Source organism: Alcaligenes aquatilis (assembly GCF_003076515.1).
In the GTDB taxonomy this organism is placed as follows: Bacteria; Pseudomonadota; Gammaproteobacteria; order Burkholderiales; family Burkholderiaceae_B; genus Alcaligenes; species Alcaligenes aquatilis.
Genome location: NZ_CP022390.1, coordinates 3,329,605 through 3,387,275, shown reverse-complemented (window position 1 = coordinate 3,387,275; position 57,671 = coordinate 3,329,605). Strand labels below are relative to the sequence as shown.

Below are 57,671 nucleotides of genomic sequence, written 5' to 3'. Positions count from 1 at the left end.
AATGGCTGCCGCGTGTGGTCAGGGCAAACGCACGATCAGGCGCAGAGCCCGTGGCCTGCAAGGCTTCTTCCAGGCTGTCATGTACCTTCACCTGCGCCCACTCGTGATAATCCAGCCCGGCACGACGCAGTTTGCTGTCTTCCAGCTCAAAACCCAAGGGCCGCACCAAATGCAGGACACAACCCGTATTAGCCGCCAGTCGAATGACGTTACCCGTGTTGGGGGGGATCTCGGGCGAAACCAGGACGATATGAAACATGAAAAACCTAAAAAGTGCAGAAAAGAATGCCGAAAAAGCCGCGCATCAGCGGCGCAGTATACAGGGCTAGGGGAGCTTCAATTTCCAGGGGGCACGGGCAGCAACCAAGGCATAAACTGACCGTGCACCAGCCACCCGGCAAGCTCGCGCCAGCGCATCCAAGGTCGCTCCGGTGGTGAGCACATCATCCACCAGCAGCACGTCCCCCCCTTGCAGCGGCTCCAGCACCCTAAAAGCGCCTCGCATGGCCTGCCTGCGAGCCTGTCGTCCCAAAAACTTCTGGGCTTGTTCAAGCCGTGGCTGCGCCACGACAATATGCAAACGGGCTGACAAGCCCAAAGCATGCGCCACACGCTTGGCCAACACAGCGGCAGGATTGAAACCACGACGGCGCAAAGCACGACGTTGCGAGGGCACTGGAATTACCCGACAATCCGGCCCCAGCCCAGGACCGTAACGGTGCCATTGCTGCACCATCAGCTCAGCCAGTACCGCCGCCATTTCCAGCCGACGGGAAATTTTAAACGCATGTATCAACATATCGCCAGGATGTTCATAGTCAAATCCGGCAACCGTCGCTTGCAGGGACAATTGCCCTGCTCCGCAATCCGGACAGGCCAACAAGGCCAAGGGTGGCAACGCCAAGGCGCAACGCGGACAGCGTAAATCCTGGGCAGGTGTTGCCAGCGCATGTCGGCAAAAACGGCACAGTGCGCCGCTTTGTGAACGTAATCCACACAACACACACGGTCGTGCCAGCAATGGAATCCCTACAAGGCGATGGGGCGACTCGCGCCGAAACAGGGGATGCGCCATAATAGATCATTACCTTTGAGAGTCAGGCTGATCCGATCACAGCACATCCCGCTGAGCCAGGCCAGCAACGTCCGCGCAACTATGTCCCAGTTACCATCTTTACCAATCAACTCCGCCCACGTAGAGCAGCAATTCAATCGCCGCGCTCCTCTGGATCACGCTCAGTTTCTTTATGGTGAAGTCGCGCAACGGATGTTGTCACGGCTGGCCCTGGTACGTTTGCAACCCACTCATATTCTGGATGCTGGCTGTGGCGCCAGCCACGCACTGGAGCCCCTGCGCTCTCGCTACCCGGACATGAGCTATACCGGTCTGGATCGCAGCGCCAAGCTACTAGAGGTCGCCCGAGAGCGTTACCAATCCAAACCCAGCCTGTGGCAAAAACTGCGTAATCAGCCCACACCGGCAGCTAACTGGGTTCAGGCCGATATGGCCCATAGTGGCCTGCCCGCAGAAAGCCAGGAGCTGGTCTGGTCAAATATGGCGTTGCACTGGCATCCGGAACCGCATCGGGTTCTGGCCGAATGGAACCGTCTGCTAAAACCCGAAACGCTGGTCATGTTCTCCTGCCTGGGCCCCGGCTCTTTTTCCGAGCTGCGCAGCGCCATGGAACAAGCCGATTTAGGCACCAAAACGCTGGAATTCGTGGACATGCACGACTTTGGCGACCTGCTTCTGGAAAACGGCTTTGCTGACCCTGTGATGGATCAAGAAGTCGTGACCCTGACCTATCGCAGCGCTGAAAAACTGCTGGATGATTTGCGTCTGTTGGGCGGCAATCCACACCCTCAACGCAAGGCCAGCTTGAGCACGCTGCCCTGGCGTCAACGCCTGCTCAATGCGCTGGAAAAACAGCGCCATATGGATGGCACTTTGCATCTAAGCCTGGAAATTGCCTACGGACACGCCTGGCGCGCCCGCAGCCGTCGCAGCACCTTGGGCGAGGTCAGCGTGCCAATCTCCACAATCAGCCGCCGCCCCAAACCCCAGGAATAAATTCCGCTACCAGGCATATTCCAGTAGCACCCCATCTATTTCAGACCTTCTCTGACAAAGAAAAGGTTTAGGGGTACACTTTTGCGGTTGGCCAAGCTGGCTAACTATGTTCTCAGGGCGGGGTGCAAGTCCCCACCGGCGGTAATGGCACTAGCCTAGCCCGCGAGCGCCTGACCTGTGGTCAGGGACAGCAGACCCGGTGTGATTCCGGGGCCGACGGTATAGTCCGGATAAAGAGAGAACGGGATATCCTCAACGACCTGTACAGGACTCATCCTGCTATGGGCTTGAGCTATCCTGCTTCCTGCATGCCCTGTTTTTGTTGTCATAAAACAGGAAACCAACATGAACAGCATTACCCCAGCCAATCTTCTGGCTCCCCGTATCGCCTTTATTCAAGCTTGCTGGCACAAGGACATTGTGGATCAGGCCCGCCTGGGTTTTATCGACGAAGTCAAAGCCATGGGCCACGACAGCAGCTTGGTCGACTTCTTTGAAGTGGGCGGCGCCTTTGAAATCCCGCTGCATGCACAACGTCTGGCCCAATCAGGTCAGTATGCTGCTGTTGTGGCAGCGGGTCTGGTCGTGGATGGCGGTATCTATCGCCACGACTTTGTGGCTACCGCTGTGATCCAAGGCTTGATGCAAGTCCAGCTCAGCACCAACGTGCCTGTGTTTTCAGTCGTGCTGACTCCGCACCATTTCCATGATGGCAAAGAGCACCACGATTACTTCCATCGTCACTTTGTGATCAAGGGCCAGGAAGCAGCCCGTACGTGCCTGGATACCGTGAGCAAGTTGCAGGTGCTGCCTGCGGCATCCGTCGCCGCTGTCTAAACGGCAAGGCGGCCTGAAGAGGCCGCCTCAATCCCTAACCCCTTGGGCTGCTTTACCCGCAGCGCCAAGGCTGGCCAGAAGCTTGCTGGCCATGCATTTGGTAACTACTGTATCAAGACTGGTTACGCTTGCGCGACGAGTCTATCCCCAACTGTTTAAGCTTGCGGTATAAGTGGGTACGCTCCAGCCCGGTACGCTCCGATACCCGCGTCATGCTGTGATTCTCGCGGCGCAGATGATATTCAAAATAAATGCGCTCGAATTCGTCACGCGCTTCGCGCAATGGCAAATCCAAGGAGATGCTGCCTAGCTGGGACTCGTCCTGTTCTACTTCAGGCACGGCCATGGCAGGCGCCATGCCAGGAACCATTGTCGTGGCCTCTGGGCGACGATCACCACCTTGAACCACCGGGCGGGCCGCGGCAGCCAGCGCTTTGGGAGCCACAGTACGCTCCAGACCCGAAGCTACGGTCTTGAGCAAGCGCTGCATGGTGATGGGTTTTTCCAGGAAGTCCACTGCACCAATGCGGGTTGCTTCCACTGCGGTATCCACCGTGGCGTGGCCGCTCATCATGACCACAGGCATATCCAGCAAGCCTTGAGATGCCCACTCCTTGAGCAGGCTGACACCGTCAGTGTCTGGCATCCAGATATCCAGCAAGACCAGATCGGGACGGCCCCGCAAGCGTGCCTCGCGAGCCTGGGCGGCATTTTCTGCCAATTGCACGGTGTGCCCTTCGTCGTAAAGAATTTCCGACAAAAGTTCCCGAATGCCGATTTCGTCATCAACTACCAGAATTCTGGCCATAAAACGTCACCTACGTGATTTTTACGCATTATCGTTTGCTCGCCGCCCAGAGTCCAGACGAATATGCTGGCCAGCAAGCCGGGTAAAGAGGATGGAAATGCGAGCCCCCCCCTCACGACGATTGGAAACATCGATTCTGCCGCCGTGCTCCTCGATGATTTTCTTAACTATAGCAAGTCCCAGACCCGTGCCGGTGGGCTTGGTGGTTACGTATGGCTCAAAAACGCGCACCAGCATCTGAGGATCAAAACCAGGCCCGTTATCTGACACCACAAAACTGACCGCACCAGAAGAATCGGAACCTTCTACGCCCGCAATCATGGTTTTAACAAATACATGCGCCTGGTCAAGTGATTGATCCTGGGCTGCCGCTTCACGCGCATTGGCCAGCAGATTATGAATAACCTGACGCAGCTGCGTGGGATCTCCTTGCACCATCGGCAAATCAGGATCCAGCTCCACATCAATCGCCACACTATAACCATCGTCCCGGACCATGCCTTCCTCCGGGTCCCAACCATATAAGGTCAGCACTTCGGTAATCAGCTCGTTCAGATTCAGCGCTTGCATCTGGGTAGCGGGTTTACGGGCATACTCACGGAAATCTTCCACCATCTTTTTCAGCGAACTGACCTGGTTGACGATGGTATTGGTATAGCGCAGCAACATGGCAGCATGGACTTCGTCCAACTGCGACTCCAGTTTCATGGCCAGACGTTCGGCAGACAACTGAATCGGTGTTAAGGGGTTCTTGATCTCGTGTGCCAGACGTCGAGCCACCTCGCTCCAGGCCACCAGACGGCTGGCGGAAATCACGTCGGTAATATCGTCAAACACCACCAGATATCCGGTTGGCTGACCATCTACACGCAACAAAGTACCACGAGCCAAAACGGTGACGATAGTATCACGCGCTTCATTACCTTCTTTCATTTCCAATTCAAACTGCTGCTGCCAGTAAGGATGGTCTGAACCCATCGCCTGATGCGTGGAAAAAGCCTCACGAATCACGGAAGCAAAAGTCAGCGCCCCTTCCAGCGTTTCCAGCGGACGACCTTTAATAGAGCGCAAGTCCACCTGCAAAATGCGCTGCGCCCCCTGGTTGAACATGGTGACGCGGAACATCTCATCAAAAGCCAGCACACCACTGGACAGGTTGCTGAGCACCGACTCCAGGTACATATTGGAGCGCTCCAGCTGCAGACGATTTTTCTCGACCATGCGGCGCGCTTCATCCAGCTGTCGGGTCATGGCATTGAAAGAGCGCGTCAACTGGCCAACTTCATCCTTGGCGGGCGGCTCAGGCAAAGCCCGGTAATCCCCTACCCCTACCGCTTGCGTCCCGGCGGCCAACGTCAACAATGGACGGGTAAGGCGACGCGACAAAGCCAAGGCCGCTGCCACAGCCGTAAACACCGCCAGAATCAAGGCCAGCGTCAGCGTAATACCGTAGAGCTTGCGCAAGCCCTGACGAGACAAGGCCAGCTCCTGATAGTCCCGAAACCCTTGCTGTACCTGATTGGCATTACGTGCAATCTTGTCCGGCACAGGCTGAATCACCTGCAGCCAGCGCGAGTCAGCCGTACCGCTCAAGGTTGCTGCAAAACGGTTGGGATCGGCTAGCGGCAAAACCGTACGCAAACGCAAACCGGTCGATTCTGCCGGCACTCCGCCCTCATCCAGACCATTGTCACGCACTGGAGCATCATCATCCACCTCGGCTGCAGAGTAACGACCCGAAATACGCAACTGATTCATTACGCTGGACGGCGGCATGTCCGGCAGCAAGGTGTCATAACGAGCTGACGAAAAGGCGATCAAACGGCCATTGCCGGAGAACACCATCGCCTCAGTGACACCACTGTTCTCGCGCAAGGAAATCAGCAGGCTGCTGTACTGCGCGCTATCTGCCTTGTTCAGCGCCGACACCATTTCATTGGCACGGCCTTCCAGCTCATTGAGCTGTGAATCCAAGGCGGCACGGCCCAGGCTCAAACCCGACTCCAGCGCCGTATCCACCCGCACGTTGAACCAGGACTCGATCGAGCGCGACATGAACTGCACCGAGAGCAGATAAATCAAGGCACCCGGAATAATGCCGATCAAGGTGAAGTAAAAGGCAAAACGCGCCGTCATGCGGGCACCAAACTGACGTCGACGTATTTGCCTGAACAGACGAATCGTCAGTAACAGCACCCAGGAAATCAGGGTGGCGGCCAATACGCCATTGAGCACCAGCAGCAAGTCATACTGCTGCGCGTAGCGCGAAGCATTGCCGGTAGACCAGACAAGAAGTGAAAACAGCGCCAACGCACTGACACCCGCTCCAAACAGAGCGGTGCGCAAGATCCAGCGGATCAAGGTTGGGGCTCGTCGACGGAGACGGAAAAGGAAAAGGTTTTCCATGGGGTAGCCAGTGTCCAGGCAGAACTATTGATGGCATCCACTTGAAACGGACGAGCCAGCAAAGAGGTATCCAGGCGCAGACGCACACGACCTTGGTATTCCTGGTCGCGGTCCAGATCCGCCACATACGCCACGGCCCAGCCGCGGATATGCCGCAGCATGGCCAATGCGTCATTCATGGAGGATTCGGGTAAAGACAGGTCACCAGTGCCCACGCGCCACTGACGGGTCAGGGCGTTGTACACAACCCGCCAAGTCTGTTGTTCTTTAACAACGTTTTTATCAAACCAATACCAGCGGGGTTGGGCCAGCTCCACTTCAGCCGTGAAATACAGCGGCACCCCTTTCTCGGCAGCAGTGCGCAATTCCTGGCTTAGCTCAAACTCGATATCAGCATCGATATACAGTTTTTCGTCCCGGATATGAGGCTCGACCTTGACGACCCGCTCTCCCGACGTAGCGACCGGCACCATGGTATTGGCCGAGCTTAGTGCGCAGTTGAAAATCAGCAGAAAAGACAGAAAAACGCGCCACATCGTGATTAACCGCAAAAAGGACAAAGTCAGAGCCCTAATTGTGACAAGTCAAACCGGGCGCGTAAACAAGGCGTAGAAAAAACCGTCGCCATCTGCCAGCGATCGTCCCGCAACACCGGGCAAAATCTGGCCGGGAGAATCCAAAAGCTGCGCCTCAGGGTGACGGGCCAAAAACGCCTCCACCTGCTGCTCCCCTTCTGCCGGGAAAATCGAGCAGGTCGAATACAGGAAATGCCCGCCGGGCCGCAATGTGGACCACAAGGCATCCAGTATAGAGCTTTGCAAACGCGCGGTATCGGCAATATCCGACTCGCGGCGCAACCAGCGAATATCGGGGTGACGACGCACAATACCTGAAGCGGTACAAGGCACATCCGCCAAAATGGCATCAAAGGGCTGACCATCCCACCACTGCGCAGGACGGGCAGCATCACCCCGTTTGAGCTGAACCTTATCGCTTTCCAGGTCTAGACGACGCAGGTTGTGGCCGACACGCTCCAGACGCTCGCCATCGGAGTCCAGAGCCAGCAAGGACACGTCCGCCTGTTCCAGCAAATGAGCGGTCTTGCCACCTGGGGCCGCGCACGCATCCAGCACGCGCATGCCATCCTGAACCGGCAAGAGCAAACCCGCTTGCTGAGCCGACCAATCCTGCACCGACCACCAGCCCAGATCAAAACCAGGAATCGCTTGAACCGGCATGGCCTTGTCCAAGGTAACGGCTCCCGCACCTGGGCTGCTGGACGCAATACCTGCTTCGGTCAGCACCGCCTGCAAACGCTCCACCGAGCAACGACGCTGATTCACGCGTAAGGTCAAAGGACCAGGGCGATTCGCAGCTTGTAGCAACGCTTCCCAGTCACGCGGGTAAGCGCGACGCAATTCCTTGACCCACCAGCCAGGATGATTCCAGCGTGCTTCGGGTCGGCTCTCTACCTGAGACAAGATCATCTTGCGCTCACGCGTAAAGCGACGCAGCACCCCGTTCACCAAACCCTTGGACAAACGCAGTGCGGCCTGACTGTCCGCCGCCCGCACGGCCTGATCCACCACCGTATGCACGGCATAGACCGGCACATCCGGGCGCTCTTCAAAGGCCGTGGCATCCTCTTGAACACGCATGGCCGTATCCAGCAAGGCCAGCGACACCATTAACAAGGCGTCCAGCCAGGTATTGCTGGGTTGCCGAGGCACCAGCGTGATACGAATCTGACGGGCATGACCCAGACGGCGCAAAACATGAAAGCTGATCGATTGCACGGCTCCACGGGCAGAAGCTGGCGTGGCCGCCAGACTTTCAGTCAGGGACTTACCTGCCAGCACGCCTTCAATATTGCGCGCGCTCAGCAGCATGACTTCGGACAGGGGCAAAGAGGGGGAAAGAGGGGTGTCGGACACAGAACAACCGCTAGAAAAGAAAAATATGACTGCGACTGTAGCACTATTTACCGCATAAACCGGGCTCAAACGCACAAGATCCGCACGCATCCGGGCATGGGACGGTAAAATCAAGCCTATTTCCCAATTTCGAGCCCTCAAGCTCCAGAAGGACCCTCTATGAGCGCCCCCAAAGTCGGATTCGTGAGCCTGGGTTGTCCCAAGGCCCTGGTCGATTCCGAACGAATTCTTACCCAGCTGCGTACCGACGGCTATCAGATCACCCCCAGCTACGACAATGCGGATGTGGTGGTGGTCAATACCTGTGGCTTTATCGACAGCGCCAAGGCCGAATCGCTGGAAGCGATCGGCGAGGCACTGGCTGAGAATGGCCGCGTCATTGTCACCGGCTGCATGGGTGTGGACGAAGGCCTGATTCGTGATGTGCACCCTTCCGTGCTGTCCGTCAGCGGCCCCCAGCAATACGAGCAGGTACTACGCGCCGTGCGTGAAGCCGCGCCGCCCTCGCTGGATCACAATCCCTATATTGATCTGGTGCCCCCGCAAGGCATTAAGCTGACCCCGCGTCACTACGCTTACTTGAAGATTTCCGAAGGCTGTAACCACAGCTGCAGCTTCTGTATTATTCCGTCCATGCGCGGCAAGCTCGTCAGCCGTCCTGTCGGTGATGTCCTGGGCGAGGCCGAGCGCCTGGTCAAGGCCGGCGTCAAAGAACTGTTGGTGATCTCGCAGGACACCAGCGCCTACGGCGTGGACATCCGCCAGCGTACCGGCTTCTGGAATGGCCGCCCCGTCAAGAGCAGCATGCTGGACTTGAGCGCGGCCCTGTCCGAACTAGGTGCCTGGGTACGCCTGCATTACGTCTACCCGTACCCTCATGTGGACAATATCATTCCGCTGATGGCCGAAGGCAAAGTGCTGCCTTACCTGGATATTCCGTTCCAGCACGCCAGCCCTTCCGTGTTGCGCGCCATGAAGCGCCCTGCTTTTGAAGACCGCACCCTGTCGCGCATCAAGCAATGGCGTCAAGACTGCCCGGATCTGACCATCCGCTCCACCTTCATCGTGGGTTTCCCCGGCGAGACCGAGGAAGACTTCCAATACCTGCTGGACTGGATGACCGAAGCCCAACTGGATCGCGTCGGCTGTTTCCAGTACTCCCCCGTGGAAGGCGCTTCCGCCAACAAGCTCGATGGCATCGTCCCTGATGAAGTCAAACAAGAGCGTTGGGAGCGTTTCATGGAGCATCAACAAGCCATCTCCACCGCTCGTCTGGCCGCCAAAGTGGGACGCGAAATGGACGTGCTGATTGATGAGATCGACGAAGACGGCGATGCCGTTGGCCGCTCCAGCGCCGACGCCCCCGAAATTGACGGCAACGTCTTCATCACCAGCGAACAAAAACTGGAACCCGGCCAAATGGTGCGCGTGCGCATTACGGATTCCAGTGAATATGACTTGTTTGGTGAACAGATCTAAGCACTGGCTAGTCCGGATGGCCTGATCAAGCCAGTGAGGTCACAATGACCACACTGGCTTTTATACGCAAGCCCCTCATTAACTTCCCTGCCCACTTGCTTTCTGCCCATCCGCCTCATCCAGGCATAGGCAGCCCAGCACATTACCCAAGGATCTTTCATGCCTATCTACCAATTAGATCAACACGCCCCACAAATCGACAACAGCAGCTTTGTTGCCGCAGAGGCCACCCTGATTGGCAAGGTTGTATTGAAAGAAAACACTAGCGTCTGGCCCGGCGCCGTTATCCGTGGCGATAACGAAACCATTACCGTAGGTGTAGGTTCGAACGTGCAAGAAGGTGCCGTACTGCACACCGACCCGGGCTACCCTCTGGATATTGGCGAGCACGTTACCATCGGCCACCAGGCCATGCTGCACGGCTGTACCATCGGTGAAGGCTCGTTGATCGGCATTCAGGCCGTGGTGTTGAACGGCGCCGTCATCGGTCGTGATAGCCTGGTCGGTGCTGGGGCACTGGTCACTGAAGGCAAAGTCTTCCCCGAGCGCAGCCTGATCATCGGATCACCCGCCAAAGCCGTGCGTACCCTGAGCGACGAAGACATTGCCAAGCTGCGCCAAAACGCCAGTATCTACGCCAAACGCGGTGGCCACTACAAAACGGCCTTGAAACGCATTGATTAACTCCTTCTTTTCAACTTGCTTTTAACTGGAAAGACCAATGGTCAAAACCATTCTTGTCACTGGCGGTACCGGCTTTATCGGCTCTCACACCTGTGTGGAGTTGATTGCACACGGTTATCAGGTTCTGATCTTAGACAACTTGAGCAATAGCCAAAAAAGTGTCTTGGATGCCATCGAGAAAATCACGGGTACTCAAGCCGGTTTCATCGAAGGCGATATTCGGGATCGAACCTTGCTGGACACGATTTTTCAGCAACACAAGATTGCAGCAGTTATCCATTTTGCAGGTTTGAAAGCAGTGGGCGAGTCAGTCGCCCAACCGCTCAAGTACTACGATAACAACATCACCGGCACGCTGACTCTATTGCAAGCCATGCAGCAAGCCCATGTGCGCAACCTCGTGTTTTCGTCCTCTGCCACGGTCTACGGTGACCCTCAGCAGTTGCCTATTCCAGAAACACATCCGCTATCTGCCACCAATACGTATGGCCACACCAAGCTAGTACTGGAACAAGCAATGGGTAATCTCTATCAAAGCGAAGCGGGCTGGCGGATTGGCTTGCTACGTTACTTCAATCCGGTAGGTGCCCACGAGTCCGGACTGATTGGTGAAGCCCCCCAAGGCATTCCCAATAATCTGATGCCCTACATCGCTCAGGTTGCGACTGGGCAACGTGAACAAGTACAAGTGTTCGGCCACGACTACGACACAGCTGACGGCACGGGTGTACGGGACTACATCCATGTCACTGACCTGGCCAAAGGCCATGTTGCCGCCCTGGAATACCTAGAAGCCAAGGACAGCGAACTGCTGACTGTCAACTTGGGTACAGGCCAAGGCTATTCAGTACTTGAGATGATCGCCGCCTTCGCCCGCAGCTGTGGACGCTCTATCCCCTATTCGCTCGTCCCCCGACGTCCTGGCGACATTGCTGCATGCTGGGCCGATACCCAAAAAGCCCGCGAAACCCTGGGTTGGGAAGCAAAAAAAGGAATCCAGGAAATGTGCGACGATGCTTGGCGCTGGCAATCCGGCCAGTCCTGATCTCTGCCACTCCTGCCATCGCCGTTGGCGATGGCACGTTGACAGATGATTGATTTGCAAGGAAGAAAACGGGTCCTAGAATGAAGGCGTCAATCTAAAAACCACCTTCAGAGACAGATTCTTATGAAAACCTACCGCATCGGCCAGATCGTTCCCAGCTCCAACACCACCATGGAAACCGAGATTCCTGCCATGTTGCAGGCTCGTTACGCTGAGTTTCCTGAAGAGCGTTTCACCTTCCACTCCTCGCGCATGCGCATGATGCACGTGAACCCCGAAGAGCTGAAAGCCATGGATATCGCCAGCGACCGCTGCGCCGTTGAACTGAGCGACGCCCGCATGAGCGTGATGGCCTACGCTTGCCTGGTTGCCATCATGGCCCAAGGCGACGGCTACCACCGCGTCTCGCAAGCCCGTCTGCAAAACACCGTTAAAGAAAACGGCGTGGAAATTCCTGTGCTGAGCTCGGCCGGTGCCCTGGTCGATACGCTGAAAGAATTCGGCTACAAGAAAGTCTCCATCATCACCCCTTACATGAAACCGCTGACCAAGCGCGTGGCCGACTACATCGAAGCTGAAGGCATCGAAGTTCAGGACTCCATTAGCCTGGAAGTGTCGGACAACCTGGAAGTGGGTCTGTTGAACCCGGAAAACCTGCTGGAGCACGTCAAGCGCCTGAACCACGACGGCGTGGACGCAGTCATTCTGTCCGCTTGCGTACAGATGCCTTCCCTGCCTGCTATCCAGCGCGCTCAAGACCAGATCGGCAAACCCGTTCTGTCTGCTGCTGTTTGCACCGTGTACCAAATGCTCAAGACCCTGGGTCTGGAAACCCGCGTTCCTAACGCTGGCCACATCCTGTCGGGTGCCAAGCCACAAGCCTAATCAAACCGGCTTAGCAGTACACAGCCCTGCCAACCTTGCGTTGGCAGGGCTTTTTTATGCTTAGACGTCATCAAAGCGTGCGGTAAAAAATGCAGTTATGTCGAATCATAAACAAATGCCAAACCACAAATGGCTGTTCGTTATCGATACAGGCTGATAACACCCTTTGCCACGACATCCATATGGGCATAGATGTAGACGCGAAGTAGCCATATAGATATAGCCTAGGGCGATGATTCTCTACGCTGTCACAGTGACCTCATGTGCAGACAAGCAAAAAAAAACGATATGATGCCTGCATGAAACTGGACCTGCTGACCCTCAAACTGTTTGTCCGAATACTGGAAGAAGGCACGATCAGCCAAGCGGCAGAGCGTGAGCATATTGCTGCTGCCGCAGTCAGCCGCCGGATTGCGGATCTGGAACAATCTCTGAATACAACACTGCTGCTACGCACCAACAAAGGCGTCAGCCCGACCGCAGCAGGCCTGGAACTGCTGTACCGTTCACGTGCCTTGCTCAATAGCGCGCAAGAGATCGAAACACGTCTGCAAGCCTATTCACAGGGTCAACAAGGCCTGGTGCATATCCTGGCCAACACATCGGCTATCTCTCAGTTTCTGGCCGAGCCGCTAGGTGCGTTTGGCCGCCTGCACCCTGCTATCCCCCTGCAACTGGAAGAACAAACCAGCCTGGACATTATCCGGGCCCTTGCTGAAGGCAAAGCCGACCTGGGCGTGTTTACCCGTCTGCCCTACGCAGCCGACATAGAAGCCTACCCGTTTCGCAGTGACAAACTGGTGGTGCTGGTGCCTATCCAACACCCCTTGGCTCAGCATGAGAAAATCCGCTTCGAGCAAACGCTGGAGCATGAGCAAATCACGCTGCTGACCGGCACGCAGTTGCATTACCAGATCACCAAAATCGCCATGGAGGCCAACCGCTCCGTACGCATTCGCACCGAAGTGTCGGGCTACGACGCCATGTGTCTGTTGATTAATGCAGGCATGGGTATCGGCATCTTGCCGCGCAAGAGCGCCAGCATTTATCAGATCCCTAATACGCGCGTGATTGAACTGGACGAAGCATGGAGCCAGCGAGAAATTCTGATCGGTGTGCGCCGCCGCAGTGACCTGCAACCCAGCGCCGAAACCTTACTGAGTTTTCTACTGGAAAGCGCTGCTTAACGACAAACCTCGCTGCGACAGCCACAATCAACTACAAGGCAGGCATGCCAAGCGGTTCCCAAGCCAAAGACGTTTGGCATTTGGTTCTTGGCATGCCAGTTGCTACTCAATACGCCGCACCCGGCTGGGCCACAGGCACCGCTACCTCATCCTTGAACTGAGCCAGCAAAGCCGTTGCCGCCTGTCGCAACAACACCGCATCCACGCCTACGGCCACAAACAAGGCCCCCAAGGACAGATAGTGATGCGCTGCCTCGACATTCGCCTGCAAGATTCCGGGGGCCTTACCCGCCTTGCTGATACGCACAATCGCATCCTCGATCGCTGACAAGACTTCTGGATGTCCTGGTTCAGTCAAATACCCCATGCTGGCTGCCAAATCTGCCGGGCCAATAAACACACCGTCCACGCCCTCCACCGCCAGGATGTCGTCCAGGTTATCCAGCGCCTCACGCGTTTCCACCTGGCAAATCACGCACATTTCCTGGTTAGCTCGCGCTACATAGTCCGTGGTCGCCCCCCAGCGAGCAGCTCGCGCCAAGGCCGCCCCCACTCCTCGAATACCATGCGGAGGATAACGTGTCGCAGCAACAGCTGCTTTGGCCTGTTCAGCGTTTTGCACCATGGGAATCAACAGATTCTGAGCCCCCATATCCAGCAGCAGCTTGATCTGCACGGGGTCATTCCAACTAGGGCGAACAATCGGCGCGATGGGATGAGCCGAGACCGCCTGCAACTGCGCCAGCAAGGTCTGTACCGTATTGGGGACATGCTCGCCATCCAGCAAAATCCAGTCGTAGCCCAGGCCAGCACAGAGGTCCGCCACATAAGGGCTGGCCAAACCATGCCACAAACCGATCTGGGACCTGCCCTGTCGCAAAGCCTGCTTGAATGCGTTTACCGGGTGCTTCATGTCCTCTCCTTGTCATGTGCTTAGGCGTCAAACAAGCAGTGTAAAGCGCACAAAGCAGAAGTGAACATGAGTGCTGACTATTTTGAGCAAGGGCATCATCATGCATCGCCCTCAGACACGAACAGGCAAAAGAAACGGCCCACTGCATGGGCCGTATGTCTTATTGCATTGGCTAACGAGATTACAAGGCCTGACCGACCTCTTTCACCAATTCCCCAAATCGAGGAGTCGTCCGATCTCGCGGACGCGGCAGGTCTACCTCTATCCGGGCGCTGACACCGGCCGGGCTGCCACCCAGAACGATAATAGTATCGGCCAAAAAGACAGCCTCATCAATATCGTGCGTCACGAACAGAACCGCTGCCGAACTGCGCTGCCACACCTGAACCAGTTCGTCCTGCAAGGCTTGACGGGTCAGGGCATCGACCGCAGAAAAAGGCTCGTCCATCAAGAGCAAATCCGGCTGCACCGCCAAGGCACGGGCGATACCGACTCGCTGCACCTGACCACCCGAGAGCTGATGCGGCCAACGGTCTTTCAAATGCACCAAACCTACCTGATTCAAAGCTGCGTCAACGCGCTGATCGCGCTCTTCACGCGACAGGCCCAAACCTTCCAGACCATACGCCACATTCGAGGCAATACGCCGCCAAGGCAAGAGACGGCTGTCCTGAAAGACAAAAGCATTGGCTCGGCGACCGGGGCTATCGTGCAGATTGGAGCGCAAATGCCCAAAGCTGGGCCGACTCAAACCAGCAGCCGCGCGTAACAAAGTGCTTTTGCCGACACCGGAGCCACCCACAATCGCCACAAAGTGTCCTGCCTGAACGTCCAGATTCACATCGCGGATTACAGGAGCAGACGCACCGGGATACTGAAAACCAAACCCCTGGAACTGAATCAAGGCTGCCACTGAAGTACCCATTTGTTGAAAGCCAGAAAAAGCATGTCGCACACGGTGTAGACCACCGAGATAATCAGCATGTAGACCACAACCGCATCGTAAGCCCCCACCCCTGCAGCGGCATTCATTTCCTGACCCATGCCAGGCACACCCAGCAATTCAGCCGCAATCAGCGTCATCCATGCCTGGCCAATACCGGCACGCACACCGCTTAACAAGCCGGGGCTGATCGCTGGCAAAACCACCGTCCAGGCACGAGCAAAATAGGAGTTATGCCCAAAAGCTGCAGCCAGCTCGTAATAGCGAGGATCGACCGAGCGCACCGCACTGTAAGTGGCAAAGTAATTCAGCCAGAACACACCGATTGCAATCACAAAGGCTGCGCCAGTATGGCTGACCTTGAACCAGGCAATGGCAAACACCACCCACGCCAAGGGCGGAATAGGACGCAGCAAACGAACCAAATAAGCTTGCAGCAAATCAAAGCGATGAATAGTTGCCGCCGCCAGCCCGAACGCAATGCCCAAGAAAGTGCCTACGCCCAAGCCCCAGAAATAGTGCACCAGACTGGACTGAGCAGCAGGCCAGAGACGACCGGATTCAATCTCCTGGAACAAGGCCGAGGGCAGACTCAAGGGATCAGGTAAGGTGCCGCGCGGAGCCCAGCCATAGACATAAGCCAGGCGCCACACCACGATGAACAAGGCCAAACCGGCGACCCCGTAGACAACCCGCTCCAGACCACGACGCCACAAAGCATCACCCCAGGCAAGCGCAGGTGCTGGTGTCGCGGCGGGCAAACTGGCTTGTTTTGCAACGCTCATTACGGTGCTGCCTTCTCATAAAAGCGAACGTCAAACAGGCTTTGAACATCATCCAGCTTGGTCGCCAGTGTGCCTAAAGAAACCTGGAAATCCTGCAGCTGAACTGTGCCGTCAATAATCTTGTGAGGGTCTGGCTGGAATTGATCGCGCGAACGCTCGATAGCGGCCTGCACAATGTCTTTAGGCAAGCGGCCACCGCCTACATACTTCTGAACATAAGGCGTTGCCTTGGCAGGTTCGTCGCGCAGCATGGCCGTGGCACGCAGGTGAGCATTTACCAAGTGCTGAACCAGATCAGGATGGGACTTGATCAAACCCTCACGCACCAACAGCACCGAGCCAGGCTCATTGGGAAACAACTGACTGCCGTGGGCCACGATTTTGGCATCAGGCTGACGCTGTAGAATCTGGCTGACCGTAGGCTCCAGGATGGCTGCGGCATCAACAGCATGATTGCTGAGCGCCTGCTGAATCTGGGCCTCACCTTGGTAAATAACCTCGACCACATCCGGGTCGACTTTCAGCATATTGCGCAGCCAATATTGCAACGCAGCCTCTGGCACCGCTCCTTTGGGGTAACTGGCAACCTTGGGCTTGTGTCCCTTCTCCTGAGTGAACTTGGCTACCGCCGCTGCAAAATCCGGCTTGTCGGCATCCAGGTAAGCAGCCAAATCGCCAATAGCCACCACACTGACCTGCTCCACGATATTGGAGGCGACCACTTTGACGTCGGCCTCTTTAGCCCTGGCCACCAAAGCGGGGCCAATCCCCACATAGGCTACGTCCAACTGACCAGCGATCAGAGCTTGAGTCAGCGCAGGACCGCTTTGAAACTGGACCAGCTTGGGCTCCGGTTGTCCCTGCGGCAATAAGTCGCCAGACCCTAAGCCCACGAACAGTTGAGCCGCAGGCATGATAGGCAAATAGCCAATCTCCAGCGCTTGCTCGGCAGCCTGTGCGGAGAAGGAGACGGAAAGAGCAAGAAGGCTGGGGGCTAAATAACGGAAAAACATAAAGATCTCGTGAAACAGGCGAAAACTGAAGCTTAAACCTGTTGGGGAGACGCATCTTTATTTGTTTATAGCTTCAAGAAATAACAAACCTTGCTAGTCGCAGGGAACACTCGCTATATTTATTGATCGCCTACATATAGAAATAATATTCAAGGCGTGCCAAAGGTCATCCCATGCAGTGTTTTTAATCACTTGCTCATGTCGCCATGCCCCCGCGCTCCGAACATCACATCGCCCTGATTGTCCCTTACTACAACGAAGAGGCGGCAATCGCCACTGTCATACAAGACTTCCAGAGAGCCCTCCCGGCTATCTCCATTTATGTTTTTGACAACAACTCACGTATCGGAGGACTCAGGAAGCAGCCCGCTTAGCCGGCGCTACGGTATTTCAAGTACAGAATAAGGGTAAAAGCACTGTCGTGCGCCGGCTCCCGACGGCCATATTGGCCACGGACCCAGCCATTGTTAGCCTGTTGATGTTCGTGGCCGGGATAATGCTGGACTCACCGACTCGTGCGCGCCGGTAAAAGCGACGCTTCTCTTCTCTCGCCGTTCCATTGCACAGGACACCCAAGCGCGATGCCAAGGCTTAAGGAACTGTTTTTTCCAGATTCGCCGACGCAGCAGGCTTTCTGATCGACAATGCAGTGCTGTATGAGCTAAAAAACGCCATGAGTCGTTACCTGAGACGCGCAGTCTCGTTTCTGAGCGCAGGGCTGGGAACATAGCTCATAAATCGAAACCTGACCTTCCAGCACCGCTAATCCCAGTTGTCTTTAAGTCAAAAACTCATCCGTTACTTGACGATGATGCTGTTGGGCAGCACCGTGCTGAACCTAGCCGTTTTCTATCCAGGCATTGGCACGCCGGATTCGCTATCGCAACTGGCGCAGGCCAACAACTACAGCGACTGGCATCCTGCACTCATGGCCTGGTTGTAGCGGCTTACCAATTTCATTGGTCCCGACCATGCCAGCTTGCTGGGGCGGCTGCCCTTCATCTTGGGCATCAGCAGCCTCATATGGAAGGACATGGACACCACCTATTTTCTGAGACTGACGGCGACACTGCTGCAGAAGCGAGATTACGCCGCTGCGGGCATCTTCTGGATCTGCGCGCTTATTGCAGTGCGCTATCGCTACAATACGGCCCTGTCCATCTTTCCCCTGCTCTACCTATTCTTCCATATACGCTTTCGGCGTCTGGCCTGGCCGCTGCTGGTCATTTCCGCCATCGTCATGGTGGCCGTCTAAGCCGCTGTCCAAGTGTTCAATTCGAGCATGCTCCAAACACACAAGGACAATCCTTCCATTATCATCCTGGCGGACGACATGCCCCATCTTTCCATCACACAACAAGAGCCTCTGATCCTTGGCCTAAGCCTGAACCGACTGCAGGCCAGTTACAGCACGTCCATCAATGACAATTACTTCCGCCTGCACGACAAAACATTGAGCCTGTCGGCCATTATCAACCAGCTGTCCTACCTGCTAGTAGCCAACGCTCCTTCCTTCCGCAATTTCTATTAATCAGTTCTGGTTGGTTGCGTCGGCGGTGTGGTCCTGGCGCACTCACTACTACGATTAAGTGGTGGAAATAACACCAGATAGAAGCATCAACGGTATCATGCGGGGAAGAGCTTCTTGTGGGTATGCTGACCGCCTGCATACCGGGATTTCAATGACAGAAATGGCTTCTCAATCACACCAAATGTAAGCATAGAAAATAAAACAATACAGGGGATAGTCAAAAAAGCCGACTGGACAATCACATCCAACATATCGTTTGACGCTAAGCCAACTGTAGCCCAATGATCGCGTGTGAAGGGAATGATAACGTAATGCATGCAATACATGGAAAAGCTCAATTGTCCCAGCCGCGCTAAGCTAAGATCCAATGACACAGGTATATGGAAATTGGCGTGTGCATAGGCAACGATCAAAAACGCCCACATCAGTGCTTCCACAGTTGGCCACAGAGCCATGAACCAGGATTGATCAATACCAATCAGCCCTTCATTTCCGGCAAAAATACTGATCACCACTGCAGCACACCCTAACGAGGCCAATAGCCAGGCTGGGGAGATCTTCTTATTGTCCATGAAACGCTTAACAAGATACGCCACCAGCATGCCGACCATGAATTGATCGATTCTTCCCAAAAGAGTGATGTAGGACACATTAGTCACTGAGCCCATGCTCTTCCACAACAAAATTTTGAAAAAAACAGTCACCGACAGTAGCGCCAATGCAAAACCGACACCTTTCTCTTCCAGGAATCTCACCAGAAAAGGGAATATCAGATAAAACTGCAGCTCAACCGCCACCGTCCAAAGATGTCCGAAAAACGGTAACTTCACATCCTGCAGTGTATTTACAAAGGGAAAAAATAAACTTAAAGCCTGTGTAAAGGTGTAATCAAGCCGCCACCCGCACAACATGACTATGACACAAAGCAAATAAAGAGGATAAATTCTGAGAATTCTATTTTTTATAAAATCAAAATACTTAACCTGCTTACCATAAGCGATGCTGGTCAACAAATAACCACTCAAAACCATAAAAAGACCCACACCCATATGCCCCTGCTCCACCAATCCCATAAAAGGATTATAGGTACTGTGCCCCAAACCAAAATTATCGGTAAAGGTATGATAGAAAATCACCATAGAAGCAGCCAAGAAACGAAGATGGTCCAATCTTGAAACATACTTCATATTCTTTGAGTGTATAGGTCGATCCACCACCACTTCAAGGATTCGATCGCGGCGCAAAATCAACTGCAGAACAACAGTGACCAACAGCAAAGTAGCAAAAAAAACACTGGCAACAAAGGGCAGATAAATAGAATGGGCTCGCAGTATCAACTCATGTGGACGAACTGTCAACCTGGCCTCGTTCTTACTATATAGGTCAAGAATCATGGCTTGATCACCCGCACTGATCTTAACCTTGCCTGACCAACCCTGCCTTATGAACGTGAGGCCCTCGGAGGCCGCCGGCAAGTCAAACACCAAAGGCGTGAAAGGCTCTTGATAGGCCACCATCTGTGGGCCGCGAATATCCCATCCAGGAGCGTTTTCAGGCGTTACGCCGACAGGGGTATCCAGCCAAACCTCTTTAGACTGTGACTTAGGTGAACTTTCTCCCAAAGCCTGCACGGAAATCCGGATAGGCGCATCCCCGTACACCACCACGCTAAGCCTAGGGAGCAAAAATATAGTCAAAAGATAGGCAATCGGCAGCGCAATAAAAAGCGCCCACAAAAAACGCTCAAAAAAAGGAAAACGCTGAGATGTCATATCTAATTAAAAAGAGAAATCCGATTTAGAAATAGAATCACAAAAATCTATAAAAATAGACTTTATGGTCAATACCTTAACCGATAAAACGCTCAAACAAACGCTCAAAGCTTTTTACTTTCTTGGACCAATCCCATTCCTGGATTCTCTTCAACCCATCCTGCGATATGCTCTGCGCTTCCGCCGCACCACCCCGATAAAATATCCGCAAGCGCTCTTTCAGAGCCTCTACACTGCGTTCAGGCAGTATCAAGGCAAATGGATCGTCACCTAATACCTGTGGAACCACGCCCACATTCGTCGTTATAACGGGCACACCACACGCCATGGCCTCGAGTACAGGGTTTGGCGTACCTTCTATCTTCGATGGACATACATATACATCCAATTTAGCGTAATAGGCAGGCATGTCCTTGTGAGCGATAAACCCTTGTTGACGATCGGCCAACTCCAGACGAATATCCAGGCCCTCCTGCTGAAGCTGCTCGACAGCGGGCTTCAAAATTGAATGAAACCCTTTGAAATCCTCGCCAGCCCCTGCCGCCCACTTTGAGTTCCCTGCCCAACCGATAACAAGAGTACGCTTACCCAAGGAGTCAAAGCGCTCAAGATTCACAGGTCCAAACAAACCCAAATCCACGCCATCCTCCGCCAGTTCAACTGGCGCCGGATAAACATCAATATCGTTATAGATATCCAGCAGGCGTTGAGAGCTGACGGTATATCCCTTGCACAAATCATTGAACAGCTGGATGCGTGCTTGAATTTCATCGTCTGTTAAAAACAGATGATCGTAGACCGATGTTGTGATGACGCGGTTATAAACGTACTTCTCGATAAACTCGCCAGGAGCAAACCCTAGCAAGCGCGCATAACCTTGGGCAAACTCGTGTCGGACAAGATTCAAATATTCACGCCAGAAAAAGTGGGTAACAGCACAATCAGCGGTCATGATCAAAATCTGGGCGATGTTGTCCACCACTTCCGTCGGAATGATCTGAAAGTCGTAGCGGTGCCCCAAGTGCTTGACGATTTGCCGGGCAATATTGGCAAATGCCCAGTTGTCCGAGTCAACGATCAATGCGATCTTGGGCTTGCCCAGAACGTAGCCGGGTGCAACAGCAGGCTCAGCAACCTGCTCATTGCCCTCCAGATGAGTTCCGGCTGAAATATCCAATGAGCGATGCTTGTCCTCCAGCCAGAACTCCACCCCAGTGGACCAGAACTGAAAGCCATGCTTGCGTTGCAGGTGCAAAGCGGCCTGATGCAGGATATCCCTTGTAAAACGGGTTCGTTCGTAAGCAACGTCTTCCGTCGTAACCGGCTTGGGGTGATCATGGACCAATGCAACGGCACCACTGGCTCCGACTTTGACACCTTCCTGAAACAATCGTATGGAAAAATCTATATCTTCAAAGCCAATAAACATGGCTTCGTCGTACCCCCCTTTTTTCAGGAAGGACTGCTTCTTCAAGACACACGCACCGCCAAACAAAAAGGTGGACAGAAACCCTTGCCCATCAAAATCCGCTGTTTCAACTTGAGGCGTCGCGCTGCCGGCACCCACGTGAACATGCTCGTCATCAAAGCTGACGTAAATATTGCCGCCCTTGGCAAACAGCGTTTTGCCGTCTGGATTGAGCAAAGGCAAGCTCATAAAGTGGCACCCCAATACTTCGAGGTCACTTTGAATGCGCGGCAACGGGTTACGAACGAAGTAGATATCATTGTCCAAGAACATGATCCACTCGGTCTCGACGTGCTCGATCGTCCTGTTGCGTCCGCCACTGACGCCGTAGTTCTTGCCCAGCTCAACAATTTTTATATCCAAATCAAGCTGTTCTGAAATGGCGCGCAGCTTGTTCAGCTCCTCTTTTTCTGAACCATTATCAATGATCAGAACTTTTCCCTTATATCCGGGGATCATGGAGCAAATCGATTGCATCAACTTTTCTGACAATGACACCCGATTCATCGACAAAAAAGTAATTGTCAGATTTTCCCCGTTAAGTCCGATATTTGCGCCGCCCTTGCCAATCAGATCCTTGTTAAGCAAGCGGTGATTAGGCTCATATACATACGGAATCGCGGCCAGGCCCCCAACCAGATTTAATTTGTTGTCCATCCAGCTTACCTTTTGAAAGCACGCACGCACTTGATCACTGCACGACGCAGTGACTCGGGAACTTTGTCGCTAATACGGCGATAGCGCCAATACCCCGTCTGCATCTCGCTGACTGTGCCTTCCAAAAGGCATATCTTGTCCCACAATCCATTGATGTTTTCACGGATGAGCTTGTTCTCAGACTGAACCGCTGCCAACAATAGTGTCTTGTTGCGCACCTCGCGATTCTCCTGCTCTAACTCCTGAACTATCTTATCTAGGTCTTGCTCCAGCTCCTTACAACGCAGGGCTAAAGCGTCCTTCTCGCTGACTTCATCATTCAGAGCAAATTTCAGGCTTTTCACAGAATCATAAGCCAAGGCATCAAACATACGGGCGTACGCATCCATTCCTACGCCGAAATAAGCAGCCCCGTAGGAAAACCCCTGTGCATTCCAGATCCCCATGAAATAACTGCTGTTTTGCGCACCCAATGGCTCCAGTTCGTCGTTTTCAACGACAAACGATGCACCAACCTGATTTGCCTTCATCCACGAATCATATAAAGGCTCGAACTCTTTTTTCTCTAGTGGAGCAGTCCCAAAGCCGAACACAGCAGAGCCAACTCCCCAATGCACATTATTGCCCAGGACCTTGGTGCTAACAGCTTGAAACTCTTCAAGACGGTACTTGCGCAGATGGAAAGGATTCGCTTGGTCTGGCTGAGGATAGTACCAATGATCATTCGGGCAGGAGATCAAGAACACTGCGTCTGGTTTGGCCGCTCGCTTCAGTGCGATCAAATAGGTTTCATCATCTGTGACATGTTCAATGGTCTCAATCGAGACCACGACATCGAACGTACCAGGCTCGAAGAGTTCTTCCAAACGGGTGACATCTGCCTGAATGTATTCAGCCTTGGAATCGGCGAACACTTTCTGACTTTTAGCCACAGCTTCGGCCGAGATATCAACACCCACAACCCGCTTGGCGCCTGCTCGCATCATCAAAGCCGAACCATAGCCCTCGCCGCATGCAATATCGAGCACCACCTTATCTTTAACGAAAGGCAGGATGCTGGCGTAGCGCGCCAAATGAATCGTCGACTCCTGCGTCGAATGCTCGGGACGGGCAGACAGATCTAAGCGTTCCATAATTTATTTTTCAAGTTAGTGAATGCGTGTCGTCTTCTTCAGCCAACCTAAGCCTCGAAAGAAACATGTTATTTAACAGATGGGTAGAGTCTACAGCTCATGCATTGCAGAGCTCTTGCAGCAAACCGTCCATTTTCTGTCGGAATAAAGCGTTATAGTTTGCCCGATGCTGTGATAAAAGGCTCACAATCTCATCTCGATGCGCCAACACCAGATCAATACGCGCAGCAATCGCCGTCGGATTATCCACCTTTGGCTCAACCAGCAACTCCCCCAGCCGCTCTGAGACAGCCGAATACACGTCGCCAGCCGGACCGACAATGCACGGCACTCCCAATGCCCAGCTTTCTAGCGCAGTCATGGGAGAACACTCCGTGTTGGTGACATAGAGATTCAAATCTTGTTGAGCGATCAACTGCAAGAAGTTGGGGCGCGGCATGTGGGGATAATGCCGTATCGCCTTGATGCCCAGATTCATATGTCGTACATCATCCTCATGCAGATTGGTGTTCAATACAACATCTGGCCGCCCAGCCACAGCAAGCAATTGAACGTACGGATTCTTATACCAAGAGCTGATTGCCGAAAAGAGACCGATCTGAACGATAGGATCTCTGCCCTGACTCTGCTGATGGCTAACAGACAAGTCCGGCACTGGATTGAAGATATCCCAAGCTCGAATGCCGATGCGCTCCAACGCCAGGTGCAGCCCCAGCTTGACCGTCACCATTCCCTGAATCGTCCCATTGCGATAAGCGGTATGCCACATCTGAAAATGTGCCGCCTGCCCCTTATCCACCCATTGCGCTGGCGAACCATGCCACATGAAGAACTGACGAATCTGGGGGTTCAATTGATGCAGACGCTGCGCCAACGCCAAATGCAATACCGATCCACCGCTATACACTAACGGCGCCCGGAGCTTCTCGGCCAGCAGAGCAGCCAGCTTATCCAGATAGGAATGGCTTTCCAGCTCAGGAAACTCGGAGTCAAAGTAGGGAAAGCGCAATACCTGTTCCCCAAACAAAGACTCGGTCGAGGCCGCCACGCCTTTCCACATTGGCGCATACACAACCAACGGTTTATCCGCTGGCCAATCCTGTAGCTGCTCTTGGTAAGACAAACCAATACGTTCATAATCCGGTACACCCTGCTGGATGCCACCATGCAAGACTCGGTTATAAAAGCCGGCGAAGTGCGGCGACAAGCGGTTCAAGCGCTCGACAAGTCCAAAACGCTTGGCTACCCGAACCCCTGACCTCAGGGCCGTAACGATCAGTCGACGAACTGCACTGCCCGTCGCGGCCTTGGCAATAGCTTGCTTGCGCGCCAATCCCTGCTCTTGATGCCGCGCATAAGCTGAATTCAAAAACTGTGCCCATTTTCCTAACAAGGGGCTGCCTGGGCCAAAAACTTCTTGATAAGCCCGCCAATTACTTTGTTGGATGAGATTCAACAGCTCGGTCTGTTCACGCAAACTTATCAGAGCCTGCGCAAAAGAATCCGCATTACGAGCACAAATCAATTGTTGTTGAATCTCAGGCAGCACGTCCGGAGCAATGCCTACCGGCGTTGTCACCACAGCGCAACCACGGGACATCGCCTCGATCAAGGTCAGAGGCGTTCCTTCTTTTTCAGAGGCAATCAGCAGAACATCCGCCCTTTCCAGCTCCAACAAGATCGTTTCATGTGAGACCTTTTGCTCTGCCGAATCAAAACACACAAACTCCACATCGGGATATCGAGCCTGCACCTGCCTCAACACGGGACGAATGACGGAGTCCAAACCTTTGTAATCAACAAAACCCGCATATTCCCCCCACTTCGAGTTTCCGGACCACAGGACGCGCAATCTGCCCACCCCTGCTTTCGTAGGAAAGGTTGTCGGGGCCGCAACGTCGGGCCAATCGAAGATCACGCCATCCGGATCACGGATCAGTGGGTCACGAGCATAAATATCAAATAAATCGTGACAAGTCGTGAAGTAACCGTCGACAAAATCAAATAAGGTCGCACGGGCCGCCAGCTCATGGCTGCTTGAATATAGGTAGTCGGGGATATGCGTGGTAAAGGCGTGACGGCAGAACGCAAAAAAGGCGTCACTTTGCCCAGCAACAGTTTTCAGGATGAGATCCAGATGCTCCCGGAAAAAAAAGTGCACCAGGTCCAGCTCTTGCCCATTCACATGCTTGACGAACGCGTTGGGATCGTCGAAGTCTTCCCAATAAATGATTTCGCACGTATCCATCAAGGGCGTCAACCTGGCTTGCATAGAACGGGCAATCGTATCGAAGGCCCAGCCACGGATGTCCACAACAAAAGCCATCTTGCGCGGCTTTACCACTACATCGCCCGTTACAGATGATGCGGCAGCCGGCGAATCAACGCCAACGCTCATTTCTGCTCCAAGTAATCCGAATATGCTTTAAGTCCTTGAGCAACATCTCCGATGAACTTCAAATGACCGCCTTCAAGCCACATGACTTTATTGCACATCTCGGAAATCACCGCTCCGGAATGAGAGGCAATAAACACAATATTGGCTTTGTCCTGAAACGCTTTCAAGCGTGCGTTAGCCTTTTCCAGAAAAGCGGCATCACCAACGCCGATAACCTCGTCCAGTAGCAGCAACTCGGCCTCAACCGCCGTAGAAATGGCAAAGGCCAGGCGGATGCGCATGCCCGACGAGTAGGCACGAATGGGAAGATGCAGGTAGTCGCCTAAGCTGGTGAACTCGGCGATTTCGGCCGTCTTGGCCTCGACTTCTTCGGGCGACATGCCCAGCAGCATGCCGCGCAACTTGATATTCTGATAGCCTGTCATGGAGTCATCCATGCCCAAGCCCATTTCCAATAGAGCGACCGCTTTGCCCTGAACCTCTAGATGCCCGGCCGAAGGCTCATAGATACCTGCGAGCACACGGAGCAAAGTGGACTTGCCCGACCCGTTCGATCCTATCAGCCCCACCCGATCGCCATCACCGAATTCGAAGCTGACGTCCTGCAGGGCTCGTACCACCGTGATGCCATTGTCGCCCGCTCCGATCCGACCCGAGGCCAGCTTGTTAAGCATACGCATTTTCATGGAACGGCCGCTCAGTTCGTAGACCGGCATCTCCACAACCAGATTCTGTGCTTTGATATAAGACATTCAGCTACTCCTAGACCCAGTACGGAATACGCGCACGATATTTTCCGTGCATAAAAATACTCAGCAAGGTTCCAAGGACAGCCAATCCTAGACAAACCATCCAGCTCAACATAGGTACAGCAGTGCCCAACAGGGGACCCCGAACCACTTCAATCAAATGCGCAAAAGGGTTCAAATCAATCAACAAAGGATATTTCTGCAGCATGTCACGCTTGAACAGAATCGGGGTAATGTAAAAGATCACCTGGATAAAACTGGCTACGATCTGGGGCAAGTCCCGAAAACGAGCACACAGCAACGCTAACAGCGTAACTGCCCACATCAGATTCCAAACAACCAGAGCAAACCCCAGCACAAAAAAGTGGAGTTGATGAATGAAATCAATCTGAAAGATCAGCAGCACCAGGATAACGATCACAAAGTTGTGCGCCAGCACAATCATATTGCGCCACAAGGTCTGAAACACAAAAAGCCCACGCGGTAGCGGTACTTGCTTCAGATAGGGGCTCGCACTGATGTACGCATTACAGCCATCGTTAATTGTGGTGGAGATAAAAGCCCAAAACACAAAACCAATGGCCAACAAAGGTAGATACTCACTTAACTTGGCCTTAAACAAGGTGCCATACACCAACCCAAGTGCGGTTACAAGAATCGCCATGCTGATTGTCAGCCAAAAAGGGCCTATCTTCGAGCGAGCGTATCGTTGACGGATTTCAACCCATCCCAATAATAGCCAGAGACTACTGGACCGCAAGCTCTGCGCCATATCCTGATAACCAATGCTGAAAAATCGTTTCATTCCGCAACCTAGAAAAAACTGGCCTGTCGTCTGCCGTCAGGTCCGGCGCCGCAGTTGACCAGCATAGATAGCTCCACGCAAGGAGCCAGAGAGTAAACGCACCGGGATTCTAATACTTAAATTTCGGGTGAACTCAAAAATGTTGGTGAAGCCCCAGTTCAGGAACTTACGCTGGATATCATACTCAAGGCGCGCATATCGTTGTCCGCCGCGGCGAGCAATCATGTTACGCCCAGCTCGTACCCAGACCGTTGGCTCATTCATATTGTCCAGCCGGGCACCTTGCAACAGCAAACGCACCCACAGCGCATAGTCCTCAAAACACTGATCATTCTGATAGTTGCCAGCCTCCAGAACACGTTGCTTACGGAACATGACTGCCATATGGTTGAACGGATTGCGCCACCGCGCATAACGAGTCAGCTCTAACTCTCCACAGGGTACGGATTTCAACAGCAGATTCGGCTCTTGATAACTATGCTCAAACTCCAGAATCGAAGAGCTGAAAGCATCAATACTAGGATGAGACTGAATAAAAGCGAGCTGGCGCTCAAAGCGATCGGGCATGCATAAATCATCAGTATCGAATCGTGCTACCCATTCATGACGACAGTGCAACAACCCTTCGGCCAAAGCGGGGCCCAGACCACGGTTTTTCGGTAGTGGCACAATTTTCAGGGGCAGCCGCCCTTGGAAGGATTTTATGACTGTCAACAGAGGTTCGGATACGGGACCGTCCAACACGAGCACCAACTCGTCAGGCAGCACACTACCCTGGCAGATACTCTCCAGGGCCAACCGACAATGCTCCGGTTCGTCCCCGTCGTAGGTGGACATCAACAAGCTAAACAATGTGGACATAGAAGGTGAGAGCGTATAGTCGTCAACAACAAATCTAAATAATTCTCATTAAAAATTAATCAGCCGCGTTATTTAATCGTCTATTAGAACAACATTAAACCGACCATATAAAGCAACCTGTAACATTCCTTAAGCGAAAGGTAGCACTCAACCCAAAAACCTACTCCTGAAACACAGAAAGAGCACCATATCAAAAACAGCCTATGTTTTAGCAAGTAAAATATGCATTGATAGGGAAAATACTAAAAAAATCTAAAATAAACCAATGAAATCAACGATCTACACAACAAAAGCTTGTATTAATTAATATTTTTTAATCAACAAGCCATAAAGTAGATGCCACTTACCCTGAGTCTATTTTTTCAAACAAAATAAAACCGAGCGGCTGCAAAAGTGGTGATTAGTTAAATAAAAATAATCACGATCAAATTATCACCGCAGACAGCAATAATTTTTTTTAAAAACCCAAATTAAACGACGTAGCCATTTTCTCATTCAGGCGAACAAGTCACAAGTTCTTTTTCCCAACCCCGCCATTCTCGAAATCATATAGATTTCCTGGGTCCGCGAACAGCCACTATGCAACAAAAAAACTTTCTCTCAACGCTCTAGGCCTCTTGAGAGCTGAGCTCAAATTCATACAATTTAGGTTGTTAACCACTATAATAATTAGCCGTTTCCTTGCTGCTCATTGGGCCCCGCACCGGGCCAAATCAAGCATGCACGAAGCTAAGACACAAACCTTTGGGCCAAGCGCCTCCCTTGCAACTTGCCTGACAAACAGCTACCAAGCGATTTCTTTCATACGCGACACTAGCGCCACTCTCTCCATGAGCGCCATCCAGCCAGCTACGGTCAGCATTATCATGCCAGCCTTTAATGCTACCCATACCCTCCCCCACTCCCTGGCGTCTGTACGCCTACAAAACTACCCATATTGGGAGTTGTTGGTCATTGACGATGGATCCAGTGACAATACGGCGGACTATACAGCAGAGCAGGCACGGAAAGACCCTAGAATCAAGCTCATCCGGCAAGTCAGAAACCAAGGAGTCGCAGCAGCACGCAACGCAGGCATTGCTGCTGCACAAGGCAAATACATTGCTTTTTTAGATGCTGATGATCTTTGGCTTCCAGACAAGCTCAGCCGACAAATCAGTGCTATGCGGGAGAATAGCGCTACCGTTTCCATGACTGCCTATTACCGTTTCAATCAAGTCCCGGAATGGCAAAGCACAACCACTCCACCTAATTGGTTAAGCTACACAAGCCTTCTAAAAGGAAATGCGATAGGCAACCTGACTGGCATGTATGATTGCCATGCAATAGGAAAGGTATATCAACAACCCGTACACCATGAAGACTACCTAATGTGGCTGGAAGTGGTTCGTAAAGCAGGCGGAGCACATGGACTACAGGAAGTTCTGGCAGCCTATCGTGTCAGTGCTAGCAGTTTATCGGGCAACAAAGTCAAATCCATACAATGGACGTGGCAAATTTATCGTCGCCATCTAAAGTTACCTTTTGTGCAGTCTATCTACTTAATGTTTCACTACGTAGTGAAAGCAGCTTTGAAACGAGCCTAGACACCATGAGCCATGTCGAGCAGCCACTACCGTGGGTCGACTTCATCCTAGTGAATTACAACGGCAGCAAAAAAATTGTCGAGACTATTGACAGTATCAAGCAGCACTGCTCTTCACACATCTACTCCATCACCATCGTCGATAATGCGTCTACTGACCAAAGTTGCCGCCTAATTGCCGAGCAGCATCCTGACGCCCAAATCATTCAAGCAAACAAGAACCACGGCTTTGGCAAAGCCTGCAATATCGGTGTTGCTCAAACTCAGGCCCCCTACATCCTGCTAATCAACCCGGATGCTCGCCTGCAGACCAACGTACTGAGCATATTTGAACAGTTCCTGAGCGCATACCCTTACAAACCCCTACCTATTCTTGGCGGATTAGCACTAGACGCAAGAGGGCGCCCGGAATTTTCCTTCGAACGTTTTCCAAACTGCTACACCTTGTTCTTGAAAGCTTTGGGTTTGGGGCGTTTATTGCAAAGCCGAGATGCATACACCAGCCCCACACAAGTCGATCACGTATCAGGAAGCTTGCTACTGATAGGCCGAGAGCAATACACCGCCCTGGGTGGTTTTGATGAACAATTTTTTTTATATTTTGAAGAAACTGACCTGCAATTCCGCGCCAGGGAGATCGGTATTATGTCCTACCATATTCCAGCAGCACGCTATTTTCATGAAGCGGGAGGCACCTTCAGCGACTCATCTTTTCGTAGCCAATGCTATAGCAACGGCTTGCGTACCTATCTACGCAAGCGTTATGGTAAAGTCGGTTACCTTATATTTACCGCTTATAGTGGATTGGCCAGCATAACTCGCCCTGTTCGCAATACTGTTAAACGCCTTTGGGCGGGCAAGCACTAACGCGCCCCAAAGCCAGTAAGCATAGTCTTCACCGTCAAAAACACGATATAAATATCCAGCATCACCGAGCAGTGTTTGATGTAGTAAAAATCGTGCTCGATCTTGACGCGTGTCTCGTCCTCATTGGCCACATAACCCTGACGAACTTGTGCCCATCCGGTAATACCAGGTTTCACAACATGACGGTAGCTATAAAACGGGATCTTCTCGTCGAACTCCCGCACAAAAGAAGGTTGCTCTGGGCGAGGGCCAATCAAGCTCATCTCGCCTCGCAGCACGTTGTAGAACTGCGGCAGCTCATCAATGCGTAACTTACGAATGATTTTGCCTACACGAGTAATGCGCGGATCATCCTCCCCAGCGAACTGCTCGACCACGCAATCCTGGTCAAAACGCATGCTACGCAGCTTGTAAATAGTGAACTCACGATTTCCTAAACCAATTCGCTGCTGAGAATAAATGACCTTGCCAGGACTTTCCAGGCGAATGGCCAGCATTGCCAACAAGCACACCGGCACCACCACCACAGAACTGAGAATGACCATAGCATAGTCAACAATCAGTTTCACAATCTCGTAGCCTCGTGACGGTAGCAAAGAACCAATCGTGTTTTCCGACATACGGTCAATCTTGACGCGCCCAGTCAGCGACTCAAAGACCTGTCTGGAGTTATAGACCGCCACTCGGTCCAGCGCACAACGTGTCAAGAAACGTTCTGCATCAGGCTGAATACAGGAAAAGTCCGCCGCCACCCCATCATAGCGATACCCGGCAAGATCATAGTTTTTCAGCAAGCGACCATCCAGGCCTGGCAGGTCCAGCAAGGTTTCGGCCTCTCCCCCAGGAACAATCGCCAATTTCAGTACCCGATAACGACTGGTAAACACGCTCTCCAACAAGAACCATGCCAATGCCAGAAAACTGCTGCTTAACAACAAGGCTCGCGAAGCGTCGTAACGAAATACAAAGCTGGTGGTGTAAATAAGGGCATAGGTCACGCCCACCGTGGGAATAATCAGCCAGGCACTACGCGCTCCCGGATAGCCTTGTTGGCTTTTATCAATCAACAGCTTGCAAGCTACGAAGGCCACGATCACCAGAATCAGTGCGGTACGCTGCCCGTTATCCAAGCTCCACAAAGGCCCCCATCCCCACAACAACAAAACAGGGACAAGCACCACCACGGCGAATCCAATCAACCACGAGCTTGGCCCGGATAATAGGAGTATCTCGTGCAAACGCTTAAACCGCCTGATTTTTATTTGATTCATCGAAGCACTAATAACCTAAAATAGACCGTTTACGCGCCAATTATACGTCGCTCCTGTGTCGCCCCAACCAGACGCAGGCAGATTTACTTGGCGTACTGACTGTATAAAGTCACCTTACTGGCCAAGTCTGTTGACTCACTATTGCTCCTGCAAATTTCTGACAGCCCCCTTTATGTCCGAGCCCGTATCCAAGTCTCTTTTTTCATTTAATGCGGCCGCTCACTTGGGCTTAAGCCTGTTTTTCATCGGCCTGCTCTCCACCCGCAATGTTTACTCGGCAGGGGTAATTCTGCTTCTGGTCACGGCCCTGTGCTGGTATCTGAACTCTTTACAATCCAGCCAGTCTTTGCAAAGCCAGAACATCAGTCGCGGCTTGTACTGGATACTGGCCCTGACCTTTGCCAATGGGCTTCTGATTTGGTTTCTACACCAGAACCCCAGTAATCAACTGGATCTGCTTAGCCGCTATCTGTTACTGATCCCCATTTTTTTAATGCTCAGCTCTCGCCGTCTGCATAGCCATGCAATTTGGGTTTGCTTTTCGTTGGGCAGCTTGTCTGCTTTATGGATCATTCCTGCCCAATATGGCGGCCCTCTGCATGACGGTCGGATCTATGGTTATACCGGGGCCATCCAGTTCGGCAATATCGCCCTTAGCCTGGCTTGCTTTTGTCTGACAGCGCTATTAAGCCAACTTGGCCAAGCACAACGCTCTATCCCTATCCTTATTGTGTCACTCCTGGGTTGCCTGGCAGGGTTCATCCTGTCACTATTAGCCGGCAGCCGTGGCGGCTGGATTGCTCTGCCTGCCGTACTTTGGATTCTTGCCTACGCCTACTTGCCCAAGCAACATTTTCGACGCGGCATAGCCATTCTTTCTCTGGCCGCCGCCCTAAGCGCCAGCATTCTCTGGCAAACCGATACGATCCAATCACGCATCGCTCTGGCACAGCACGATATCGAGCAGTTTGAGGCTGGCAACTCCAACACGTCCATCGGTGCCAGGTTTGCGATCTGGCAAGCCAACTGGAGGCTGATCCAAGAACGCCCCCTCTCTGGCTGGTCCTATCAACAGCACGAGCAGGCACTCACCGAACTGGTCAAGGCCGGACAAGCTGATGCCGTAGTCCTGAACTTGGCCAATTCGCATAACAACTACATTGAAACCTGGGTAGATTTAGGGCTGGCAGGACTGCTACTGCAGGTCTCTCTTCTGCTGTACTGTTTTTACGGTTTTATTCGCCGCGTGCATGCTGCTGAACCACATATTCGCGCTTATGCGGTCTGTGGCAGTACCGTTATTACCATATACACACTAGCGAACCTGACCCAGAACATGATGGAACGCAACAATACGCTTTTGTTCCTACTGATCAGCGTCGCATTGTTCTGGAGCCAAATTTACCCCAATCAAGCCAAACTGCGGTCTGAGCCTTAGGCTATGTCTGCCAAAAAACTATTAGGTAATTCATTCTGGAACCTGAGCTCCTATATGGTGCTCATGTTCGCCTTCTTACCCTCTATGGGCATGATGGCACGCATTTTGGGCCTGGAACCTTTTGGTATTTACACCCTGCTCTTTGCCTTGATTGGCTATGCCAGCATGTTTGACTTGGGGATCAGCCGCGCTTTGATCAGAGCCATTGCCATGGCAGACAAGCAAACTCAACAAATCCAGTCCATTCTGGGCACCGCTACCTTGCTGATCCTGCTCAGTAGCGGTGTCGCTGCAGCCCTGGTCCTCCTATTCAGCCCCTTGCTGGTGCAATGGCTCAACATCAGCCCAGACCTTCGCGCCGACAGCCTGTTCGCCTTTCGACTAATGGCGCTTAGCCTGCCATTCCTGCTTTTGCAAGCAGTCTGGCTGTCATATCTCGAAGGCTTGTCCGACTTCAAGCAGGTCAATATTCAGCGCACCATCAGCGGCCTGCTGCTTGCGATACTGCCGTTGCTGGCCATCCTGTATCAGGCCAACCTAAGCTTTGCCGTATTGGGCCTGTTCGTCGGACGTCTGATTACCTGCATATTGGCCTATTTCTGGGCACTGCCCACTTCTCTTCGCAAAGGTCTGTGGCACTGGGACAGACAACAGGCCCATGGTTTGCTACGCTTTGGCGGCTGGCTGACAGTCAGCAACGTGATCAGCCCATTAATGGTGTATTTTGATCGCTTCCTGCTATCCAACCTGAACGGCGCAACTACCGTCAGCTTCTATACGGCGCCCGCAGAAGCCATTACACGTTTATTGAATATTCCGGGTGCTGTGGTCCGAGTAATCTTCCCTTTGATCAGCGCACAGAAAGATGCTCGCCAAGAAACTCGTCTGACGTATCTCTTGCTGTTGGGAGTCTGTGGGCTGATCAGCCTGGTGGGCATCATTGAAGCAAAGTGGATTATCCTGCTTTGGCTGGGTGAGGCCTACGTTGAACAATCGGTACCCCTGCTACAGATTTTGCTGGTGGGCTTCTTTTTCAATGCCATCGCCCAGATCCCGTACACGGTTATTCAAGCCAAGGGACACGCTCACATTACCGCCTATGTACACTTAGCCGAGATCCTGCCATATATAGCTTTACTCTATGTCTTGATTTCCCACTTTGGCTTGCTGGGCGCCGCAATTGCTTGGACCAGCCGGGTTATCGTAGACTGCCTTGCCCTTTTAATTCTGGCTAAACGTTATCGCTAAGCCTTACGGAACGCTACTTTATCGTCATGCATATTCTCGTTACCGGTGGCGCCGGCTTTATTGGCTCAGCATTGGTCCGTCACCTGATCCAGGCCACAGAGCACCATGTTCTTAATGTCGACAAGCTGACGTACGCAGGCAATCTGGAGTCCCTGGCAGCCGTTCAGAACGACCCACGGTATCAGTTCGCTCAGCATGACATTCAAGATGCTGCGGCTATCCAAGCCTTGCTGCAGAAATTTCAGCCAGACGCCATCATGCATCTAGCTGCTGAGTCCCATGTTGATCGCTCTCTGGATGGCCCCGCCGCATTTATACAAACCAATATCGTTGGCACCAGCACTCTTTTGGAGTGCGCCCGCCACTATTGGAATGAACTGCCGGAGCCCAAAAAATCGCGCTTCCGCTTTCACCACATCTCGACTGACGAGGTCTATGGCGACCTGCACAATACAAAAGGTCTGTTTGTAGAAACGATGCCCTACGCTCCCAGCTCACCTTACTCCGCCAGCAAAGCCAGCTCGGACCACCTAGTCAGAGCTTGGCAACGTAGTTATGGCCTGCCTACTGTGATCAGTAACTGTTCCAACAACTACGGTCCCTATCACTTCCCCGAGAAGCTGATTCCACACATGATCCTGAATGCACTTAAAGCACAGGCTCTGCCCGTCTACGGAGAAGGTAAACAGATCCGGGATTGGCTCTACGTGGAAGACCATGTCCGCGCGCTCTTAACGGTGCTGGAAAAAGGCCAAGTAGGAGAAACCTACAATATCGGTGGCCATAACGAGCAAGAAAATATTTATGTGGTGCAGCAGATCTGCGCCTTGCTTGAAGAGTTAGCCCCGGAAAAGCCCAAGGGCCTGCAACACTACGCCGACTTGATCACCTTCGTCCAGGACCGACCTGGGCATGATCAACGCTACGCTATCGACGCCGGTAAAATCGAGCGGGAACTCGGCTGGAAACCGCAGGAAACCTTTGAGACAGGTTTACGCAAAACCGTCCAATGGTATTTAGACAATTCAGGCTGGTGGGAGCGCATCCTGAACGGCCGTTATCAGCTCCATCGCTTAGGTCAGACAGAATCATGAAAGGCATTATTCTCGCTGGTGGGTCTGGAACCCGCTTGCACCCTATTACTCTGGGTGTTTCCAAACAGCTATTGCCTATCTACGACAAGCCCATGATCTACTATCCCTTGTCCGTGCTGATGTTGGCGGGCATACGGGAAATCCTGATTATTTCTACCCCCACCGACCTGCCCAGCTTTCGCACCTTGCTAGGTGATGGCAGCAAATTCGGTGTCCAGCTTAGCTATGCAGAGCAACCCTCCCCCGACGGCCTGGCTCAAGCCTTTCTGATTGGTGCCGACTTTATTGGGTCTGATCGCGTCAGCCTGATCCTGGGGGACAATATTTTTTACGGCTATGGTTTCAGCCAGATGCTGAAAGAAGCAGCCCAGCGTGAGCAGGGCGCCACTATTTTTGGCTATCAAGTCAGTGATCCCGAGCGTTTCGGAGTGGTCGAGTTCGATCCACAGGCCAAAGCAATTTCAATTGAAGAGAAACCCCAGCAGCCCAAGTCAAACTTCGCGGTAACGGGTTTGTACTTTTACGATAACTCGGTCGTTGATATTGCACGGCAAGTACGCCCTTCTGCACGGGGCGAACTGGAAATCACGGACGTCAACAATGTCTACCTGCAGCAAAACAGCTTGCATGTCAGCTTGTTAGGCCGAGGCTTTGCCTGGCTGGACACAGGTACGCACGAAAGCCTGCAAGAGGCGGGAAGTTTTGTTCGTACTATCGAACATCGCCAAGGCTTGAAAATCGCTTGCCTGGAAGAGATCGGTTTCAGGCAAGGGTGGCTTAGTCGCTCAGACCTGGAACAACAAGCCCAAGCCCTGGCAAAAACCGAATATGGCCAATACTTGCACAAGCTGCTGCAAGATGAGCCTGCGTCGAAAAAAACAGCCTAAAAAGCCTATAGTAATTAAACCCGTCGCAAGGCTCGGACCGTTTGCAAATACTGACCAGCATAATGTTGGTCAAAATAATCGGCGTACTGGCCCTGCCATACCTGGCGGGCACGTGCGGCCGCAGCCTGAATCTGCTGCCTATCCAACCCTTGCAACCACGCCGCAATTGCCTGCTGACCTTCCTCAACAGCCCACCCCGTCTGATAAGTACGCACTTTGTCTGCCGTTGGAATTCCCGCCGTCGTCAGCATGGCCCGGCCTAACATCAAATGCTCGTAGTACTTATTGGGTGCTGCAAATAAATGATTGGGCACTCGTTTGTAATACATCCCCACCACAATCTGACAGGACTGCATTATCTGTAACCCTTGCACCGAGCTTTGAGCCCCGTAGTAATGGATATGTGAGTATTGTTGGGCCGACCGCGTAAACAAGTCAGCCAACGGGCCATAGCCAGCCACATGCAACTCACAGGCCGGCAATTGTTCACAGGCAGCCAGCAAATCTTCCAGACCTCGATTTTTGGCCTCCAGCACACCAAAATAAGCAATTTTGACAGGCTGTTGATCCGACACAGGAACGTACTCCTGCACCTCTGATTTTTGAGGCACGTTCTCCAGCACCATGACGGAAGGCAGCGAACTCGGACTAAGCCCATGTTGCTCAAACCGACAGGGATCAGCCAAAATCCCTGCATTGGCAGTCTTCAATAGGTAGTTCTCCAACTTATCGACCCACCTGCCCAAAGCCCCAGGAAAATAACGCAGCGAGCTGTACTTATCGTAGACATCAAAAATCCATGGCTTGCGACATAAAGCGGCATATACCTTTACAGCCATAGCCGTATCCAGATCAATCGCATGGACCAGATCTACGTTACGGTTGTTCTTGAGCAACCAGCGCAATACAAACAGGTTCCAGAAAAAGATACCAATCAGACTGCGCCACCCGGCACCTAAAGCCCCCGGGCGCGAATAATAGGTATCGTTGCTGTTTTTTTGTGCCGGAACCGCACCACGCTCCCATCCCACAAAGTGATAAGGAATTTGGGCCTCATCTAGCACCTTCAAGTACTTGGCCAGTTTGCCATCCACATGCCGTAAGTACGAGCGAATAAAAACAACCATCCTGCTGTCGTCCAGTGTTTTGCCAAGCCATCCACGATAGCTAAAAAAAACCTAAATAGATACAATTTCCATCAGCAGCGCATACCAGCCACCAGCAAATTACAATCCCATGCTGGCCTTAGAAACACTTGCTTAGCGCGCCTTCGCCCGGCTCTGTATTGACGCGGCCACTCAAGCACCTCACCCCATATCAACATGACCATTTATCCCACTCGCCTGGCGGGCGTTCTGATCATTGAACCCACTGTTTTTGGTGACGAACGCGGGCTCTTCAAAGAAACCTACCATCAGCAACGTTATCAAGAGCAAGCGGGGATCAGCCTTTCCTTTGTACAAGACAACTTTTCACGTTCTGAAAAGGGAGTGCTACGGGGGCTGCATTTTCAGAGAACCCGGCCTCAAGGCAAGCTGGTTAGCGTCAGTCGGGGAGCAGTATACGATGTGGCCGTAGATATACAGCCAGACTCATCCACTTTTGGCCAGTATGTCGGTGTTGAGCTGAGCGAATCGAATCATAAGCAGCTGTGGATCCCCCCAGGCTATGCCCACGGTTTTTGCGTGCTATCGGACTTTGCCGACTTCAGCTACAAATGCACCGATTTTTACTTCCCACAGGATGAAAGCGGGCTGGCTTGGGACTGCCCTGAGGTAGCAATAGACTGGCCTATTCAGAACCCTCGATTGTCCGAGAAGGACAAACACTATCCTGTGCTGAGCCAGCTCGTAGCACAAGGCAAGGCCTGAGCCCATGGCAGGTCCTGTCATCCTGATTACCGGGGCTCACGGTCAACTAGGCCAATCCTTGGCTTGCTTGAGTGCGAACATCCATCCAAGTGTCGAGCTTGCCCTGCTTGGACGTGCTGAGCTGGACATTACTCAAGCTGGCTCCATTGCTTTGGCATTGAAACAGCATCGTCCTGATGTCGTCATCAACACAGCTGCCTACACCGCTGTCGACAAGGCAGAGTCCGAACCAGAGACAGCACATCTGATCAACGGTATAGCTCCCGACCTTCTGGCCGCTGCCTGCGCCGAACGCGGCATAGCGCTTATTCATGTCTCCACTGACTATGTGTTTGACGGCCTGGCAAGCCAACCCTATGCCGAAGATGCTCCTACCTGCCCTGCCAGCGTCTATGGACAAAGTAAGTTGGCGGGCGAGCAGGCAGTCCTGGCCGCCCTGCCCTCGTCCATCATTTTGCGCACCAGTTGGGTATTCAGCCAGTTTGGAAACAACTTTCTGAAGACCATGCTACGCCTGGGGCGGGAACGCACTGAACTGAGCATTGTTGATGACCAGATTGGTGGCCCTAGCTACGCGCCACATATTGCTCAAGTGTTACTTCAACTGGCAGAACGGCTGTGTGAGTCCAAACAGGGCACCGGCAAGCAGCAGTCCCCATCAGGTGTCTACCATTTTGCTGGCCAACCCTCTGTAAGCTGGTATGGCTTTGCCCAAGAAATCTTTGACCAGGCAGTCAAACTTGATCTGTTGGCACAAACACCAACGTTGACCGCTATCTCTACTAACCAGTACCCAACACCTGCCAAGCGGCCGGCGCAATCCAGTCTGCAACAAGGCAGGCTGGATGCTTTGCTAGGGGCACAAGCTATCGAAAGAGACTGGCGGCGCGGCATCAAGCAAAGCCTGCTTGCCCTGAAACAGATGCGGTGAATCATGCCGCATGACTGCAACAGGCCAAGCTGATGGTGTGCTTATTCTGTGCTGCGATAGCTGGGTCCAATAAATCAGGCACACCAACTGCCACTTGGTATCCCCGCCCATATCTCTGACATAGTCGCCGCTGAGGCGGGCGGGTGCAGTTGCAGTTGCAGTTGCAGTTGCAGTTACAGTTACAGTTACAGTCAGAAAAAGTAGATATTCAACCCCACCCTTCTGTCTACACCAAACACAAAAAAGCCACCCTTAGGGGTGGCTTTTTTGCGGATGCTACCGACTTGAGATCAGTGCTTGCGCACGTCACGCAGGCGTCGTGCTGCAGCAGCTTGAGCGGCCAGCATGGCCAGCTCGGCTTCCACAACAGCGATGTCGGCCTTGTCCTTGGTGTTGCGCAGGGCCTCTTCCGCATGTTTGCGGGCTTCCAGGGCCTTTGCTTCATCCAAGTCGTGTGCGCGAATCGCGGTATCCGACAATACAGTGACTTTCCCAGGCTGAACCTCGAGTATGCCGCCAGCGACAAAGATATGCTCTTCGCTGCCATCGTCCATAACGATCTTCAGCGTGCCGGGACGAATCCGCGAGATCAGTGGAGTGTGTCCGGGCAAAATACCCAGCTCTCCAGCCTCGCCGGGCAGCGCCACGAACTTTGCCTCACCGGAAAAGATCGATTCTTCGGCACTGACCACGTCAACATGAAGCTTAGCCATGAGTAATCCTTATTACTGAATAGTCTTGGCTTTTTCGAAAGCCTCGTCGATGGAACCGACCATGTAGAATGCCTGTTCTGGCAGAGCATCACACTCGCCGTCGACGATCATCTTGAAGCCGCGCAGGGTTTCAGCCAGTGGAACATATTTACCAGGCGAGCCGGTAAACACTTCTGCCACGTGGAAAGGCTGAGACAGGAAGCGCTGGATCTTACGAGCGCGGGCAACAGCCTGCTTGTCTTCTGGAGACAGCTCGTCCATACCCAAAATGGCGATAATATCGCGCAATTCCTTGTAGCGCTGCAGCGTTTGCTGAACACCGCGAGCCACTGCGTAGTGCTCTTCACCCACAACTTGTGGGTCCAGCTGACGGCTGGTGGAGTCCAGAGGATCCACAGCGGGGTAAATACCCAGAGCAGCAATGTCACGAGACAACACAACGGTGGAGTCCAAGTGCAGGAAGGTCGTAGCAGGCGATGGGTCAGTCAAGTCATCGGCTGGAACGTAAACGGCCTGGATGGACGTAATCGAACCGGTCTTGGTGGAGGTAATACGCTCTTGCAGCTTACCCATTTCCTCGGCCAGCGTAGGCTGGTAACCCACTGCGGAAGGCATACGACCCAGCAGAGCAGACACTTCGGTACCGGCCAGCGTGTAGCGGTAGATGTTGTCCACAAAGAACAGGATGTCACGGCCTTCGTCACGGAACTTCTCGGCCATGGTCAGACCGGACAGTGCCACGCGCAGACGGTTGCCTGGAGGTTCGTTCATCTGACCGAACACCATGGCCACTTTGGACTCGCTCAGGTTGTCCATCTGGATAACGCCAGCATCAGCCATTTCGTGGTAGAAGTCGTTACCTTCACGGGTACGCTCACCCACACCGGCAAACACGGACAAACCGCTGTGTGCCTTGGCGATGTTGTTGATCAGCTCCAGCATGTTCACGGTCTTGCCCACACCGGCACCACCGAACAGACCAACCTTACCACCCTTGGCGAACGGGCAAACCAGGTCAATCACTTTAATACCGGTTTCCAGCAGCTCTACGGAAGGCGACAGTTCGTCGAAAGTAGGAGCAGCCTGGTGAATGGCGCGACGCTCGTCAGACTGGATAGGGCCGACTTCGTCGATCGGGCGACCCAGAACGTCCATAATGCGGCCCAGGGTGCCAACACCCACAGGTACGGAGATAGGAGCGCCCGAACCGGCCACTTCCATACCGCGACGCAGGCCGTCGCTGGAGCCCATGGCGATGGTGCGAACTACACCGTCACCCAATTGTTGCTGTACTTCAAAAGTCAGGCCTTTTTCTGCGAAAGCCGAACTTTCGTCAACGAGAGTCAATGCTTCGTAGACTTTAGGGATGCTGTCGCGGGGGAACTGAATATCCACCACGGCGCCGATGCACTGAACGATGGTACCGTTGCTCATGTTGAGTCCTTGCAATATAACTTTGATGGTGTGCCTTGCCGTGATTACACAGCGGCGGCACCCCCCACGATTTCAGAGATTTCTTTCGTAATCGCTGCCTGGCGAGTCTTGTTATAGACCAGCTGAAGATCACCGATAACGGTCTTGGCATTGTCCGACGCGGCTTTCATGGCCACCATACGGGCAGACTGCTCAGAGGCCATGTTCTCGGCAACGGCCTGATACACCAGACCCTCTACGTAACGCATCAGCAAATCGTCAATAACCGACTTGGCATCGGGTTCGTAGATGTAATCCCAACCGTACTCGGAAGCGTTAACACTTTCTTGAGCGTCTACCTGATCGCCAGCCTGGAAAGGATCTTTCAGACCGGAAGGCAAAGGCAACAAGCGAATAAATGTTGGGTCCTGCTTCATCGTATTGACAAAGCGGCTGGTCGCCAGATAAACAGCATCAATACGGCCTTCCACGAAGTCATCGATCTGCACTTTAATAGCGCCAATCAGACGTTCCAGGTTAGGCGCATCGCCCAAGCCCACTTCCTGAGAAACCAGATTGGCACCAACACGCGCCAATGTTCCAGCAGCTTTACCACCCAGAGCCGTTGTCTGAACGCTAATACCTTTGTCTTCAAACTCGCGAACACGCGCAAGTACCAGACGCAAAATATTGGTGTTCAGGCCGCCACACAGACCTTTGTCCGTGCTGACAACCACGATACCTACCGATTTGACTTCGGCGGGCTCAACCATGTAGGGGTGAGTGTAGTCGGGGTGCGCCTGCATCAGATGCGAAGCAATCTCGCGCACCTTGTCTGCATAGGGACGGCCAGCACGCATCCGCTCTTGCGCCTTGCGCATCTTGGATGCTGCCACCATCTCCATGGCTTTGGTGATCTTGGACGTGTTTTGCACGCTCTTGATCTTAGTACGAATTTCCTTGATTCCGGCCATCACACTTTCCTGTAAGGGCATTATCGGGAGCCCAACTAGGCTGTCGACTCCCGCTAATCATGACGCCGGGGTTTCCGGCGCCTGCCAACAATGATTAGAAAGCGCCGTGCTTTTTGAAGTCCTGGATGGCTGCAACCAACTCAGCCTCGTCTTCTTTACCCAGTTCCTTCTTGCTTTCGATACGCTCAACCAGAGCAGCGAACTTGCTGCGCAGGTGATCTTTCAGGCCTTTTTCGAAAGGCAGAACCTGAGCGACTTCCAGATCGTCGAAGTAACCGTTGTTCACAGCGTACAGGCTCACGGCCAGTTCCCACACAGCCAAAGGCTGGTACTGGGGCTGCTTGAGCAGTTCGACCACGCGCTTACCACGCTCCAGCTGGCGACGGGTTGCGTCATCCAGGTCGGAAGCAAACTGAGCAAACGCGGCCAATTCACGGTACTGAGCCAAGTCGGTACGAATACCGCCGGACAGCTTCTTGATGACCTTGGTCTGAGCAGCGCCACCCACGCGGGACACCGAAATACCGGCGTTAATAGCAGGACGAACACCCGCGTTGAACAGGTCGGACTCCAGGAAGATCTGACCGTCAGTAATCGAAATCACGTTGGTTGGAACGAAAGCGGAAACGTCACCGGCTTGCGTTTCAATGATAGGCAGTGCGGTCAACGAACCGGTCTTGCCCTTCACTTCACCGTTAGTGAATTTTTCTACGTACTCGGCGTTCACACGAGCAGCGCGCTCGAGCAGACGGGAGTGCAGGTAGAACACGTCGCCAGGGTAGGCTTCACGGCCTGGTGGGCGACGCAGCAACAGGGATACTTGACGGTAGGCCCAAGCTTGCTTGGTCAAGTCGTCATAAATGATCAGGGCGTCTTCGCCACGATCACGGAAGTATTCACCCATGGTGCAACCGGAGTAAGGAGCCAGGTATTGCATGGCGGCGGACTCGGAAGCCGAGGCGGCCACAACAATCGTGTACTCCAGAGCACCGTGCTCTTCGAGCTTGCGCACCACGTTGTTGATCGTGGAGGCTTTTTGGCCCACGGCAACGTAGATACATTTAACGCCATTGCCCTTTTGAGCAATGATGGTGTCCACAGCCACGGCAGTTTTACCGGTCTGACGGTCACCAATGATCAGTTCGCGCTGACCACGGCCAATTGGCACCATGGAGTCCACGGCTTTCGTGCCGGTCTGCATGGGCTGGGAGACGGACTCACGGGCAATAACGCCAGGAGCCACTTTCTCGATGACGTCTGTCATCTTGGCGTTGATCGGGCCCTTGCCGTCGATAGGCATACCCAGAGTATCAACCACACGACCCAGCAGTTCGGGGCCAACGGGTACTTCCAGAATGCGGCCAGTTGTTTTAACTGCGTCGCCTTCGGAAACACCGGTGTATTCACCCAGAATCACGGCGCCGACAGAGTCGCGCTCGAGGTTAAGGGCCAGACCGAACGTGTTGTTCGGAAATTCGAGCATTTCGCCCTGCATCACATCGGACAAACCGTGGATACGCGTAATACCGTCGGTCACGGATACGACCGTACCTTGTGTACGAACGTCAGTCGACGCGCCCAGGCCTTCGATGCGGCTCTTGAGCAGTTCGCTGATCTCGGACGGATTAAGTTGCATGTTCAGACTCCTGAAATCCTGTTTACTGACTCGCGCTATGCGGTCAGCGTATCGCGCATGCTGGCCAGCCGGGCCTGCACGGAAGTGTCGAGCACCTGGTCACCAACAATCACCCGAATACCGCCGATAAGGTCAGTGTCGACGGTCACAGTCGGTTTTAGCTTCAGGCCAAACTTTTTCTCCAGCCCAGCGGTCAGCTCAGCAACCTGAGCCTCAGCCATCGGGAAAGCACTGATGATCTGTGCCTGCGCCGTGCCTTCGAGTTGGTGTTTCAATAGATCAAACTGTTCTGCAATTTGTGGCAGCAGCAAGATGCGCTGGTTATCCACCAACAATTGAAGAAAGTTGCGAGCCTTTTCGGTGACCTGTGACTTAACCAGGCCCGTAAAGAGTTCGAATCGCTGCCCGTTATTCAGGCGCGGATCGTTCAGTGCCTCGCGCACATCGTGGAGACCGGCCACCTGAGCCATTTCGGACAACAGGGCCGACCACGATTCGAGGCCCTGGCTGTCGTCGCGTACGGCGGCGAACAGGGCTTCGGCGTAAGGTCTGGCAATAGTCGATAGTTCAGCCATGGCCTGCCTTGATGTTAAAGTTCTGCCTTGAGCTGCTCGAGCAGCTGGGCGTGCGCATTCGCGTCAACTTCGCGTCGCAAAATTTGCTCGGCACCCTTGACAGCCAAGGCAGCCACTTCGCTACGCAAACCTTCACGTACGCGTTGCACTTCTTGGTTAGCGTCTTGCTGGGCCTGCGCAATAATGCGGGCTTTCTCGGCTTCGGCTTCACGACGAGCTTGCTCCAAAAGAGCAGTCGCTTGTTTTTCAGCGTCGACAATGCGTTGATGGTTCTCGGACTTAGCCGAAGCATCCATCAGGCTGATACGCGCTTGGGCCTGTGCCAGATCGGCCTTGCCTTTATCGGCAGCAGCCAAACCATCAGCGATTTTCTGACGACGATCATCGATTGCTTTCGTCAGTGGCGGCCATACGAATTTCATCGTAAACCAGGCCAAAACGAAAAACACGATCATCTGAAAAAAGAGAGTCGCGTTTAAATTCACGGTCGTATCCCTTCAATACCACGTGTGTAGGAAACGGTATGCGTCCTGACACATGTATGTTCAAGTCGACAAGCGGTGCATGATCAAACCGAGCAACACACCGCTAACGACGACTGCCTGTCCATCTGCCAAAAGCGGCAACGGACTCGCCTTTTTACCCAACAAATGGGTTGGCGAATGCAAACAACATGGCGATACCGACACCGATCAGGAAAGCAGCATCGATCAGACCGGCCAACAAGAACATCTTGGTTTGCAGAGCGTTCATCAGTTCTGGCTGACGAGCGGATGCTTCCAGATATTTACCACCCATCAGGGCGATACCAATGCAAGCGCCAAAAGCGCCCAGACCGATGATGATACCGCAAGCAAGAGCAACGAAAGCTACGTTGGTCATGACAACTCCTTGGTTAAAAATCAGGTGTAATTCAAAAAAATCAAAGCGTTAGCAAGCTAAGCCTGCTCCCCCCAACCAGACACCATTGTCCAGTCGGAATCGGATTAATGGCCTTCGTGTGCTTGTCCGATATAGACAAGGGTGAGCATCATGAAGATGAACGCCTGGAGCAACACAATCAGAATGTGGAAGATTGCCCACACAGAACCGGCCAGAATGTGACCGAGACCCAGTCCCAGGCTGGCGCCATTAAACCCTGTCCATGCGCCACCCAGCAGAGCGATCAACATGAAAACCAATTCACCGGCAAACATATTGCCGAACAACCGCATGCCCAAAGACACAGACTTGGCCGCGTACTCGATGCAGTTCAGCAAGAAGTTGAAAGGTGCGAGCAATACAGCCATCAGGCCAGTCGCGGTGAACGGTGCAGTAAACAGCTCTTTGACGAAACCGCCTGGGTGCTTGATCTTGATGCCGTAGTAGAACATCAGCAGCAGCACACCCATGGACATGCCCATTGGCACGTTCAAGTCAGCGGTTGGCAAAATACGGTGGTAGTACAGAGGGTCGCCATGTTCGGAGGCCAGACCGGTCTGAGTGAAAATCCAACCCAGGCCATCAACCGGCAGCAAGTCCAGCACGTTCATCATGAGGATCCACAGGAACACGGTCAGCGCCAGAGGCGAGACAAACTTCCGGGACTCGGCATTGGGAACAATGGATTTGGCCTGGTCTTCAACCCAATCGACCAGCATTTCTACGAAAGACTGCAAGCGGCCTGGTACACCGGCTGTTGCGGCCGAAGCGGCACGCCACAGAAAGAAAACCACAACCAGACCCATCAGCAGGGACCAGAACATGGAGTCGTAGTTAATGACACCGAAGTTGGCCAGAACATCCTGTTTTTCACCCACGTTATTCAAGTGAACTAAGTGATGCTGGATGTACCCTGACTGAGGCGAAATATCACTAGCAGCAGCCATCTGTATTTACCCTGTGATGTATATGTTATGGGACAAGCCCGTGAAACAAAATTCGTTATGGCAGCTTGCGAAAAAACAGCAGCAGCACATATCCCTTCAAGACACATAGCAAGCCAAAGAGCAAGGCAGGCCAAACCAACCAGCCTGTGTTTGCCATGGCAGCCGCTGCCAGTGTCAATACCGCAAAGCCAAGCTTGAATGCTTCCCCCCAAAAGAAGGAAAGGGCGCCGGCGTTGCCACCACCCATCAAGCCTAGCAAAAGACGCAATGCAAACAATGCGTTAGGCACAAAATAAGCAGCCGCACCGATAAGTGCCGAGGCTGCTGCATATGCGCCGGAAATCCATGCCGACAGGCCAATGGCCAACAGGCCCATAAAAGCCTGGGCAAACAGTGTGCGCACAATTCCTTGCCCTGCCCGGCGAGCCATGCGGCTACGTTGCTCGGGCGTCAATACGACGGGTTCGGGAAATGGTGCTTTGTCCCCTGCTGCCTGCACCGTGGCTGTGGTGCCTGTTTGCTGATAAAACGGCTGATTCATAATAGGAAACTATCAGATAACGTTGTGTGGGTGGATGTACTGCAAAGGCCTTGGCCAATCCATCCGCGCAATATTATCGGCCCCTTTTAAAAAGCCGGTGTCGTCAAACCCATAAAGTATAGCGTCTTTTTTTTGTTGTAAGCAAATTCAGCCTTGCTTGTTTGATACTTAATGCAAGGCTGATATACGCAATCCCAATGGCATCAAGGGGTACGCTTATTTTGTAACATTGCAGCGCAGCAATTTTACAACACACCCCCTGATTTATCAGCGATTGGGAAACTTAGCGATGCTTGAACTCAGGCTTGCGCTTCTCGACAAAAGCACGCATCCCTTCTTTCTGATCGTCAGTGGCAAACAAGCCGTGGAAGTTGCGGCGTTCAAACAGCAAGCCCTCTTCCAGAGACGATTCAAAAGCGCGGTTCACGCACTCTTTGGCCATCAAGACCGACGGCAGCGACATGCTGGATATAACCGTTGCGGCATCAAGCGCTTCTTCCAACAATTTGTCGGCAGGCACCACGCGCGAGACCAGACCGGAACGCTCAGCCTCTTCGGCATTCATCATGCGTGCAGTTAGAATCAAATCCATGGCTTTGGCCTTGCCCACGGCCCGAGGCAGACGTTGCGTACCACCGAAACCGGGAATCACGCCCAGTTTGATTTCTGGTTGACCAAAACGGGCAGAGTCAGCCGCAATGATGAAGTCGCACAACATGGCCAATTCGCAGCCACCACCCAAAGCATAGCCAGCAACGGCAGCGATGATGGGTTTGCGGAAACGGCGCAGTTCTTCCCACTGGCCACCTAGATAGTCCTGGGAGCTGACATCGTGGTAGTTCCAGTCTTTCATGGCACCAATATCGGCACCGGCCGCAAACGCTTTTTCGTTACCGGTCAGCACGATACAACCGATTTCGTTGTCGGCATCGTATTTCTTTAACAGGGCATACAACTCGGCGATCAGCTCGTTATTGAGCGCATTCAAAGCCTTGGGCCGATTTAATGTCAATAAAGCAACACGACCATGCACCTCTGCTTTGACTAAGGGTTCGTTCATGCTGACTCCCAGAAAAATTAAATAGAATAGGGGAATGGAACCTACACCCGTACTTTACCGTGCCGAGCCGACAGATCTCGCCGGCCACCGCCTGACTGTCCAGATACAGATCACTTCTCCCCAAACCAATGGCCAGGTATTAAGCCTTCCGGCCTGGATTCCTGGCAGCTACCTGATCCGCGACTTCTCGCGTCAGATCGAAAGCATAGCCGCCTTCTGTGGCGAAAAACCGGTTTCCATCCACAAGCTGGATAATCACCGTTGGCAGTGCGAGCCCTGCAAGGGTCCCTTGAACGTGCAGTATCAGGTCTACGCCTGGGACCTGTCCGTGCGCGGCGCGCATATTGATCAGACCCATGCTTTCTTTAATGGCACCAGCGCCCTGCTGGCCGTTGAAGGTCAGACCGAACAGCCATGTCTACTGGAGCTGGTGCCCAACCAGGACATGGAAGATTGGCAGGTTTACACCAGCTTGCCCGAGGCCACTGGCATGCCCGGCGCGGCCGAACGTTATGGTTTTGGCCTGTATCGCGCCCGCAATTACGACGAGCTGATCGACCACCCCATTGAAATGGGTACCCCACAGGTCATCAGCTTCTTTGCGCACGGCGCCGAACACGAGCTGGTCTTTACCGGCGTCATTCCCAATCTGGATTTGCCTCGTATCGCCCGCGATGTAGAGAAAATCTGCACCGAACAAATCGGTTTTTTTGAGCCTGAAACCCGTCGCGCGCCCTTTCTGGACAGCAGCTCGCGCTACGTGTTCATGACCATGGTGACCGATGACGGTTACGGCGGTCTGGAGCATCGCGCCTCGACCGCCCTGATGGCTTCGCGCCGTGACCTCCCCACCCAGGGCCAGGACAAATCGATAAAAAGCGCGGGCTACCAAACCTTTTTGGGTTTGGTCAGCCATGAATACTTCCACACCTGGAACGTCAAGCGCATCAAGCCTGCCGCATTTTCGCCCTATGACTTGAGCCGCGAAAACCACACCCGATTGCTGTGGGTGTTTGAGGGCTTCACCTCTTACTACGACGATTTGATGCTGCTGCGTTCGGGCGTGCTGAGCGAACCAGACTACCTGAAGCTGCTGGCCAAAAACATCAACGCCGTCGAGCGTGGCCCTGGCCGCCTCAAACAGTCCGCCGCGCAAAGCTCTTTTGATGCATGGACACGCTATTACAAGCAGGACGAGAACTCCCCCAACGCACTGGTCAGCTATTACAGCAAGGGCGCCTTGATTGCACTGGGCCTGGACCTGTGCATCCGCAGCCATACCCGGCAAGCCAAGGGCCTGGATGATGTCATGCTGCTGATGTGGGAACGCTATGGCCGCGACTTCTATCAAGGCAAGCCACAAGGCATTCCTGAAGATGCCATGTCTGCCCTGATTCTGGAAGCCACCGGCTACGACGCCACAGACTTCATTGCCCGCTATGTTGAAGGTTGCGAGGACCTGCCCTTGAAACCCTGGCTGGCCGAACACGGCCTGAAGCTGGAATGGCAAGCCTCCTCCAAGCTGCCCAGCCTGAACGCCCGCTTGCGCCAAAGCGCGGGCCAATGCCAGTTGGCCACTGTGTTTACCGATGGTGCAGCGCACCAAGCCGGCCTGTCCGCCGGTGACACCCTGGTCGCCATTGACGGCTTACGTGTCAACGACACCGCCAGCCTGGAACGCCTTCTGGCCGCGTACGAGCCCGGCCAGACCGTTCAGGTCCACGCTTTCCGCCGCGATGAACTACACTGCTTCACACTGCAACTGGCACGCCCTGCATTGGACGAATGCGTCCTGAGCCGCCAGTCCTGATTGACTTCACAGGCCCGCCCCACCCGGCGGGCCTGCTCCTTTTTTTTGCCATGACGACACGCCGCATATTTATCAACAATCTGGTGGTGCAAGCCTCTATCGGCATGCTGGACCACGAGCTGGTTCACCGCCAGCCCCTGCATATTGACGCCGAATTCGACACCACCATTACGCAAGACGTAGAGGACAGCGATATTGGCACCGTGCTGGACTACCGCCAGTTGCGCGAGGCGCTGATTGAAGTCAGCACCACCGAACACACCAATCTGCTGGAAACGCTGGTGGAACGCCTGGCTGATCGCATCCAGAATGACTTCCCGACCGTGGAACGCGTTAAAATTCGGGCCAGCAAACCCGAGGCCTTTGCCGATTGTGATGCCGTTGGCATCGAGATCGAACGCCACCGCTAAAGCCCCCGCCCCGCTTCCAGCCGGGGCCTCGATGATACTTCTCTCCGCTTTCCCTTATGTCCCAAGACACCAGCCCCTTACCTTCTTCCGAAACCGATACGCCCGTCTTTGCCAGCAAGGCCGAACGCAAGCAGCGTGTTAACGACAACAAGCTGAGCAAACGCATCATGCGTGAAGTAGGCCGCGCGATCGGGGACTTCAACATGATCGAAGAAGGCGACAAGATCATGGTCTGCCTGTCCGGCGGCAAGGATTCCTACGGCCTGCTGGACGTGCTGATGACATTGCAAAAGCGCGCTCCCATCAAGTTCGACATCGTGGCCGTGAATCTGGACCAGAAGCAGCCCGGTTTTCCTGACCACATCCTGCCCGAGTATCTGGAAAAGCTGGGTGTGCCCTATCACATCGAAACCCAGGACACGTACTCAGTGGTCACTCGCGTCATTGCCGAAGGCAAGACCATGTGTTCTCTGTGCTCGCGCCTGCGCCGTGGGATTTTGTACCGTGTCGCCAAGGAGCTAGGCGCCACCAAGATCGCTCTGGGCCATCACCGGGACGACATTCTGGCTACCTTTTTTCTGAATCTGTTTTACGGTGGCCGTATGAAAGGCATGCCGCCCAAACTGATGTCGGATAACGGCGAACATATTGTGATCCGCCCTCTGGCTTATGTGCCCGAGAAAGACCTGATCGCCTACGCCAAGCTGAAAGAATTCCCCATCATTCCCTGTAACTTGTGCGGCTCACAAGAGAACCTGAAACGTCAGGAAATCAACCGCATGATTGCAGACTGGGACAAGAAATTCCCGCACCGCTCCTGGAACGTCTTTGGCGCCCTGACCCGCGTGGTGCCATCGCACCTGATGGATCCCAAGCTGCATAACTTTGCAGATCTGAAGGTGACAGGACAGGCCGATCCCGAAGGAGACAAGGGCTTTGACCAGGATTACTTCGACGATCACCTGCCTGAGAGCCTTTTGGCCACAGGCTTTGAAGAAGAAGCCGATGATGCCGCACCTACTGTGCGCCAGGATGCCTTCACTCCCGCCCAGCCAGCCGCTTCTGGCGAGCAGCAGATTGTGTTCATGAGCAAAAGGCGCTCCGGCCAATAAAGCGAGTGGTCGACGCTCCAACGCCGACAGTCCTCTGGGCCATGGAACGGATGGTCTGTGCCCAGAAAAAAACACCACTCAAAGCTGTAGAGCGGATCATCTTTTTCGATCGTGGCACCAAAAGCCCTCCAAACCTTAGCGCCTGCAGATCAGAGATCGCCACTGCTTGGACTGCTTGGACTGCTTGGACTGCTTGGACTGCTTGGACTGCTTGGACTGCTTGGACTGCTTGGACTGCTTGGACTGCTTGGACTGCTTGGACTGCAACTTAGCGTAGCGCTTACCGCCAGCAAACACACCAACGACGGACAACAAAAAGCCCCGATATAAACCTTCAAAACCTGGATTTAATGCCAGATGCCAATGGTTTATATCGGGGCTTTTATACCCACTGAACGGCTATCCAGCCTTAGTTCGGCGTTTGCGAACCATCCCAGCGTTCACCGGGCACCTGAATATCAAACAGTTCCAGCACCCGCATCACCGTGTGATCGACAATATCGTCGATACTTTTGGGACGCAGATAAAACGCGGGCATAGGCGGGAAAATAATCCCGCCCATTTCCGTGACGGCGGTCATATTGCGCAGATGCGCCAAATTGAATGGCGTTTCACGCACCATCATCACCAAACGGCGACGCTCTTTCAAAGTAACGTCTGCTGCCCGGGTAATCAGGTTATCGGACAGACCATGTGCCACAGCAGCCAGAGTGCGCATCGAACAGGGCACAATCACCATGCCAGCAGTCGGAAAACTGCCACTGGCCAGGGTTGCTCCCACATCACGAAAGCTATGCACCTGATCGGCCAGAGCCTGGATCCCATGCCTGTCGATATCCAGCTCATACTTGATGTTCAACACCCCGGAGGGCGAGATCACCAAATGGGTTTCCACATCCGGACAGGACTGCAGCACCTGCAGCAAACGCACGGTGTAGACTGCCCCGGTGGCCCCGGTCATGCCAATGACCAGGCGTCGCTTGGTGCTCACTCCAGAGCCCCAGCCTCACGCAGCATGGTTTCCAATTCGCCGTTTTCGTACATTTCAGACACAATGTCCGAACCGCCGACGAATTCGCCCTTGATATACAGTTGAGGAATGGTGGGCCAGCTGGAGAAATCCTTGATGCCCTGACGCACTTCGGCGTCGTCCAGCACGTTGACCACAACCACTTGGCTCAGACCAACAGCGCGCAGGATCTGCACGGTACGGGCGGAGAAACCGCACTGAGGAGCTTGAGCTGTGCCCTTCATAAACAGCACAACAGGGTTTTCCGTGACGGTTTCGCGGATGAAATCTTGAACTTCACTCATGATGTTCTCTTAAGAAAAGAATTAACACTGTCCACCTGTGACCCGCCGGATTCCTGCCAGATCTTCATAACTGACGATCTGTTTGAACCCTGCCTGCCGCAGCATATTTTGCACATGGTCGGCCTGATCCCAGCCGTGCTCCATGAGAAGACTAGCACCGGGGCGTAGATACGGCCCGGCTCCCTGAACTATTGTACGCAAATCCGTCAAGCCGTCAGAGCCATCTGTCAGTGCCTGACGCGGCTCGAACCGCACATCGCCCTGCGCCAGATGTTCGTCATCCACTGCAATATATGGAGGGTTGGACACGATCAGGTCAAAAGGTTCCTGGCCTGTCACGGCATCGTACCAACTCCCCAGGCAAAACTCGACTTTCCCACACAAACGCTGAGCATTTAGGCCGGCCTGCGCCAAGACCAGCGTGCTGATGTCACTGGCGATCACCTGGGCATCGGGGCGTGCCAACGCCAAAGAAACAGCAATGGCACCGCTGCCACAGCCCATATCCAGAATGCGGGGGGCTTTGATGTGCTGCACGCGCTCCAAGGCACGCTCGACCAGGGTTTCCGTATCGGGGCGCGGAATCAGCACCGAAGGCGATACCAGAAACTCATGGCCCATGAATTCGCGGACACCGACGATATAAGCCATAGGCTCACCCGCCACTCGCCGGGCTTCCAGGGCTTGATAGCGTTGAATCTTGTCCAGTGGCAACTCGTCCGTGTCGTGCGCAATCAGCCAGGAACGGCCAACACCCAGCACCTGCATCCACAGCATGTCACGCTCCAGACGCGGCAAGGGGCTGAGCCGCTGCAAAGTTCGCAGAGTACGAGGGGAATCGGCAGGCGTGACCGTTTGAGGCACGGCCTGCTCACCGGATAGGCTCATGCTCACGCCTGCGCCAGATCAGCCAGCAAACCGGCCTGATGTTCGGACAGCAAAGCCTTGATCAGCTCGTCCAGATCGCCGTCCATGATGTAGCCCAACTTGTACAAGGTCAGGTTGATACGGTGATCCGTCATGCGGCCTTGCGGGAAGTTGTAGGTGCGAATGCGCTCGGAGCGGTCACCCGTACCGACCAGGCTCTTGCGCTCGGCAGCTTCCTTGTCGGATTGCTCACGCTGCTGCTTGTCTTTCAGACGCGCAGCCAGCACCTGCAAGGCTTTCTCACGGTTGCGGTGCTGAGAGCGATCATCCTGACACTCCACTACCAGCCCGGTAGGCAAGTGGGTCAGACGAACGGCAGAGTCCGTCTTGTTCACGTGCTGACCACCGGCACCACTGGCGCGGAAGGTGTCCACACGCAAATCAGCGGGGTTGATGGTGATCTCAGCCAAGCCTTCAGCCTCAGGCAACACGGCCACCGTACATGTAGAGGTGTGAATGCGGCCCTGGGCTTCGGTTTCCGGCACACGCTGCACACGGTGCGCGCCAGACTCGAATTTCAGGCGACCATAGACATCCTGGCCTTCAATACGCACGATGACTTCTTTGTAGCCACCCACCTCCGACTCGCTGGCAGACATGATTTCCGCACGCCAGCCACAGTTTTCGGCGTAACGCATGTACATGCGCAGCAAATCCCCGGCAAACAGGGCACTTTCATCACCACCGGCACCGGCACGGATCTCAATAAAGACGTTGCGGGTATCGTCCGGATCACGGGGCAACAAGAGGATTTGCAGCTCGTCTTCCAATTGAGCAATACGCTCTTTGCCCAGCTTGTATTCTTCCTCGCCCATTTCCTTCAATTCAGGGTCGGACATCATGTCCTGAGCAGCCTGCAAATCGCCCTCGGCCGCTTCATAGCTCTTGAAAGCCGTAACAACAGGGTCCAGCTCGGCACGCTCACGCGACAGTTTGCGAAACTCATCCATATTGCCGGCAATTTCTGGCTCGGCAAGCATGGCATCAACCTCATGCAGACGGCGAGACAATTGCTCAAGCCGACCGCGCATAGAGTCTTTCATAGGGAACAGCCTAAAGGGAAAATCAGAAGGTCTGGGCGCAGTTCAAAGCAAACGGGCTGCACCGCAGAAAAGTCGGTGAACAGACAGCAGCCCAGACGCTAACGTCGACGGGTAGTCGAGGGCAACAGGCGAGGCAACAGATCCAGCAACTGTGCGCGCTCCGCACCTTCGCTGCGCGTCAATTCGGCCATGGGGCCATGCATATACTTTTGAGTCAGGCCATGCGCCAGCATTTCAATGACCTCTGCCGGATCATCACCGCGAGCCAGCATACGACGCGCACGCTCCAACTCGTGTTGGCGTACTTTCTCGACCGACTGCTGCACATTCAAAATAGCGGGCACAATCGCCCGGGTGCCAAGCCAGTGCATATAGTGCTGCACCTGGGTGTCGATAATGGCTTCAGCCTGGACCACCGCAGCCTGACGGGCATCCGCACCGCGCTGTACAAAGCGGCCCAAATCATCGACGGTATACAGGTAGACGTCATCCAGACGGCCTACTTCGGTTTCAATATCGCGTGGCACGGCCAGATCGACCATGACCACAGGGCGGTGACGACGCGAACGCACGGCCCGCTCCACCATGCCCAGACCCAAAATGGGCAAAGTGCTGGCCGTACAGGACACCACCACATCAAAATCTGCCAGACGCTCGGGTACATCTGCCAGCTTCATGGTGCTGGCCATAAAGCGAGACGCCAGGTTTTCAGCACGTTCCTGAGTACGATTGGCGACCACGATGCTACAGGGGTTCACTGCCGCAAAGTGCGTGGCGCACAGCTCGATCATTTCGCCGGCACCAATAAACAGCACCTTGGCTTGGCCAAGATCACCAAACACGCGCTCAGCCAAACGAACTGCTGCCGCCGCCATGGACACCGAATGCGCACCAATCGCAGTTTGCGTACGCACTTCCTTGGCCACCGAGAAGGTACGCTGGAATAATTGATGCAGCAACGTACCCAGCGAGCCGGCCTCGTTGGCGGCTCGCACGGCATCTTTCATTTGACCCAGAATCTGGGGCTCGCCCAACACCATGGAATCCAGACCGCTAGCAACGCGAAACGCATGGCGCACGGCTTCATTCTGGTTGTAGCGATACAAATGAGGGGTCAGCTCGGCAGAGCGCAAGCTGTTGAAGTCCGCCATCCACTCGGGCAGACGTTCGGCCACATGAGGCTCGGCCGCACAGTAGATCTCGGTGCGATTACAGGTAGACAGGATGGCTGCTTCACGTACACCTGTGCCAAAAGTGGCACGCAAGGTATCAAGCGCAGGCTTTAACACATCGATCGGAAACGAAACGCGCTCGCGCACGGCAACCGGCGCGGACACATGATTCAGACCGAAGGTTAGAACATCTACAGACATGAGCAGTACAGGCTATAGCCTTGAAAAGACCAAGACAGGCAGTTTTTGCAAACGCAAAACGCATGAAATTGAAGTGATTTTACGCCGCAAGCCGCAGTTTTGCCAAAAATGTTACTTGAATTGCCCTTTTGTGATTACAATTGCACTCCTTTATGCAGTCCTCTTTTCGCTGAAAAGGGCCTCCCCCTAGGGGTACGGCAAATTTGAAGTCGAAAAGATGCATAAAATTTTTGTTGTACTATGTGCACAAATAAAAAAACGTGGTATAGTTTTATTTTTACCGAGCAGTACACGTTGGCCTGGTAGCTCAGTCGGTAGAGCAGAGGATTGAAAATCCTTGTGTCGGTGGTTCGATTCCGCCCCAGGCCACCAAGAATTCAAACAAAAAGCCCAGTCAAACGACTGGGCTTTTTGTTTTTCCGGGGCCCGCCCTGAAGGCTCTACCTCTTAAACAAGAGGCGGGCACTCACCAGACACAGTGGATCACACCTTCAGTAATGCCCTTAGACTTGGTGAGGTGCCAAGCAGCCCTTCACTCGACCTGATGAACGCGATTGCGGCCATCCGCCTTGGCACGATACAAGGCCGCATCAGCTAGAGCCAGGGCTTCGTAAAGATCATTGCCATGTTCTGGGTAACAGGCCACCCCCAAAGACACGGTCACACTCCCAACTGTCTCAAATACCGTCTGCGCTACCGCACGGCGTAAACGCTCTGCAAATTGGCCCGCCGCTTCAAGACCTGTCTCTGGCAACACAACCACAAACTCTTCGCCTCCCAGGCGAGCCACGACGTCTTCCCGACGCGCTTGGGTCATAATCAACTCTGCAATCGCTTTAAGCACCTCGTCCCCAAGCGCATGGCCAAACCGATCATTGACCGCTTTGAAATGATCAACATCAATCATCACCACCGCTACGGACTGCTCGGCATCTGTCATTTCTTCCAAAGCGGCATCCAGACCGCGCCGATTCATCGTCCCAGTCAAGGGATCTGTTGCCCCCTGCTGGTACAGTTTGCGAATTCGACTGCCTATCGCAGAAAAGCTTTGCATCAAGCCCTGTCGAATCAGGGCAGCCTCAACATACCAACCCTTAACAAAGCGAATGCGTCGAAAATCAGCGTGATTATCCAGATTGGCCGCCGCAGTGGCCAACTGGCGCAATGGGCTGGCAATAAGCCCGGATAAATACCAAATTGCCAGCAGACTCAATGCAAATACTGGCAAAGCAAGCAAGAGTGTGCGCAACAACAGCTCACTCGTATTCGCGAACACACGCTCTGTGGGACGCTGTGCAATGACAAGCCAACCAGCGGCCGGAATCGCTGCCACACTGACCAGCTCC

General features: G+C 53.7%; 57 protein-coding genes, 1 tRNA gene and 1 riboswitch (2 of these 59 only partly in view). Of the genes, 22 read left to right on the top strand and 36 right to left on the bottom strand.

What is annotated here, in order from left to right; genetic code table 11:
• Both CA948_RS15505 and CA948_RS15500 read right to left on the bottom strand, forming a co-directional pair.
• Positions 1-259, bottom strand: the 5' portion of a protein-coding gene (locus CA948_RS15505; RefSeq protein WP_108728478.1) for a tRNA (cytidine(34)-2'-O)-methyltransferase. Its footprint begins 212 nt before the window's first position; 259 of the gene's 471 nt are visible here — the first part of the coding sequence; it begins with the start codon at positions 257-259; the stop codon falls past the left edge of the window.
• 66 nt (positions 260-325) lie between these two features.
• On the bottom strand, positions 326-1,075 hold the full coding sequence (locus CA948_RS15500) for a ComF family protein (protein ID WP_094197875.1): 750 nt from the start codon (positions 1,073-1,075) through the stop codon (positions 326-328).
• 81 nt (positions 1,076-1,156) lie between these two features.
• Between CA948_RS15500 and CA948_RS15495 the strand changes: the two genes are divergently transcribed.
• On the top strand, positions 1,157-2,071 hold the full coding sequence (locus tag CA948_RS15495; RefSeq protein WP_108728477.1) for a methyltransferase domain-containing protein: 915 nt from the start codon (positions 1,157-1,159) through the stop codon (positions 2,069-2,071).
• Positions 2,072-2,175: 104 nt separating this feature from the next.
• A riboswitch (FMN riboswitch) is annotated at positions 2,176-2,318 on the top strand.
• Between the two features lie 98 nt (positions 2,319-2,416).
• Entirely contained in the window at positions 2,417-2,908 is a 492-nt protein-coding gene (locus CA948_RS15490; RefSeq protein WP_094197877.1) for a 6,7-dimethyl-8-ribityllumazine synthase, read from the top strand.
• Between the two features lie 112 nt (positions 2,909-3,020).
• Here CA948_RS15490 and CA948_RS15485 read toward each other — a convergent pair whose 3' ends face one another.
• Genes CA948_RS15485 through rsmB form a run of 4 tightly spaced genes read right to left on the bottom strand, consistent with a single transcriptional unit; the run spans position 3,021 to position 8,011 of the window.
• Positions 3,021-3,716, bottom strand: a complete 696-nt coding sequence (locus tag CA948_RS15485) for a response regulator (protein ID WP_108728476.1) — start codon at positions 3,714-3,716, stop codon at positions 3,021-3,023.
• 21 nt (positions 3,717-3,737) lie between these two features.
• Complete coding sequence (locus CA948_RS15480; protein ID WP_203226784.1) at positions 3,738-6,074, bottom strand: sensor histidine kinase; 2,337 nt, start codon at positions 6,072-6,074, stop codon at positions 3,738-3,740.
• Entirely contained in the window at positions 6,074-6,658 is a 585-nt protein-coding gene (locus tag CA948_RS15475; RefSeq protein WP_108728474.1) for a DUF4390 domain-containing protein, read from the bottom strand. Before CA948_RS15475 ends, CA948_RS15480 begins: the two co-directional genes overlap by 1 nt.
• Before the next feature lie 48 nt (positions 6,659-6,706).
• A complete protein-coding gene (gene rsmB, locus CA948_RS15470; RefSeq protein ID WP_108728792.1) occupies positions 6,707-8,011 on the bottom strand; it encodes a 16S rRNA (cytosine(967)-C(5))-methyltransferase RsmB in 1,305 nt (434 codons plus the stop codon).
• Between the two features lie 204 nt (positions 8,012-8,215).
• On the opposite strand from rsmB, the gene rimO reads away from it, so the two are divergent.
• From rimO to CA948_RS15445, 5 genes are all read left to right on the top strand, one after another.
• Positions 8,216-9,535: a 30S ribosomal protein S12 methylthiotransferase RimO gene (gene rimO / locus CA948_RS15465; protein WP_094197881.1), complete on the top strand. Its 1,320-nt coding sequence runs from the start codon at positions 8,216-8,218 to the stop codon at positions 9,533-9,535.
• Between the two features lie 159 nt (positions 9,536-9,694).
• Complete coding sequence (locus CA948_RS15460; protein ID WP_108728473.1) at positions 9,695-10,219, top strand: gamma carbonic anhydrase family protein; 525 nt, start codon at positions 9,695-9,697, stop codon at positions 10,217-10,219.
• A 37-nt stretch (positions 10,220-10,256) separates the two neighbouring features.
• Positions 10,257-11,264 (top strand): UDP-glucose 4-epimerase GalE, encoded by a 1,008-nt coding sequence (galE, locus tag CA948_RS15455; protein ID WP_108728472.1) that lies wholly within the window; start codon positions 10,257-10,259, stop codon positions 11,262-11,264.
• Between the two features lie 123 nt (positions 11,265-11,387).
• Entirely contained in the window at positions 11,388-12,149 is a 762-nt protein-coding gene (locus tag CA948_RS15450) for a maleate cis-trans isomerase family protein (protein WP_042486802.1), read from the top strand.
• A gap of 299 nt (positions 12,150-12,448) precedes the next feature.
• Positions 12,449-13,336, top strand: coding sequence for a LysR family transcriptional regulator (locus CA948_RS15445; protein ID WP_108728471.1), 888 nt, complete (start codon positions 12,449-12,451; stop codon positions 13,334-13,336).
• Between the two features lie 106 nt (positions 13,337-13,442).
• On the opposite strand, the gene hpaI is transcribed toward CA948_RS15445, so the two are convergent.
• From hpaI to CA948_RS15425, 4 genes are all read right to left on the bottom strand, one after another.
• Positions 13,443-14,249 carry a 4-hydroxy-2-oxoheptanedioate aldolase gene (hpaI, locus tag CA948_RS15440; protein ID WP_108728470.1) on the bottom strand — a complete coding sequence of 269 codons (807 nt, stop codon included), beginning with the start codon at positions 14,247-14,249 and terminating at the stop codon, positions 13,443-13,445.
• 181 nt (positions 14,250-14,430) lie between these two features.
• Positions 14,431-15,174 (bottom strand): ABC transporter ATP-binding protein, encoded by a 744-nt coding sequence (locus CA948_RS15435; RefSeq protein WP_238988610.1) that lies wholly within the window; start codon positions 15,172-15,174, stop codon positions 14,431-14,433.
• A complete protein-coding gene (locus CA948_RS15430) occupies positions 15,150-15,977 on the bottom strand; it encodes an ABC transporter permease (RefSeq protein ID WP_203226725.1) in 828 nt (275 codons plus the stop codon). The genes CA948_RS15435 and CA948_RS15430 overlap by 25 nt, the downstream gene beginning before the upstream one ends.
• The gene (locus CA948_RS15425) at positions 15,977-16,990 is read right to left on the bottom strand and encodes an ABC transporter substrate-binding protein (RefSeq protein ID WP_108728469.1); all 1,014 of its coding nucleotides are present in this window, start codon (positions 16,988-16,990) and stop codon (positions 15,977-15,979) included. Before CA948_RS15425 ends, CA948_RS15430 begins: the two co-directional genes overlap by 1 nt.
• Positions 16,991-17,798: 808 nt before the next feature.
• Between CA948_RS15425 and CA948_RS17870 the strand changes: the two genes are divergently transcribed.
• The 3 genes from CA948_RS17870 (at position 17,799) to CA948_RS15415 (ending at position 18,521) form a co-directional block, all read left to right on the top strand.
• Positions 17,799-17,933 (top strand): hypothetical protein, encoded by a 135-nt coding sequence (locus CA948_RS17870; protein WP_275263379.1) that lies wholly within the window; start codon positions 17,799-17,801, stop codon positions 17,931-17,933.
• A 90-nt stretch (positions 17,934-18,023) separates the two neighbouring features.
• Complete coding sequence (locus tag CA948_RS15420) at positions 18,024-18,245, top strand: hypothetical protein (protein WP_108728468.1); 222 nt, start codon at positions 18,024-18,026, stop codon at positions 18,243-18,245.
• Positions 18,246-18,272: 27 nt separating this feature from the next.
• Positions 18,273-18,521, top strand: coding sequence for a hypothetical protein (locus tag CA948_RS15415; protein ID WP_108728467.1), 249 nt, complete (start codon positions 18,273-18,275; stop codon positions 18,519-18,521).
• Positions 18,522-18,616: 95 nt separating this feature from the next.
• Here CA948_RS15415 and CA948_RS15410 read toward each other — a convergent pair whose 3' ends face one another.
• The 7 genes from CA948_RS15410 to CA948_RS15380 form a co-directional block, all read right to left on the bottom strand.
• Positions 18,617-20,293, bottom strand: coding sequence for an acyltransferase family protein (locus CA948_RS15410; RefSeq protein ID WP_108728466.1), 1,677 nt, complete (start codon positions 20,291-20,293; stop codon positions 18,617-18,619).
• A gap of 76 nt (positions 20,294-20,369) precedes the next feature.
• Entirely contained in the window at positions 20,370-22,418 is a 2,049-nt protein-coding gene (locus CA948_RS15405) for a glycosyltransferase (RefSeq protein ID WP_108728465.1), read from the bottom strand.
• Between the two features lie 5 nt (positions 22,419-22,423).
• On the bottom strand, positions 22,424-23,551 hold the full coding sequence (locus CA948_RS15400; protein ID WP_108728464.1) for a class I SAM-dependent methyltransferase: 1,128 nt from the start codon (positions 23,549-23,551) through the stop codon (positions 22,424-22,426).
• A gap of 97 nt (positions 23,552-23,648) precedes the next feature.
• The gene (locus tag CA948_RS15395; protein ID WP_108728463.1) at positions 23,649-25,949 is read right to left on the bottom strand and encodes a glycosyltransferase; all 2,301 of its coding nucleotides are present in this window, start codon (positions 25,947-25,949) and stop codon (positions 23,649-23,651) included.
• The gene (locus CA948_RS15390; RefSeq protein ID WP_108728462.1) at positions 25,946-26,701 is read right to left on the bottom strand and encodes an ABC transporter ATP-binding protein; all 756 of its coding nucleotides are present in this window, start codon (positions 26,699-26,701) and stop codon (positions 25,946-25,948) included. Before CA948_RS15390 ends, CA948_RS15395 begins: the two co-directional genes overlap by 4 nt.
• A gap of 10 nt (positions 26,702-26,711) precedes the next feature.
• A complete protein-coding gene (locus tag CA948_RS15385; RefSeq protein WP_275263474.1) occupies positions 26,712-27,470 on the bottom strand; it encodes an ABC transporter permease in 759 nt (252 codons plus the stop codon).
• A gap of 69 nt (positions 27,471-27,539) precedes the next feature.
• On the bottom strand, positions 27,540-28,340 hold the full coding sequence (locus CA948_RS15380) for a glycosyltransferase (protein WP_203226724.1): 801 nt from the start codon (positions 28,338-28,340) through the stop codon (positions 27,540-27,542).
• 854 nt (positions 28,341-29,194) lie between these two features.
• Between CA948_RS15380 and CA948_RS15375 the strand changes: the two genes are divergently transcribed.
• Complete coding sequence (locus CA948_RS15375; protein WP_159086146.1) at positions 29,195-29,950, top strand: glycosyltransferase family 2 protein; 756 nt, start codon at positions 29,195-29,197, stop codon at positions 29,948-29,950.
• Positions 29,951-29,955: 5 nt separating this feature from the next.
• Positions 29,956-30,816: a glycosyltransferase family 2 protein gene (locus CA948_RS15370; protein WP_159086145.1), complete on the top strand. Its 861-nt coding sequence runs from the start codon at positions 29,956-29,958 to the stop codon at positions 30,814-30,816.
• Here the strand turns inward: CA948_RS15370 and CA948_RS15365 are convergent.
• Positions 30,813-32,000, bottom strand: coding sequence for an exopolysaccharide biosynthesis polyprenyl glycosylphosphotransferase (locus CA948_RS15365; RefSeq protein ID WP_159086144.1), 1,188 nt, complete (start codon positions 31,998-32,000; stop codon positions 30,813-30,815). The genes CA948_RS15370 and CA948_RS15365 overlap by 4 nt on opposite strands.
• Positions 32,001-32,259: 259 nt before the next feature.
• Between CA948_RS15365 and CA948_RS15360 the strand changes: the two genes are divergently transcribed.
• From CA948_RS15360 to rfbA, 4 genes are read left to right on the top strand one after another with little or no spacing between them, the layout of a single operon-like run.
• Entirely contained in the window at positions 32,260-33,525 is a 1,266-nt protein-coding gene (locus CA948_RS15360) for an O-antigen ligase family protein (protein ID WP_108728456.1), read from the top strand.
• Between the two features lie 3 nt (positions 33,526-33,528).
• Positions 33,529-34,773, top strand: coding sequence for a flippase (locus tag CA948_RS15355; protein ID WP_108728455.1), 1,245 nt, complete (start codon positions 33,529-33,531; stop codon positions 34,771-34,773).
• Between the two features lie 26 nt (positions 34,774-34,799).
• Positions 34,800-35,867 carry a dTDP-glucose 4,6-dehydratase gene (gene rfbB / locus CA948_RS15350; RefSeq protein ID WP_108728454.1) on the top strand — a complete coding sequence of 356 codons (1,068 nt, stop codon included), beginning with the start codon at positions 34,800-34,802 and terminating at the stop codon, positions 35,865-35,867.
• The gene (rfbA, locus tag CA948_RS15345; protein WP_108728453.1) at positions 35,864-36,754 is read left to right on the top strand and encodes a glucose-1-phosphate thymidylyltransferase RfbA; all 891 of its coding nucleotides are present in this window, start codon (positions 35,864-35,866) and stop codon (positions 36,752-36,754) included. Before rfbB ends, rfbA begins: the two co-directional genes overlap by 4 nt.
• A gap of 14 nt (positions 36,755-36,768) precedes the next feature.
• Here the strand turns inward: rfbA and CA948_RS15340 are convergent, their stop codons facing one another.
• Positions 36,769-37,881: a glycosyltransferase gene (locus CA948_RS15340; RefSeq protein ID WP_108728452.1), complete on the bottom strand. Its 1,113-nt coding sequence runs from the start codon at positions 37,879-37,881 to the stop codon at positions 36,769-36,771.
• Positions 37,882-38,076: 195 nt separating this feature from the next.
• Here CA948_RS15340 and rfbC point away from each other — a divergent pair, with 195 nt between their 5' ends.
• Entirely contained in the window at positions 38,077-38,625 is a 549-nt protein-coding gene (gene rfbC / locus CA948_RS15335) for a dTDP-4-dehydrorhamnose 3,5-epimerase (RefSeq protein WP_108728451.1), read from the top strand.
• Positions 38,626-38,629: 4 nt separating this feature from the next.
• Positions 38,630-39,556, top strand: a complete 927-nt coding sequence (gene rfbD / locus CA948_RS15330) for a dTDP-4-dehydrorhamnose reductase (protein WP_108728450.1) — start codon at positions 38,630-38,632, stop codon at positions 39,554-39,556.
• 290 nt (positions 39,557-39,846) lie between these two features.
• On the opposite strand, the gene CA948_RS15325 is transcribed toward rfbD, so the two are convergent.
• The 10 genes from CA948_RS15325 to CA948_RS15280 all read right to left on the bottom strand — a co-directional run bounded on the left by CA948_RS15325 (position 39,847) and on the right by CA948_RS15280 (position 48,336).
• Positions 39,847-40,269: a F0F1 ATP synthase subunit epsilon gene (locus tag CA948_RS15325; protein ID WP_094197897.1), complete on the bottom strand. Its 423-nt coding sequence runs from the start codon at positions 40,267-40,269 to the stop codon at positions 39,847-39,849.
• Positions 40,270-40,281: 12 nt separating this feature from the next.
• The gene (gene atpD, locus CA948_RS15320) at positions 40,282-41,703 is read right to left on the bottom strand and encodes a F0F1 ATP synthase subunit beta (RefSeq protein WP_042486019.1); all 1,422 of its coding nucleotides are present in this window, start codon (positions 41,701-41,703) and stop codon (positions 40,282-40,284) included.
• A gap of 44 nt (positions 41,704-41,747) precedes the next feature.
• Positions 41,748-42,656: a F0F1 ATP synthase subunit gamma gene (atpG, locus tag CA948_RS15315; RefSeq protein ID WP_094197899.1), complete on the bottom strand. Its 909-nt coding sequence runs from the start codon at positions 42,654-42,656 to the stop codon at positions 41,748-41,750.
• A gap of 94 nt (positions 42,657-42,750) precedes the next feature.
• The gene (gene atpA, locus CA948_RS15310; RefSeq protein ID WP_094197900.1) at positions 42,751-44,292 is read right to left on the bottom strand and encodes a F0F1 ATP synthase subunit alpha; all 1,542 of its coding nucleotides are present in this window, start codon (positions 44,290-44,292) and stop codon (positions 42,751-42,753) included.
• A gap of 35 nt (positions 44,293-44,327) precedes the next feature.
• The gene (locus tag CA948_RS15305; RefSeq protein WP_108728449.1) at positions 44,328-44,867 is read right to left on the bottom strand and encodes a F0F1 ATP synthase subunit delta; all 540 of its coding nucleotides are present in this window, start codon (positions 44,865-44,867) and stop codon (positions 44,328-44,330) included.
• 14 nt (positions 44,868-44,881) lie between these two features.
• Positions 44,882-45,352: a F0F1 ATP synthase subunit B gene (locus CA948_RS15300; RefSeq protein WP_009464119.1), complete on the bottom strand. Its 471-nt coding sequence runs from the start codon at positions 45,350-45,352 to the stop codon at positions 44,882-44,884.
• Between the two features lie 154 nt (positions 45,353-45,506).
• Positions 45,507-45,749, bottom strand: a complete 243-nt coding sequence (gene atpE / locus CA948_RS15295; RefSeq protein ID WP_003805001.1) for a F0F1 ATP synthase subunit C — start codon at positions 45,747-45,749, stop codon at positions 45,507-45,509.
• Between the two features lie 104 nt (positions 45,750-45,853).
• Positions 45,854-46,735, bottom strand: coding sequence for a F0F1 ATP synthase subunit A (gene atpB, locus CA948_RS15290; protein WP_108728448.1), 882 nt, complete (start codon positions 46,733-46,735; stop codon positions 45,854-45,856).
• Positions 46,736-46,790: 55 nt separating this feature from the next.
• Positions 46,791-47,276, bottom strand: coding sequence for an ATP synthase subunit I (locus CA948_RS15285; RefSeq protein WP_230019341.1), 486 nt, complete (start codon positions 47,274-47,276; stop codon positions 46,791-46,793).
• Positions 47,277-47,559: 283 nt separating this feature from the next.
• On the bottom strand, positions 47,560-48,336 hold the full coding sequence (locus tag CA948_RS15280) for an enoyl-CoA hydratase (protein WP_094197904.1): 777 nt from the start codon (positions 48,334-48,336) through the stop codon (positions 47,560-47,562).
• 34 nt (positions 48,337-48,370) lie between these two features.
• Here CA948_RS15280 and CA948_RS15275 point away from each other — a divergent pair, with 34 nt between their 5' ends.
• Genes CA948_RS15275 through ttcA form a run of 3 tightly spaced genes read left to right on the top strand, consistent with a single transcriptional unit; the run spans position 48,371 to position 51,668 of the window.
• Positions 48,371-50,146, top strand: a complete 1,776-nt coding sequence (locus tag CA948_RS15275; RefSeq protein WP_108728447.1) for a M61 family metallopeptidase — start codon at positions 48,371-48,373, stop codon at positions 50,144-50,146.
• A 50-nt stretch (positions 50,147-50,196) separates the two neighbouring features.
• On the top strand, positions 50,197-50,556 hold the full coding sequence (gene folB / locus CA948_RS15270; protein WP_094197906.1) for a dihydroneopterin aldolase: 360 nt from the start codon (positions 50,197-50,199) through the stop codon (positions 50,554-50,556).
• A gap of 56 nt (positions 50,557-50,612) precedes the next feature.
• Entirely contained in the window at positions 50,613-51,668 is a 1,056-nt protein-coding gene (ttcA, locus tag CA948_RS15265; RefSeq protein WP_094197907.1) for a tRNA 2-thiocytidine(32) synthetase TtcA, read from the top strand.
• 135 nt (positions 51,669-51,803) lie between these two features.
• On the opposite strand, the gene CA948_RS15260 is transcribed toward ttcA, so the two are convergent.
• The 6 genes from CA948_RS15260 to hemA all read right to left on the bottom strand — a co-directional run bounded on the left by CA948_RS15260 (position 51,804) and on the right by hemA (position 56,325).
• Entirely contained in the window at positions 51,804-51,983 is a 180-nt protein-coding gene (locus tag CA948_RS15260) for a hypothetical protein (protein WP_159086143.1), read from the bottom strand.
• A gap of 94 nt (positions 51,984-52,077) precedes the next feature.
• Entirely contained in the window at positions 52,078-52,629 is a 552-nt protein-coding gene (locus tag CA948_RS15255; RefSeq protein ID WP_123051697.1) for a UbiX family flavin prenyltransferase, read from the bottom strand.
• 26 nt (positions 52,630-52,655) lie between these two features.
• Positions 52,656-52,982, bottom strand: a complete 327-nt coding sequence (grxD, locus tag CA948_RS15250; protein WP_094197909.1) for a Grx4 family monothiol glutaredoxin — start codon at positions 52,980-52,982, stop codon at positions 52,656-52,658.
• Positions 52,983-53,003: 21 nt separating this feature from the next.
• Entirely contained in the window at positions 53,004-53,870 is an 867-nt protein-coding gene (prmC, locus tag CA948_RS15245; protein ID WP_108728446.1) for a peptide chain release factor N(5)-glutamine methyltransferase, read from the bottom strand.
• A 2-nt stretch (positions 53,871-53,872) separates the two neighbouring features.
• The gene (gene prfA / locus CA948_RS15240) at positions 53,873-54,952 is read right to left on the bottom strand and encodes a peptide chain release factor 1 (protein WP_094197911.1); all 1,080 of its coding nucleotides are present in this window, start codon (positions 54,950-54,952) and stop codon (positions 53,873-53,875) included.
• Positions 54,953-55,050: 98 nt separating this feature from the next.
• Positions 55,051-56,325: a glutamyl-tRNA reductase gene (gene hemA, locus CA948_RS15235; protein WP_094197912.1), complete on the bottom strand. Its 1,275-nt coding sequence runs from the start codon at positions 56,323-56,325 to the stop codon at positions 55,051-55,053.
• 296 nt (positions 56,326-56,621) lie between these two features.
• Here hemA and CA948_RS15230 point away from each other — a divergent pair.
• Positions 56,622-56,697: transfer RNA gene (locus tag CA948_RS15230), tRNA-Phe, on the top strand.
• A 160-nt stretch (positions 56,698-56,857) separates the two neighbouring features.
• Here the strand turns inward: CA948_RS15230 and CA948_RS15225 are convergent.
• On the bottom strand, positions 56,858-57,671 hold the 3' portion of the coding sequence (locus tag CA948_RS15225; protein WP_159086142.1) for a sensor domain-containing diguanylate cyclase. 635 nt of this gene lie beyond the right edge of the window; the window shows 814 of its 1,449 coding nt (coding positions 636-1,449); its start codon lies off the right edge, out of view — the gene reads right to left on this strand; its stop codon occupies positions 56,858-56,860.

Coding starts and splice junctions, on each gene's coding strand:
- CA948_RS15500 (WP_094197875.1), bottom strand. CDS start 1,075: ATGGCGCATCCCCTGTTTCGGCGCGAGTCGCCCCATCGCCTTGTAGGG.
- CA948_RS15495 (WP_108728477.1), top strand. CDS start 1,157: ATGTCCCAGTTACCATCTTTACCAATCAACTCCGCCCACGTAGAGCAG.
- CA948_RS15490 (WP_094197877.1), top strand. CDS start 2,417: ATGAACAGCATTACCCCAGCCAATCTTCTGGCTCCCCGTATCGCCTTT.
- CA948_RS15485 (WP_108728476.1), bottom strand. CDS start 3,716: ATGGCCAGAATTCTGGTAGTTGATGACGAAATCGGCATTCGGGAACTT.
- CA948_RS15475 (WP_108728474.1), bottom strand. CDS start 6,658: ATGTGGCGCGTTTTTCTGTCTTTTCTGCTGATTTTCAACTGCGCACTA.
- rsmB (WP_108728792.1), bottom strand. CDS start 8,011: ATGCTGCTGAGCGCGCGCAATATTGAAGGCGTGCTGGCAGGTAAGTCC.
- rimO (WP_094197881.1), top strand. CDS start 8,216: ATGAGCGCCCCCAAAGTCGGATTCGTGAGCCTGGGTTGTCCCAAGGCC.
- CA948_RS15460 (WP_108728473.1), top strand. CDS start 9,695: ATGCCTATCTACCAATTAGATCAACACGCCCCACAAATCGACAACAGC.
- galE (WP_108728472.1), top strand. CDS start 10,257: ATGGTCAAAACCATTCTTGTCACTGGCGGTACCGGCTTTATCGGCTCT.
- CA948_RS15450 (WP_042486802.1), top strand. CDS start 11,388: ATGAAAACCTACCGCATCGGCCAGATCGTTCCCAGCTCCAACACCACC.
- CA948_RS15445 (WP_108728471.1), top strand. CDS start 12,449: ATGAAACTGGACCTGCTGACCCTCAAACTGTTTGTCCGAATACTGGAA.
- hpaI (WP_108728470.1), bottom strand. CDS start 14,249: ATGAAGCACCCGGTAAACGCATTCAAGCAGGCTTTGCGACAGGGCAGG.
- CA948_RS15435 (WP_238988610.1), bottom strand. CDS start 15,174: ATGGGTACTTCAGTGGCAGCCTTGATTCAGTTCCAGGGGTTTGGTTTT.
- CA948_RS15430 (WP_203226725.1), bottom strand. CDS start 15,977: ATGAGCGTTGCAAAACAAGCCAGTTTGCCCGCCGCGACACCAGCACCT.
- CA948_RS15425 (WP_108728469.1), bottom strand. CDS start 16,990: ATGTTTTTCCGTTATTTAGCCCCCAGCCTTCTTGCTCTTTCCGTCTCC.
- CA948_RS17870 (WP_275263379.1), top strand. CDS start 17,799: ATGATGCTGTTGGGCAGCACCGTGCTGAACCTAGCCGTTTTCTATCCA.
- CA948_RS15420 (WP_108728468.1), top strand. CDS start 18,024: ATGGACACCACCTATTTTCTGAGACTGACGGCGACACTGCTGCAGAAG.
- CA948_RS15415 (WP_108728467.1), top strand. CDS start 18,273: ATGCTCCAAACACACAAGGACAATCCTTCCATTATCATCCTGGCGGAC.
- CA948_RS15410 (WP_108728466.1), bottom strand. CDS start 20,293: ATGACATCTCAGCGTTTTCCTTTTTTTGAGCGTTTTTTGTGGGCGCTT.
- CA948_RS15405 (WP_108728465.1), bottom strand. CDS start 22,418: ATGGACAACAAATTAAATCTGGTTGGGGGCCTGGCCGCGATTCCGTAT.
- CA948_RS15400 (WP_108728464.1), bottom strand. CDS start 23,551: ATGGAACGCTTAGATCTGTCTGCCCGTCCCGAGCATTCGACGCAGGAG.
- CA948_RS15395 (WP_108728463.1), bottom strand. CDS start 25,949: ATGAGCGTTGGCGTTGATTCGCCGGCTGCCGCATCATCTGTAACGGGC.
- CA948_RS15390 (WP_108728462.1), bottom strand. CDS start 26,701: ATGTCTTATATCAAAGCACAGAATCTGGTTGTGGAGATGCCGGTCTAC.
- CA948_RS15385 (WP_275263474.1), bottom strand. CDS start 27,470: ATGGCGCAGAGCTTGCGGTCCAGTAGTCTCTGGCTATTATTGGGATGG.
- CA948_RS15380 (WP_203226724.1), bottom strand. CDS start 28,340: ATGTCCACCTACGACGGGGACGAACCGGAGCATTGTCGGTTGGCCCTG.
- CA948_RS15375 (WP_159086146.1), top strand. CDS start 29,195: ATGAGCGCCATCCAGCCAGCTACGGTCAGCATTATCATGCCAGCCTTT.
- CA948_RS15370 (WP_159086145.1), top strand. CDS start 29,956: ATGAGCCATGTCGAGCAGCCACTACCGTGGGTCGACTTCATCCTAGTG.
- CA948_RS15360 (WP_108728456.1), top strand. CDS start 32,260: ATGTCCGAGCCCGTATCCAAGTCTCTTTTTTCATTTAATGCGGCCGCT.
- CA948_RS15355 (WP_108728455.1), top strand. CDS start 33,529: ATGTCTGCCAAAAAACTATTAGGTAATTCATTCTGGAACCTGAGCTCC.
- rfbB (WP_108728454.1), top strand. CDS start 34,800: ATGCATATTCTCGTTACCGGTGGCGCCGGCTTTATTGGCTCAGCATTG.
- rfbA (WP_108728453.1), top strand. CDS start 35,864: ATGAAAGGCATTATTCTCGCTGGTGGGTCTGGAACCCGCTTGCACCCT.
- CA948_RS15340 (WP_108728452.1), bottom strand. CDS start 37,881: ATGGTTGTTTTTATTCGCTCGTACTTACGGCATGTGGATGGCAAACTG.
- rfbC (WP_108728451.1), top strand. CDS start 38,077: ATGACCATTTATCCCACTCGCCTGGCGGGCGTTCTGATCATTGAACCC.
- rfbD (WP_108728450.1), top strand. CDS start 38,630: ATGGCAGGTCCTGTCATCCTGATTACCGGGGCTCACGGTCAACTAGGC.
- CA948_RS15325 (WP_094197897.1), bottom strand. CDS start 40,269: ATGGCTAAGCTTCATGTTGACGTGGTCAGTGCCGAAGAATCGATCTTT.
- atpD (WP_042486019.1), bottom strand. CDS start 41,703: ATGAGCAACGGTACCATCGTTCAGTGCATCGGCGCCGTGGTGGATATT.
- atpG (WP_094197899.1), bottom strand. CDS start 42,656: ATGGCCGGAATCAAGGAAATTCGTACTAAGATCAAGAGCGTGCAAAAC.
- atpA (WP_094197900.1), bottom strand. CDS start 44,292: ATGCAACTTAATCCGTCCGAGATCAGCGAACTGCTCAAGAGCCGCATC.
- CA948_RS15305 (WP_108728449.1), bottom strand. CDS start 44,867: ATGGCTGAACTATCGACTATTGCCAGACCTTACGCCGAAGCCCTGTTC.
- atpE (WP_003805001.1), bottom strand. CDS start 45,749: ATGACCAACGTAGCTTTCGTTGCTCTTGCTTGCGGTATCATCATCGGT.
- atpB (WP_108728448.1), bottom strand. CDS start 46,735: ATGGCTGCTGCTAGTGATATTTCGCCTCAGTCAGGGTACATCCAGCAT.
- CA948_RS15285 (WP_230019341.1), bottom strand. CDS start 47,276: ATGAATCAGCCGTTTTATCAGCAAACAGGCACCACAGCCACGGTGCAG.
- CA948_RS15280 (WP_094197904.1), bottom strand. CDS start 48,336: ATGAACGAACCCTTAGTCAAAGCAGAGGTGCATGGTCGTGTTGCTTTA.
- CA948_RS15275 (WP_108728447.1), top strand. CDS start 48,371: ATGGAACCTACACCCGTACTTTACCGTGCCGAGCCGACAGATCTCGCC.
- folB (WP_094197906.1), top strand. CDS start 50,197: ATGACGACACGCCGCATATTTATCAACAATCTGGTGGTGCAAGCCTCT.
- ttcA (WP_094197907.1), top strand. CDS start 50,613: ATGTCCCAAGACACCAGCCCCTTACCTTCTTCCGAAACCGATACGCCC.
- CA948_RS15255 (WP_123051697.1), bottom strand. CDS start 52,629: ATGACCGGGGCCACCGGGGCAGTCTACACCGTGCGTTTGCTGCAGGTG.
- grxD (WP_094197909.1), bottom strand. CDS start 52,982: ATGAGTGAAGTTCAAGATTTCATCCGCGAAACCGTCACGGAAAACCCT.
- prmC (WP_108728446.1), bottom strand. CDS start 53,870: ATGAGCCTATCCGGTGAGCAGGCCGTGCCTCAAACGGTCACGCCTGCC.
- prfA (WP_094197911.1), bottom strand. CDS start 54,952: ATGAAAGACTCTATGCGCGGTCGGCTTGAGCAATTGTCTCGCCGTCTG.
- hemA (WP_094197912.1), bottom strand. CDS start 56,325: ATGTCTGTAGATGTTCTAACCTTCGGTCTGAATCATGTGTCCGCGCCG.